This is a genomic window from Phenylobacterium sp., assembly GCF_031181185.1.
Lineage (GTDB): Bacteria > Pseudomonadota > Alphaproteobacteria > Caulobacterales > Caulobacteraceae > Phenylobacterium.
In genome coordinates this window covers 1-44,549 of sequence record NZ_JAPSKZ010000007.1, presented here as the reverse complement: position 1 = coordinate 44,549, position 44,549 = coordinate 1, and the positions used below count along the sequence as shown (strand labels likewise).

Below are 44,549 nucleotides of genomic sequence, written 5' to 3'. Positions count from 1 at the left end.
TCGGTCTCGTCGGCGGCCTCGCTCTGGGCCTGGGCGCCTTCGTCCTCGAAGTCGATGTCGTAGCCTGAGGCGAACTGGTCGCGGCCGAGGATCTCGGCGGCGGGACGCTGGGGCTGGATGGCCCGCAGGAGCCGGAAGTAGTGCTCGGCGTGCTGCAGGTAGTTCTCGGCCAGGACCCGGTCGCCGGCCGACGTGGCGTCCCGCGCCAGCTGCTGGTACTTCTCGAAGACGTGCTGGGCGTTGCCGCGCACCTTCACGCCGTCAGGGCCGTTGGAATCGAAAGCGCGGTTGGCGTTGTGCTGCTGCGGCTTGCCGCCGCCTCCGCCGCCGCCGCCGCGGTTGCGCCCGCGCTGACGCTTCATACCCTTGAAATCTCTCATATTCGAAACCGTTCGGCTCTTCCCTGAGCGCCCTATCGGCGGCCTTGGCCTTCGGAAACGGGCGTCCGCCCGGTTCGAGTGTCGATGACGCTGTTTTTCCCCGTCTTCCGCCCGGAAGCTGTCAGCGTGAGCCTTTTGGAAAGCGTCGCGCCTGCCGGGAGCTGGCGGCCGTCCTTAGGTTGGACGCGTCTGCCTTTACACCGGCGATTTGGGTGGAGACATCCAACGATGTAGCGAGTCGGGCCCTAGTTTCCAAGGGCTTTCTTCGCACCCGCGACAACCCTGTCCCGGTCGGCGAGGTCGCGGATCGTGCGGACCTCCTCGGCGCCGGCGGCGCGGAACAGGCCCTCGACGGCCTCCTTCTGGTCGTAGCCGATCTCGACGGCGAAGCGGCCGCCGGGCTTCAGCACCCGCAGGATCTCAGGCGCGAGGATGCGGTAGGCGTCCAGACCGTCGGCCCCGCCTTCCAGCGCCAGGCGGGGCTCGAAGTCCTTCACTTCGGGCTCGAGCGTCTCCAGCACGTCCGACGCGATGTAGGGCGGATTGGAGACCACCAGGTCGAAGCCGTTGTCGGCCAGGCCGGCGGTCCAGTCGCCGCGCAACAGCGCGGTGCGGCCGGCGAGACCCAGCGAGGCGGCGTTGTCGCGGGCGACCGCCAGGGCCTCCTCCGAGGCGTCAATGCCGAGGCCCTTGGCGGCGGGGCGCTCGGCGAGGATGGCGAGCAGGATGGCCCCGGAGCCCACGCCCAGGTCCAGCACCGACCAGGCGGCGTGTTCGGGGAAGTCGCGGAGCACGGTCTCGACGACGGTCTCGGTGTCGGGCCGGGGCGTCAGCACGTCGGGCGTGACCCGCAGCATGATCTTCCAGAAGCCTTTGCGGCCCAGGATGTGGCTGACCGGCTCGCGCTTCTCGCGTCGGGCGAGGTAGTCGGCGAGGGTGGCCTCCTGCTCGGGCGTCAGCGGCCGGTAGGGATCGGTGACGATGTCGGTGCGGGTGGCCTCGGCGGCGGCCTCGACCAGCAGCCGGGCGTCGATCACCGGGCCGGTGAGGCCAGCCGCTTCCAGGCGCTGCTTGGCCTGGCTCCAGGCCTGGACGAGGTTCAGGCCCATTCCGGCGTCTCCACCGGGGTCTCGGCGGCGGGCGCGGTGACGGCGTCTCCCAGGCTGACGCGGCCGGCGGCCGTGACATGGACGTAGATGCCGCAGTTCATGTGGCCGTAGTTGTCGAACAGCGCCTTCACGACGTCCAGATCGCGTTGGGCGGTCGTCGGGTCCACGTGCGTGGCGGCGCAGCGGACGATCGGCTTGAAGACGTTGGCCTTGGCCCAGCCCGCCATCAGCGGCTTGCCGGTCCACTCGTTCTCGATCCAGGCGGGCCAGCCCTCGACATACAGGTTGGCGCGGAAACGCAGGGGGTCGAGCTCGACGCCCATCTTCTGCGACAGGTCGCGCACGCTCGCCAGGTTGACGATCGAGACCTCGCCGCGCGGATGGTCGGTGAAGCGGAAGGCGCCCGACGCCTCGACGATCCTGAGCGGACCGCGCGCCTCGTCGCCCAGGAGGTCGCTCAGCCAGGCGGTGAAGGCTGTGCGGCCGACCTCGGTCCTGAGCGAACCCGCGAAGTCAGGGGCGCCCTCGGCCTCGGCGTGCAGCACGCCCGTGGCCTCGTCATAGCGGGTGCGCGCGGCGGCGACCTTCGGGATGTTCATCAGGACCGTGAACTTCGTCTTCGGCAGGAAGGCCGGGGCCGCCGGATCGTAACCCGACGGGCCGTTCTCGACGGCGAAGATGCGGTCGCAGGCGACGCCGACGCCGGGCGCAAGCTCGACGTGCTCCAGGCGCTCAGGGGTGAAGCCCTTCACGGGATGGCGGTAGATCGCCGCAACATGTCCGGTCATGGGGCGCTTGTCGCCAGAACGCCCGCGGCTGGCAAGCCGCGCCGGCGGGAACGGCGGTTTCGCCGCGGTGTTCAGGCTCTGCTTGGGATGGAGGAGGCGAGACCCGTTGCCCGCCGCGGACGCCAGGAAGCCCGACCGGGGCAAGCCGACACTGGCGCGCGCGGCCGTGACGCTCGCGCCCTGGGCCGTGACGGCGGCCGTGGCGGCCGCCTGGCTCTCCACCCAGCCGAAGCGTCTCCCGCCGCCCCCGCCTGCGCCGCCGCCCGAAGCCCCGCCTCCGCCGCCGGGACTGAGCGAGACCCTGATCACCACGCCCGAGCACTTCGACGACCTGGAGCCGCGCCGCGGCCGGGCGGCGCCGGGTCCCCACGCCATCCCGTGGCTCGGCTGGAAGGACATCCTCTGGCGCACCTACCGGGAATTCCAGGTCGACAACCTGATGTCCGTGGCCGGCGGGATCACGTTCTTCACCCTGCTGGCCATCTTCCCGGCGCTGGGCGTGTTCGTGTCGCTGTACGGCCTGATCTCGGACGTCGAGGCAGTGCGCGAGCAGATGAGCCAGCTGTCGCTGGTCTTCCCACCCGACGTGGTGCGGATCATGGGCGAGCAGATGATCCGGCTCGCGACCGAGCGGGGCTTCAACCTCTCGGCGGCGTTCCTGATCAGCTTCGTCTTCTCGATCTGGACCGCCAACGCCGGGATGAAGGCGCTCTTCGAAGGACTGAACATCGCCTATGACGAGCGGGAGAAGCGCAACTTCTTCTACCGGACGGCGCTGACCTACGCCTTCACCTTCGCCTTCCTGACCTTCCTCACCGCGGTCACCGCGATCCTGGTGGCCCTGCCCATCGCCGTACGCGCCGCCGGGCTGCCGGAGTGGGTGCTGGCGGTGCGCTGGGTCCTCTTGTTCGCGGTGGTGGCGGGCTCGTTCGCCTTCGCCTACCGATACGGGCCCTGCCGCCGCCGGGCGCAGTGGACCTGGCTCTACCCCGGGGCGCTGTTCGCGGCCCTGGTCTGGATGGGCGGCTCGGCCGGCTTCTCCTGGTACATCAACAACGTCGCGCACCTGCAGGTGACCTACGGTTCGCTGGGCGCAGTGATCGCCTTCATGCTGTGGGTGTGGTTCTCGGTCGTGATCGTGCTGACCGGGGCCGAGCTGAACGCCGAGATCGAGCACCAGACGGCCGTGGATTCGACGGTCGGTCCGCCCAAGCCCATGGGCGAGCGCGGCGCGGCCATGGCCGACACCGTGGGCCTGCCCTTCATCGGCGTGCGCAAGGGCGCGCGGATGCTGTGGGGCGGCGCCCGACGGCAGGTCGGGAACCTGGTGCGCCGCAACCCGAAGGCCCGGCCTTAAGTCGCCTGCACCCGCTGGTGCTCCATGTACGCAGCGGTGCGGGCGGCCGTCTCCTCGCCGAAGTAGCGGCCGACGACGTGCAGGGCGAGGTCGATGCCGGAGGTGAGGCCGCCGGCCGTGGCGATGCGGCCGTTGTCGACAAACCGCAGACCGCGCTGCAGCTTCACCTTCGGGAACTCCTTCTCGAAGGAGTCCCAGAACTCATGGTGGGTGGTGGCGGTCAGCCCGTCCAGCAGGCCGGCGCGGCCGAGCTGGAAGGCGCCGGTGCAGATGCTGAGCGTCAGCTCCGCCTTCTCGCTGGCCGACTTCAGCCAGGCGAGGCTGGCGGCGGCGGATCGCTGGGCCGGCACCACGATGACGTTCGGCTGCGGCGCATCGGCGAGCGCATAGGTGGGCTTCACCACCAGCCCTCCCGTCATCCGCACCGGGTCGGCCGTCGGCGCCACCGTGAACAGTTCGAAGTGGGCCATGCGGCCGTCGACCGAGCCCATGGTGTCCTGGAACACCTCCCAGGGACCCGCGGTGTCGATGACGTTGGCGTTCTCGCCCAGCAGGAAGGCGACCTTGATCCCGTCGCGAGCGCGAAGGCGCTGGGCGGCGGCGGCGCTGCCCAGGGCGCCGGCGGCGGTGAGCGAGGCGCCCAGGATCAGCTTTCGGCGGTCCATGGCGGGGTCTCCTGTAAGCTTCGCCGCCACGGTAGCCTCGGCCTGGGCGTGGCCGACAGGACGCCCAGCGGTCAAATGCGGCCGTCGCGCTTGCCGGCGTCGGCCCACGCGGCGAAGCTCGGCGCATGACCCGGGTCATGATGCTGGCGTTCCCCGACGCCCAGGTGCTGGACGTCACCGGCCCGCTGGAGGTGTTCTCCCGCACGAGCCGCTGGTTGATCGAGGCCGGGCGGACCGCCGCGCCCGCCTACGAGATCGAACTGGTCGCCCGCCGGGCCGGGCCGCTGCGCACCTCGAGCGGGCTGGAGTTGACGGCGACGCGCGCGCTGGCCGACGCAGACCCCGCCGACATCCTGCTGGTCGCCGGCGGCATCGGCTGGGAGGCGGCGGCGGCCGAACCGGAGCTGCTGGCGGCGCTGAACGGCGCGGCGGCGCAGGCCGGCCGCGTGGGCTCCATCTGCACCGGCGCCCTGATCCTGGCGGCGGCCGGACTGCTGAAGGGGCGGCGGGTCACCACGCACTGGGCCTACTGCGACCGGCTGGCCCGGCTGGAGCCCAGCTGCGAGGTCGAGCCGGACGCCATCTTCGTGCAGGACGGCAGGCTGTTCACCTCGGCCGGCGTGACGACGGGCATGGACCTGGCGCTGGAACTGGTCGAGCAGGACTGGGGCAAGGCGGTGGCGGTGTCGGTGGCCCAGGAGCTGGTGATCTACCGCAAGCGCCCCGGCGGCCAGGCGCAGTTCAGCCGCTACCTCGAGGCCGAGCGGCGGCAGGACCGGCTGGGCGAGCTGCAGCTGTGGATCCTGGACCATCTCGAGGAAGACCTGCCGCTGGAGCGGCTGGCCCAGGTCGCGGGACTAAGCCCGCGCCACTTCTCGCGACGGTTCAAGGCCGAGCTGGGCGTCACGCCGGCGGCCTATGTGGCGCGGGTGCGGCTCGAGGAGGCGCGGCGGCGGCTGGAGAGCGGCGCGGCGAGCCTGAAGGACGTGGCCCGCACCTGCGGGTTCGCCGACGAGCAGAACCTGCGGCGGGCGTTCCGGCGGCAGATGGGAGTCGCGCCCAGCGCCTATCGCGAGCGGTTCGGCGGCGGATAGGCGCGGCCGGCCGGCCGGTGGACAGCGGCGCGAGGCGGCCCGTATGTTCCGGCGGCGCAACGCCCGCGCAGTCAGGTGTCCAGATGCTGAAGAAGTTGTTCTCGCGAGAACCCGTGGAGGCGGCGGTCCCAAGCGGTCCGGAGGCCTATTTCGGCCTGATGGCCCGCGGCCCGGCCTTCGGACAGGACGTGGAGAGCTGGGCCCAGGCGTACCAGGCGGCCGACCCGTTCCCGCACATCGTGCTGGACGACCTGTTCGAGCCGGCGACGCTGCGCCGGGTGACCGCCGAAATCCCGTCGCCGCTGGCGTCCACGTCGCTGTTCACCGCCGACGTGAAGCACCTGCAGGAGCGCAAGTTCGCCTGGCGCGACGTGCCGGCGCTGGGACCGGAGAGCACCCGGCTGATCGCGTTCCTGAATGGGAAGCCGTTCCTGGAATTCCTCAGCGCGCTGACGGGCATCCCGGGCCTGGTCCCCGATCCGTACATGTGGGGCGCGGGCTTCCACCAGATCCTGCGGGGCGGCAAGCTCGCCATCCACGCCGACTTCAACATCCATCCGGTGACGCAGCTGTACCGGCGCGTGAACCTGCTGCTGTACCTGAACGAAGGCTGGGAAGCGGACTGGGGCGGCGATCTCGAGCTCTGGAACGCCTCGATGGACGCCTGCGTCCAGAAGGTCTCGCCGCTCTTCAACCGCACCGTCATCTTCTCGACCACGGACGTGTCGTTCCACGGGCACCCGGAACCGATGACGTGCCCGGAGGACAAGGTGCGGCGCTCGCTGGCGCTCTACTACTACACCTACGAGCGGCTGCCCCACGATCCGCACTCGACGCTGTGGCGCGATCGGCCCGACGATGGCGGGGTGGTGCAGGCGGCGATGGACGACTTCTGGAAAAAGGCCTGAGGCTTCAGCCGAACTCGTCTTCCAGGGCCGCGAGGCGGGCGGCCTGGTCCTCGGCGATCAGCGGCTCGATGACGTCGTCGAGCGCCTCGCCCTCCATGATCTTGGGCAGGTTGTAGAGGGTCAGGTTGATCCGGTGGTCGGTCACCCGGCCTTGGGGGAAGTTGTAGGTGCGGATCCGCTCGGAGCGGTCACCCGAGCCCACCTGGCTCTTGCGGCTCTCGGACCGGGCGGCGTCGAGGGCCTCGCGCTGCATGTCGTACAGCTTGACCTTCAGCGCCTTCATCGCCCGGGCGCGGTTCTGGTGCTGCGACTTCTCGGAGGAAGTCACGACGATGCCGGTGGGCAGGTGGGTGATGCGGACCGCGGAGTCGGTCTTGTTGACGTGCTGGCCGCCGGCGCCGGACGAGCGGTAGGTGTCGATCCGGAGGTCCTGGTCGCGGATCTCGATCTCCACGTCCTCGGGCTCGGGCAGGATGGCGACCGTGGCGGCCGAGGTGTGGATGCGCCCCTGCGCCTCGGTCGCCGGCACGCGCTGGACCCGGTGGACGCCGCTTTCGAACTTCAGCCGGCCGAACACGCCCTCGCCGGTGATCGCGGCCACGATTTCCTTGTAGCCGCCGACCTCGCCCTCGGTGATGGAGTCGATCTCGACCCGCCAGCCGCGGCTCTGGGCGTAGCGCTGGTACATGCGGAAGAGGTCGCCTGCGAACAGGGCCGCCTCGTCGCCGCCGGTGCCGGCGCGGACTTCCAGGATGGCCGAGGCGTTCTCGTCCTTGTCCTTGGGCGCGAGCAGCAGGGCCACCTCGCGCTCGAGCTCGGGCAGGCGCTCCTTGAGCGCGGCCAGCTCCTCGCGGGCGAGGGCGGCCATCTCGGGATCGCCCGAGGCGGCCATCTCCTCCAGCTCGGGCGCCTCGGCGCGAACGCGCTCGAGAGCCTGGACCGCGTCGGCCACCGGCTTCAGCTCGGCGTGCTCCTTCGAAAGGCGGACGATCTCGGCGCCGTCCGTCGCCGCGCCCATGCGCGCCTCGATCTCGCGGAAACGGTCGAGAACCTGGTCGAGCCTGGCCTGGGGGAGTCGCAAAATCGTGCCTCAAATCCGGAGGGCGCCTGTCTAGCGGAGGCTCGGCCGGAAGCCAAACGGCGCCGTGGGCGCGGAACGGGGTTCCCTCCCGCCCGTTTGGGCCAGCGTGACCTTGAGGAGACTTTTGAAATGGCAACCGAACGAGTCACTGAGCGGAGCGACGGCCTGACGAACGAACGGGTCGTGGAGCGGGACGCGGGCGGCACGACCTACGTCGAGCGTCGCGGATCGGGCATGGGCGGCGTGATCATTGGGATCGCGGTGCTGGCCCTCGTCGCCATCGTGGCCTTCTTCCTGCTGCAGTCGAGCCGGAACGACGCCCTGCGCACCGAAGCCGTCTCGGGTGCGGCTTCCAGCGTGGCCGAGAGCGCCGGCAGCGCCGCCCAAAGCGTCGGCGATGCGGCCCAGAGCGTCGCGAACCAGTAACTGCGCGTCGGCTCCCGCTAGGGAGGCCGAAAGAAAAAAGCCCCGGCGAAAGGCCGGGGCTTTTGCGTGTCTGACGGGTGCGCCTAGACGCGGACGCCCGAGAGCGGGGCGTTGCCGAACGCGCCGAGCTTGACGTTGCCGCTCATCTTGTCGCCGTCGACCTTGGCCTCGAAGTCGAGCTGCATCGGCATGGGGCTGGTGATGTTGGCGCTCCAGGTGAGCGTGTCGCCGTTCACCTTGCCCTGGATCTCCTGGGAGCCCATGCGGCCCTCGGTCTTGCCGGTGAAGGTGTCGCCGCTGGTGGTGATCGTGGCGTTCACCTCCTGCGGGCCCATCGGCGTGTTGATGGTGATCTTCCAGTTGCCGTCCGCTGACATAAGTCCCTCCCAAGGAAATGGAGCGCCACCTAAGCGCGGATGGCTGGCGCCGGCAAGAGTGACGCGGGCGTCAACTTTCGCCGCTGAACCTAAGCTTCACCTCAGGGGTTGCGTGCGCAGCAAAGCTGGGAGGAAGCCCTAACGCGGGCCTGCGGCCAAGGTTGCGCAGTGCTGGCGGGCGCTGCTGGTCGCCGCCCCAGAGCGGGAGCCATAGGCGCAGACGCTGGCCAGCTGTTCGGGGTCGGGAAGGGCGACGTGGCCCGGCCGGTAGTTGACGAGGCCGTCCCTGCGCAGCTGCTGCAGCGTGCGGTTCACGTGCACCACGCTGAGGCCCAGCATGTCGGCGAAGGTCTCCTGGGTGAGCGGCAGGTGAAAGCTGCCTGCGCCGGCGAGCCCGACCCGCGCCAGCCGCTCGCGCAGTTCCAGCAGCAGATGGCCCACCCGCTCGTAGGCGGTCAGTCGGCCGAGGCGGACCATGTGGTCGGCGCGGCGCTTCTCCTCCTCATTCTGGGCCATCGTCCAGGCCAGCCGCCAGGCGTCGAAACGTGGCGAGGGGTCGCGCAGGGCGACGTGCAGGGCCGAAGCGCCCATGGTCGTCGCAGCGGTCAGCGCGATCACGTCGCAGTGTTGCGGCGACCACTCCGCGCCGAACAGGTCGCCGGGCAGCCGCAAAGCGGTGATCTGCCGACGCCCGTCCCGCAGGGTGCGCGCTTCGGCGACAATGCCGGAAGCGACGAGCCGCAGCCCGGGAACGCCGACGCCCGGGCGGGAGATTTCGGACGCCGGAGGGTGTGAGTGGGCTTCGGCCGTCGGCTGGCCAAAGTGGGCGACGTCATCCGGGCGCAGCTGTTGATCTATGCTGAACCTGCGCAGAAGAAGCTCTACCGGCGCGATGACCGGACGTAGCGCGCTGATCACGTCAGACCTCCCGTCTGATAACGTGATAGCTGACCAACCTCCCCGGCCTATATCTCATGGGTTAAGTTCAAAGCGCTCCACAACCTCAGATTCCGCTCCGGATTAACCGGCTGGAACTGGAACTTGCCGCCCGGTTTCAGTGAGGGTGACCAGGTTCTACTTCCACTCCACGGGCGCCTTCGCCTACCGCGACGAAGAAGGCGTCGAGCTTGCGGATGCGCCGGCCGCCGAGGCGGAGGCCCTGCGCGTCCTGGGCGAGCTGCTGAAGGACGCGCCGGCCTCGCTCTCGAGAATGGGGTCGCTCGAACTGGAGGTGACCGACGCCGGCGGACACCGGATCTTCAGCCTGCAGGTGACAGCGCGGCGGACCGGTTGTTAGGCGGCCTCTAGATAGAGATAGCCGGCGTTGAACGCGCAGAACGCCGCAAGGCCGCGGGCGTCGAGCACTTCGATCGCCGATCGCGATGCGCCGAGGAGATGCCGCTCGCGCAGTTCTTTCAGCACGCGGTTCACATGTACGGGCGAAAGCCCCAGGGCGTCGGCCAGTTGGATCTGCTTCAGCGGCAGGGCCGCGGCGTGTTCCGCAAGTCCAACCGAAACGAAACGCTCGGCCGTTTCGCTGACCAGGTGGGCCAGCCGTGCGGACGCCTCGCGCCGGCCCAGGCCGAAGAGCCATTCGCGATAGATCGCAGCATCGACGAGCGTCTCGCGCCAGAACGCAGCGGCGAGCGCGGGCCGAGCCTCCATGAGCTCAATCAGGTGGGCATGCGCGATAGACGCGACGAGGCTGGGCCGCAGAACCGCCAGCCCATGGTCCATCGCCTCGACATGCAGGCTCTGGAGGTCCGGCATGTCGCCAGGCACGTGCAACGAGAGGATCTGCCGGCGCCCATCCGGCGCCAGCTTGTACCGGCAGGCGAAGCCCTCGAGCAGCACCGTGCAATGGTTGGGCCGCTCGCCATGGGCGACGATGTCCCTGTCGGCGGCGACGGATCGCACCGTCACCGGCAGCGCGAGCAACGCGGACCTGTCTTCGTCGGAAAGGGCGGTGTTCGCCGCAAGCTTGCTCAGCAGGCGGCTATGGCCCGGCTGGTGGCCCAATGTCTGCATGCTTGTCTCCCGAGAAGGGCGGGAGCACACAAAGTCTCTCAGCCGCGGCGGCCCGAAATCCCCGCGATGGCTCCAAGATCGCACGGCCGGCGCCGCCAAGCCGCAAACATATGTTAAGGGCGGGCGTTATTCCGCCGCCTGCAAAGGCGCCGCCTTCGCCGCCTCGATCTCGGCGGCCTTGGTCTCGACCAGTTGGACGATGTGGTCGACCATCCGGTCGTTGTCCATCTTGTGGTCCGGCCGGCCGGCCACATAGACCATGCCCGACCCCTTGCCGCCGCCGGTGAAGCCGATGTCGGTCATCAGGGCCTCGCCCGGGCCGTTCACCACGCAGCCGATGATCGACAGGCTCATCGAGGTGGAGATGTGCGCCAGCCGCTGCTCCAGCTTCTCCACCGTCTCGATGACGTTGAAGCCCTGCCGGGCGCAGGAGGGGCAGGCGATGATGTTCACGCCCCGGTGGCGCAGGCCCAGCGACTTGAGGATGTCGAAGCCGACCTTGATCTCTTCGACTGGATCGGCGGCGAGGCTGACGCGGATGGTGTCTCCGATGCCGGCCCACAGCAGCGAGCCGATGCCGATCGCCGACTTGACAGTGCCGGTGCGCAGGGCGCCGGCCTCGGTCACCCCCAGGTGCAGCGGGCAGTCGATGGCCTCGGCCAGTTGCTGGTAGGCGGCCACCGTCATGAACGGATCGGACGCCTTCACGCTGATCTTGAACTCGTGGAAGTCGTGGTCCTGCAGGATGCGCGCGTGGTTCAGCGCGCTCTCGACCATGGCCTCGGGACAGGGCTCGCCATAGCGCTCCAGAAGCTCGCGTTCCAGCGAACCGGCGTTGACGCCAATGCGCATCGAACAGCCGTGGTCGCGGGCCGCCTGGATGACTTCCCGCACCCGGTCCGGGCTGCCGATGTTGCCCGGGTTGATCCGCAGGCAGGCCGCGCCGGCCTGGGCCGCCTCGATCCCGCGGCGGTAGTGGAAGTGGATGTCGGCCACCAGCGGGACCTTGGCCGCCTTGGCGATGGTCTTGAAGGCCGCGGTGGAGTCCTCGTCCGGGCAGGAGACGCGGACGATGTCGGCGCCGGCCTCTTCGAGCTGGCGGATCTGCGCGATCGTCGCCTGGGCGTCGGCGGTGACCGTGTTGGTCATCGACTGAACGGTGATGGGCGCATCGCCGCCGACCTCGACCGAACCAACGCGGATCTTCCGCGAGGGGCGGCGGTGGATCGCCCGCCAGGGCCGGTGGTGGTTCGGGTCTTGCGCGCTCATGTGCGGCGGAAAATAGGGCTTTCGGCCCGGGAGCGAAAGCGCGGCGCGTCAGCCGGCGGGCGGACGCGGCGTCGCGGGCGCAGGCGCCTGGGCGGCGGGCGGCGGCGCGGCGGGGCGCGCAGCGGTGACCACCGGGGCGGCGACCGGCGCGCCGGCGAGCTTCGAGGCCAGCACCTGCCGGGCCGGCAGGACGCCCTTGGACTGCCCGCCCACGAACACCTGGAAGTCGTAGGGTACGGAGACGTCGATGGTGAGGCCCGCGACGTTCGGCACGCGATAGGCCTCGCCGGGCGCCAGCTGGCGGGCGAAATAGACCGAGCCGTCCGTCCCGCGGATGACCAAGCCCGCGCCCTCCAGGGCCTGGATGGTGACGGGGCCGGGATTGCCGCTGTCGTAGACCTTGCCCTTGGGCTTGAAGGTCGGCGGCAGGGTCGCGACGTCGATCGGCAGGTCCTCAGGCAGTTCGTTGATGTTGGCCGGCGGGGCCATATTGCCCTTGCCGTCGGGACCCGCCTCGGCCAGGCCGGGGGTTTCGTAGAGCGGCGGGGTGGTGGATTCCACCGGGGCCGGCAGCGGCTCGCCGAGAGTCACCGGCCCCGCCTTCTCAGCCGCCAGCAGCTTCCACGCGATGTCTTCCGAGGCCTTGGGCGGCGGCGGGGCGCTGGCGTTCATCGCCCGCTGGGCGACGTTCCAGAGCACGATGGCGAGCACGATGACGACGGCGCCGGCGATGAACGCGGCGACCCGCGGGTCGCGTTCGTCGGGCACGCCGATCGGCGCGCGCAGAGGCTCGTCCAGGACGGGCTCGTCCGATTTGAAGCGCTCGACCGCGGCCTCGGGATCCAGACCGAGCGCCAAGGCGTAGGCCCGGAGGTAGCCGATGGTGAACGGCCGCGAGGGCAGGGCGTCCAGCCGCATCTCCTCGAGGGCCTCGAGGTAGGAGCGGCGCACGCGGGTCTTTTCGGCCAGTTCGTCGAGCGTCAGCCCGCGCTCCTGGCGAATGGCCCTGAGGGCCTCGCCGATCGTGGCGTGGGCGTGCAACGGATCGCCGGGCGGCATGTCGGTCAGGGCGCGCTCGCTTCCCTCGGCCTGAAGCTCGGTGGACCCGGCCGTATCCAGCGGCATGTCGGCTCCCGCTCGCGGCTTTCGCCGGCTCTCGATTTTGATGACTCGGGCAGAGCGTCGCACGCGTTTCTGATACCGCCAATGCGTTGTTCGGTCACGTCCGCAGCGCCGGCGCGCCTCAGACCGCCAGGTACAGTTTGCGCGCCAGGGTTTCGATCTCGTTGCGCACCGAGCCGGCATTGGACTTCAGCAGCGCCGAGACGCCGCGGCGAGCCGCCTCGCGGTCGCAGGACAGCACCATCTGCTTCACCGGCCCGACACCGGCGGGCGGCATCGACAGCCGCTCGAAGCCGAGGGCCACCAGGGTGAAGGCCTCCAGCGGCCGGCCCGCCATCTCGCCGCAGACGCTGACCTGGGTGCCGGTTTCGGCGCAGGCCCGCTGGATCGCCTCCAGCGCCCGCAGCGCCGGCGGCGACAGAGGGTCGTAGCGCTCGGCGACGCGCGGGTTCCCCCGGTCGGCGGCGAACAGGTACTGCATCAGGTCGTTGGTGCCGACGCTGACGAAGTCGGTCATCGGCAGCAGGGCGTCCAGGTGCCAGATCAGCGACGGCGCCTCGACCATCGCGCCGACGTCCAGACGCGAGGGCGCCGGACGGCCGCGGCGCAGCGCCCAGGCGATCTCGGTGTCCACCAGCGCGCGGGCGGCGCGGAACTCGTCGCAGCTGGCCACCAGCGGGAACATGATCCTGAGCGGCCGGCCTTGCGCGGCCGCGATCAGCGCCCGCAGCTGCAGGCGCAGCAGGGCGGGGCGGTCCAGGCCCATGCGGATGGCCCGCCAGCCCAGGGCCGGGTTGTCCTCGCGCTCGGCCTCCAGGTACGGCAGCACCTTGTCGCCGCCGAGATCCAGGGTGCGGAAGGTGACCGGCTTGTCGCCGGCGGCGTCCATCACCCGGGCGTACAGCGCGGCCTGGGCGTTGAAGCGGGGCATCTCCTCCGAGACCATGAACTGGAACTCGGTGCGGAAGAGGCCGATGCCCTCGGCGCCCGCCTCGGCCATGCTCTCGAGGTCGACATCGAGGCCGGCGTTCATCAGCAGGGTGATCTTCACGCCGTCGCGGGTGAAGGCGGGCGTGTCGCGCAGCTTGGCGAACTCGGCCTGCCGCTGCCGGCGCACGTCCATCCGGGCCTGGATCGCCTTCACCACGTCCGTGCGCGGGCGCAGGTAGGCCTCGCCCGTCTCGGCGTCGACGACGACGCTGTCGCCTTCCGAGACGCGGTCGCGCAGCCCCTGCAGGCGGCCGACGCAGGGGATGTCCAGCGCGCGCGCCACGATCGCGGCGTGGCTGGCCGGCGAGCCTTCTTCCAAGAGCAGGCCGCGCAGCTTGGTGCGGTCGTATTCCAGGAGGTCGGCGGGGCCCAGGTTCCGCGCGATCAGGATGGCGTTCTCGGGCAGCTCGCGGGCCACGTGCCCATCGCCGGCGAGGTGGCGCAGCAGGCGGTCGTTGAGGTCCTCCAGGTCGTGCAGCCGCTCGCGCAGATAGGGGTCGCGGGCCTGGCCCAGGCGGGCGCGGTGCTCGGAGCGGACGCGCTCGACCGCGGCCTCGGCGGTCAGGCCGTTCTTCACCGCGTCCTCGAGGCTGCGGTTCCAGCCCCGGTCGTGGGCGAACATCCGGTAGGTCTCGAGCACCTCGTACGAGGCGTCGACCAGGCCGTGCTGGCCTTCCAGCATCTGGTCGATCTGCTGCTTCAGGGCGGCCAGCGCGGAGGCCAGGCGAGCCTCTTCGGCGGCCACGTCGTCGGAGAGCAGCTGGGAGGGCGCCACCGGCGGCTCGTGCAGGACGGCGACGCCGTAGGCCAGGCCGTCCGAGAACTTGGAGCCCTTCACCCGGTCGGGACGGCGGGGCGCGATCTCGACGCCCTTCATCTCCTCGACCCCGATCAGCTCGCCCGAGGCCACCATCTCGGCCAGGACCATGGCGATGATCTGCAGGTCCTCGACCTCGTCCTCGGTGTAGACGCGGGCGGTGCGGTTCTGGACGACGAGGACGCCGATGGCGCGGCCGCCGCGCAGCAGCGGCACGCCCAGGAAGGCGTGGTAGGGGTCTTCGCCGGTTTCCGGGCGATACGAGAACGCCGGGTGCTCGGGGGCGTCAGCCAGGTTCAGCGGTCGGCCGGCCTTCATGATCTCGCCGACCAGGCCTTCGCCCGGCTTCATGCGGGTGACGTGGACGGCGCTGGGGTCGAGGCCCTCGGTGGCGAACAGCTCCATCTCGCCCGTCGCCCGGCGCAGGTAGATCGAGCAGACCTCGGCCACCATCGAGCGGGCGATGATGCGCACGACCATGTCGAGGCGCGCCTGCGCCGGGCCGCCGCCCGCCAGCGCCTCGCGGATCTGCCGAAGCAGGCTCCGCTGTCCTCGTATGGCCACGCCAGAAACCGCCATCGCGGCGCTCGTCCTCCCTGTCCCAGAGGCGCTGACTAACAGCTTTATCTTTCCGTTCCGAGACGGGAAGAGCTGTTTGCGACGAGAGCGCGCCCTGCCGCCTAGATAGGCGCCCGGACGGCGAAGCGTAGCCGCCGCGGTCGACAAAGCCTATGTGAGGCGCCCGTTTTCCTGTCGAACCGAGGGCGCTGTGGCTGCAGCCGAACAGACCGACGAGGGCCGCACCGGCTGGGCCGACCTGCTGGGCGGGGGCCGGCTGCCGCAGTTCGCGCTGATCTGCCTGGGTGTCTGGCTGAACGCGGCCGACGCGCTGGTGACCGCCACCATCATGCCGAGCGTCGGCGCTGACCTCGGCGGCTACGCTTATTTCAGCTGGGCGACGGCGGGTTTCCTGGTGGGCGCCATCATGGCCGGCGCCAGCGCCGGACGCCTCTCTGAACTGTTCGGCCTGCGCAGCGCCACCGCGCTGGCGGGGCTGGTGATGCTGGTCGGCTGCGTGATGAGCGCCGCGGCGCCGAACGTGGCGGTCTTCCTGGCCGGACGGCTGGTGCAGGGCCTGGGCTCGGGCTGGATCTCGGGCTTCGCCATGGTCGCCATCGCGCTGCTGTTCCCCGAGCGCCACCTGGCCCGCGTGTTCGCCAGCGTCACCTTCATCTGGGGCGTCGCCACCCTGCTGGGCCCGCTGTTCGGCGGCGTGGTGGTCGAGCACGGCCACTGGCGCGACGTGTTCTGGCTGTTCGTGGCCCAGTCGGCGGTGTTCAGCGTGGCCGCCCTCGTGCTCTTGAAGAAGCAGGGCGCGGCCGCCGGCGGGCCCGGCATCCCGTGGGCGCAGCTGGGCGTGCTCGGCCTGGGCGTCGCCGCCATCGCAGTGGCCGACGTGGTGCACGTCCCGTCGATGTCCGTCGGCCTGGTGATCGTCGGGCTGGCGATCCTGGCGCTTGTCGTAAAGATCGATCACCGGGCGAGGGTCCGGCTGCTGCCGCATCGCGCCGGAGACCTGCGGACCGTCTGCGGCTCGGGCTATTTCGCCATGTTCGCGCTCACCGCCGCCTCCATGGGCTATGCGATCTATGGTCCGCCGATCCTGCAGCAGCTCTGGGGCTTCTCGCCCCTGTGGGCCGGCTACGCCATCGGGGCGGAGTCGCTGGCCTGGACGTTGTCGGCGCTGGCGGTGGCCGGCGCGACCGGCGTGTGGGACGCCCGCTGGACGCGGTTCGGCGCCGTGCTTCTGGTGGTGAGCCTGGCGATCCTGCCGCTGACGCTGGCCGACGGGCCGCTGGTCCTCGCCATCTTTGGCGGGGCGCTGATGGGCGCGGCCTTCGGCTTCTCCTGGGCGTTCATGAGTCGCCGTGTGCTGGCGGCGCTGTCGGAGGAGGACCGGGCGATCGGCTCCTCGGCGATCATGGCCGTGCGGCAGGCCGGCGCCGCGGCGGGCGCCACGATCTCGGGCGTCGCGGCCAACCTCTCGGGGTTCTCGGCAGGCCTGAGCGACGCAAGCGCGCGGGCCGCCTCCGTCTGGGTGTTCGTCGCGGTGATCCCGTTGGCGGTGGCCGGCGCCTGGGCGGCGTTCCGGCTGACCGGATCGGCTAGAGCCGCTTCGCCATCATGATGTCGGGCCGGCCCGGGCCGTTGGCGTCCGGGATCAAGCCCACAACCTCGTAGCCGAGCCGGCGGTAGAAGCCGCTGGCGTGGTCGCCTGTCGATCTCAGCGTCGCGATCTTGCCGGCGACATCGGGGAACAGCGCCTGGCCGAAGAGGTTAGTGCCGCCGTAGTCGTCGTCGGTTCCGAGGTAGAGGGTCAGCACGCCCTGGGCCTTCACCCGCGCCTCGAGCGCGGCGGTCAGGGCGGCGCCCACGCCCCGCCGCTGGTGCGCCGGATCGACCACCAGCGGGTGCAGCTCCCAGGCGTGGGAATAGCTCTCGATCACGCCGATCCAGCCCAGCACGACCTCACCGTCGACGGCCGCCAGCGCGGCCCGCTCGGGATCGTCGAGGAAGGTCTGCACCTCGGCTTCGGCTTCGCCAGGTTCGTTGTAGGCGCTGGGCATGTGCGCCAGCGCCTCGCGCAGGATACGGGCGGCGTCCGCCCGTTGGGCGGTCGTGAGTTCCTTGACGTCGACGATGCGCGGAGCCATGGCCCCGCTAGATAGTCAGAGCTGGTCGAGACCGTAAGCGGCGTGCAGGGCGCGGACGGCGAGTTCCGTGTAGGCGGCGTCGATCAGCACGCTGATCTTGATCTCGGACGTCGAGATCACCTGGATGTTCACGCCCTTGTCGGCCAGCGCCTTGAACATCGACTTCGCCACGCCCGCGTGGCTGCGCATGCCGACCCCAATGACCGAGACCTTGGCCACGTCCTCGTCGACGCGGACATCCTCGAAGCCCACCTGCGGCTGCACCGCACGGATGATCTCCACCGCGCGCTGGGCGTCCCGGCGGCCGACGGTGAACTCCATGTTGGCGGTGTCGGCGGTGCGCGCGTGGCTTTGGACGATCATGTCCACGTTCACGTTCGCATCGGCAAGCGCGCCGAAGATGGTGGACGACACGCCGGGATGGTCCGGCAGGCCGAAGAGGCTGATCTTCGCCTCGTCGCGGCTGTAGGCCACGCCGCTCACGATCCGCTTCTCCACGATCTCCTCCTCGTCGCACACGATGGTGCCCTGGCCGGGCGCCTCGCCAGGCTCGACAAAACTGGAAAGCACCCGGACGGGCACATGGTAGGCCATGGCGAGCTCGACCGAGCGGGTCTGCAGGACCTTGGCGCCCAGCGAGGCCATCTCGAGCATCTCCTCGTAGGAGATCTTCGCGAGCTTTCTGGCCTTGGCTTCGATGCGCGGATCGGTGGTGTAGACCCCGTCCACGTCGGTGTAGATGTCGCAGGCGGCGCCGAGCGCGGCGGCCACGGCCACGGCGCTGGTGTCCGAGCCGCCGCGGCCCAGGGTGGCGATGCGGCCGTCGCGGGTCACGCCCTGGAAGCCCGCGATCACCGCCACCTGGCCGTCGTCGAGGGCGGCCGCCAGCTTCTCGGGCGGGATCTCGTCGATGCGGGCCTTGCCGTGGGCGTCGTCGGCGATGATCGGCACCTGCCAGCCAAGCCACGACTGGGCGCGCACGCCCATGTTGCGCAGCGTCATGGCCAGGAGCCCGGCGGTCACCTGTTCGCCCGAGGCCACCACCACGTCGTATTCGTCGTCCGAGGCTTCGATGCCCTGGGCGGCCGCGCCGGCCCCGTCGGTCCAGGCGACCAGCTCGTTGGTCTTGCCCGCCATGGCCGAGACCACGACGGCCACCTGGTGGCCCGCTTCCACCTCGGCGGCCACCAGCCGCGCCACGCGCCGGATGCGCTCCAGGTCGGCCACCGACGTGCCGCCGAATTTCATGACCAGCCGGGACATGCGCCTGCGCCCGTCGCCCCCGTTTGTGCGCTGCGGAATGGAGGGGCCTTCTAGCGGCGGTTCCGGGGCCTCGCAACGGCAAGAGTCTTCCGCTGGACCCGGCGGCGGCGGTAGAAGGGGGCATGACTTCCCAAACCGGCGCCCGTTCGAGCATCGATCCTGCCGAGGTCGAGCGGTTCTCGCGCATCGCCGCCGAGTGGTGGGACCCGAACGGGAAATTTGCGCCGCTGCACAAATTCAACCCGGTGCGGCTGGCCTTCATCCGCGACCATGCGCTCTACCGCTTCGGCCGCGACGGAAGCCTCAGGCGGCCGTTCGAAGGCCTGCGCCTGCTGGACATCGGCTGCGGCGGCGGCCTGCTGTCCGAGCCCATGGCTCGGCTGGGCTTCTCGGTCACCGCCGTGGACGCCTCCGAGCGCAACATCGCCACGGCCAGCACGCACGCGGCCGAGCAGGGGCTTTCCATCGACTATCGCTGCTCGACGGCCGAGGCCCTGCTCGAGGCGGGCGAGCCGCCCTTCGACGTGATCCTCAACATGGAGGTGATCGAGCACGTCGCCGATCCCGGCGAGTACCTGCGCAGCTGCGCGAGGCTGCTGAAGCCCGGCGGGCTGATGATCGTCGCCACCCTGAACCGCACGCTGAAGGCCATGGCCCTGGCGGTGGTCGGCGCCGAATACATCCTGCGCTGGCTGCCGCCCGGCACCCACGACTGGAAGAAGTTCCTGAAGCCAGACGAGATCCGCGGCTTCCTGGCCGGCGAGCCGGTGACCGTGGACGGACCCTATGGGGTGGTGTTCAATCCCCTGACCGGCCGATGGAGCGAGTCTGTCGACACGGACGTGAACTACATGATGACGGTGGTCCGCCAATAGCCTGGGCGGGCGGCCTCACGGCGGTCGGGGGACCGCCCTAGGAGTTGGGATGCCATCGTTCCGCGTGCTGGGTCACGCCTTTCGGGCCTGGCGGCGCAACCTGCGCTGGGCCAAGCACGAGCCCGAGACGCCTTACCTGGCCGACCTCCTGTCCGGCTCGCCGGTGTGCCTGCACGTGGGCGCGAGCGACGGACGGCACTCGTACGTCATGACCCAGGTGGCGCCGAAGGCCCGGATCTACGCCTTCGAGCCGTCGGCCTTCGCCTATGAGGTGCTGAAGGTCACCACCGCCTGGCACGGCATCCGCCGCCAGGTGACGCCGATCCACGCCGCGGTGGCGGACAAGCCGGGCGAGCTGCTGCTAGTCACGCCGAAGAAGACCTCGGGCCGGATGGGCCGCGCCTATGCCTATGTCGCCGAGAGCGCGCCCGAGGGCGCAGCGCGGCCCGACCTGCAGGACCAGGGCTCCGAGTGCCAGCTGACGCCGGTGGTCACCCTGGACGGCTTCTGCGCCGAGCATGGCGTCGCCCACGTGGACTTCATCCGCATGGATATTGAGGGGGCCGAGCTGAAGGCGTTGTGCGGGGCCGTGACCATCCTCGACCGGGACCGCCCGCACGTGCTGATCGAAATCCACCCGCCGATGCTGGCGGCCCGCTTCGGCGGTTCGGGCGAAGAGGTGCTGGAGGTGTTCAGGAGCCGCGGCTACCGCATGTTCGCGCTGAACGGCGACCGGCTGGAGGAGCGTTCGGATCTCGTGCCGGACATGCCTTGGAAGGACTATTTCTTCATCCATCCCAGCCGCGCCGCCCGCCTGCCGGACGGCGTGTTCAAGGCGCGGATGGGGGCGTGAGGGGAGCTGCCGACGAGCTGGACGGCATCTAGCCGTCGACGGCCTTTGCGCCGTCTGTTTGGGATCGATGCAGATGGCGCTGCGGCTGGACCGTAGAGGCGGCGTCCGGTTCACGCCGCTGCCGTCGCCGTTTGGGCGCGCCATCGCCGAACGGCGCCGTCTGGACTTAGAGAACCCGGACGCTTTCCTGTTTCTTTCGATCGCCGCCGAGCACTGAGCACGTCCGATGCGGAGCTGTCGCTGGCCTGCCGGCTTGGATGGCGGCCGAGGGCCAGACGGCGAACGCCGGGGAACCTACGGCCAAGCCTTGTGGTTCTTGCGACGCGCGGCCGCGAGGACTAGACCGGTCCGCCCCGCCGCTCAGGGGCGTCGCGTGTGGGACCCATGACAGCTGCAAACACGGCCGAGCTTGTCCACCGTGCGCAGGGGCTGGCGCGCGGAGTCTTGGCGCAGCATGCCGAGAAGGTGGACGCCGAAGCCTTATGGCCGGCCGAGTCCCTGCGGGCGATTGCGGACGCAGGGCTCCTGGGCCTGCACGTGCCCGAGCGGCTCGGGGGCCATGCGCAAGGGCTCGGCGCCCTGCTCCGGATTACGGAGGAACTCGCCCTCGGCTGCAGCTCGACGGCGATGTGTTACGGAATGCATTGTGTCGCCTCGGCGGTCATCGTCGCACGCGCCACGCCGTACCAGGAACAGCGGTATCTCGCGCCTATCGCGCAGGGCCGTCACTTCACGACGCTGTCGCTCAGCGAGCCAGGCACTGGAGTCCACTTCTACCTCCCGCGGGTCACCTTCCGGGCCACCGGTCGCGGCTTCGTCCTGAAGGGCGAGAAGAGTTTCATCACGAACGGCGGCTACGCAGACTCGTACGTGGTCTCGGCCGTGGCTGATGGCGACGACCTGGATCCCGGCACGTTCAGCTGCCTGCTGGTCGACGCGGAAACCACCGGCCTTGAGTGGGGGCCGCCGTGGAGCGGCTTCGGGATGCGGGGCAACGCCTCGCGCGGTCTGAGGCTCAACCTCTCCAGCGTGCCGAGCGTGAACCTCCTCGGTTCGGAGGGAGACCAGGTCTGGTACGTGTTCGAGGTGATCGCTCCGTACTTCCTTGCCGCCATGACCGGCGTCTATCTCGGCGTGGCGCAGGGCGCTCTTGAACTTGCCACGGCGCACCTCAAGAGCCGGATCCATGACCACACGGGGCAGAGGCTGAGCCATCACGCGGTCCTGGTGGAGCAGATCGCTGACATGTGGCGCAAGATCGAGAGGACCCGCCAACTTGCGCACCATGCTGCCCGCCTCGGAGACGAAGGCGCGCCGAACGCAGGGCCGGCGCTCTTCGCAGCCAAGATCGACGTCGCCGAGACTGCGGTGGAGGTGACCACCGCCGCCATGTCGCTGATGGGCGGCCGGGGATTCCAGCAGGGCGGGACTCTCGCGCGGCTCCTTCGCGACGCTCAGGCGGCCCACGTCATGGCGCCCACGACCCACCTGCTCAAGACATGGCTTGGCCGCTCCGCGCTCGGTGAGCCGCTCCTGTAGATGGCCGCACCCGCCAATATCCTGATGGTGACCGCGGGTGACCCCGCGACCGCCCGACGCCGCATCCCGCATGGTCGCGCCACGGACGTCCTGGGCCTTCAGACCCTGCAGGGCGAGCCGCCGAGCGTGGTGGTGGTCGATGCGGCTGTGGAGCGGCAGTCGGCGGTTGGGCGGGAAGCCGTGCGCCGGTGGCCGGGCGTCAAGATCGTGTTCCTGGCGCCACCGGAAAGGCTGCAACGGCTACAGTCGAGCCTGCCCTTTATGCCGGAGCTCGCAGGGGCGCTTGCGGTGTCCGACGAGCTCACCGACGCCAACCTGCTGGAAGTTGTGAACCAGCTGGCCCAGACGGCCGAACATGATCGGGCGATCAGCGGACTCTACCAGCGGCTCAACAGCGAAGTGGAGAGGTTCGGCGCCGCGAAATCGGTGCTGCACGAGCGACACAGACAGCTCGTCCTGGCCGAGCGATACCTGGCCACGGTGCTGGATCATGCGCCTCAGGCCTTGATCTCCACCGACCTGGAGGGCGTCGTGGTCACCTGCAACCAGGTCGCTGCCGACGTTTTCGGGGCCGCGGCCGGCGACTGCGCAGGCCTGCTGCTCACCGAACAGTTCGCGGAAGCTTCGCGCGCCACCGTTCAGGACGCCATCCGCACGGCGAGCGAAGGGCGGAGCGCGCGTCGGGAAGTGCGCATCGCGCGAGCGGCGGGCGACATGATCGTCGACTTCGGCGTGGCGCCGGTGTTGGGAACCGATGGGCGCGTGGCGGCTCTGTCCATCGCCCTGCTCGACGTCACCGATCGGCGACGGATCGAAGCCGAACTTGCCGAGACCAACCGACGGCTTAACGCAGTGCTTAACAACGCGTCCGTCTCCATCTTCCTGATGGATGAGCGGCAGCACTGCGCCTACATGAACGAGGCGGCCGAAAAGCTCACCGGCTATACCTGGGCCGAGACCCAGGGGCGGCCGCTGCACGACGTGATCCACCACACGCACCCTGACGGGCGCCATTATCCAATCGAGGACTGCCCGATCGACCGCGCGTTCCCGGAAAATCACCAGCAGCAGGGCGAGGACGTCTTCATCCACAAGGACGGCCACTTCTATCACGTGGCCTTCACCGCCAGCCCGATCCGCGACGAGGACTCCCGGACCATCGGGACGATCATCGAAGTGCGCGACATCTCCGAAGAGAAGCGCAACGAGCAGGCTCGAGAGCTGCTGATGCGCGAGGTGGACCACCGGGCGCGCAACGTGCTCACCGTCGCTCAGTCGATGGTGCAGCTGACCCAGGCGCCGGACCTCGATGCCTTTCGAGAGGCGTTGTTGGGCCGCATCAGCGCCCTGGCGCGGGCGCAGTCCTCCCTCTCGAAGACCTCGTGGCAGGGGGCGCGGATCAAGGACGTCGTCTGCGAAGAGCTGGAAACCTTTGGTCGCGAGGGCGCCTACGACGCAAGCGGTCCGGAGATCCTGCTGCCCGCGGAGCAGGTGCAGCCGCTCAGCATGATCGTCCACGAGCTGGCGACGAACGCCGCGAAGTACGGCGCGTTCTCGCATCCTTCGGGGCACATCGCGATCACCTGGTCGCAGGACCCGGCGCAGCACATCCGGCTGGATTGGCGCGAGACCGGCGGCGCAGGGGTGCGGCCGCCGACCCGGGAGGGCTTCGGCTCCCGCCTCATCACCCAACTGGCCAAGCAGCTGAGCGGCGAGGTGGAGTTCGATTGGCGTCCCGAGGGACTGCGCCTCACGCTGCACGCGGACGGGCGGCACGCCAAACCATCGGCCTAGCGGAGCTTTCGCCCGCGCCGCAGAACCACCCCTTGAACCGTGCGTTTGCCCTCCACAGGTGACGTGCAGAGCTGCTTGAGGAGGTCGGACGTGCCGCGCAAACGGCCTAAGGGCGTGTTGGCTATGGGATGGGCTTGCATCGAAGCGGCCGCGACCGGCCGAACCGAGCACGCGCCCACCTCCGCCGACTATCCCGACACGGTCGTGCGGCGCACGAGCTTCACCGCCGGCGGCGGGCACGGCTGGCGCATCTCGGCCCTGGAGACCCCGCGCGAAACCCCGGCGCCGTGGAAGATCGTGGTGATCACCGGCGCGCCCTCGTGGGCCGAATACTGGGCAGAGACGCTGGCCGAGCTGCCGCAGGACCGCGAGATGATCGTGGTGGACCGCCCGGGCTATGCCGGCTCGGAGCCGCTGCATCCGGTAACGGACATCCGCGTCCAGGCCGAGGCGCTGGCGCCGGTGCTGAACGCCGCCCGCGGGCAGAAGGTGCTGCTCGTGGGCCAGAGCTACGGCGCGGCGATCGCGACGATCATGGCCGACCAGAACCCCGGCAAGGTGGCGGGCCTGGTGCTGCTGTCGGGCTTCTTCGGCGAGCCCGGACCCACCGCCAAGTGGCTGCTGGACATGGGCCTGAAGGCGCTGAAGGTCATCCCACGCGACCTGCGCAACGCGGTGATCGAGGTGACCGGGCAGCGGCCGCAACTGCGCCACGCCAAGCGCGCGCTGGCCCGGCTGAACATCCCGATCCACATCATCCACGGCGACAAGGACGACTTCGCGCCCCTGGAAACCGCAGAGCGGCTGGCGGCCGAGACGGTCACGCGCCGACCGATCCGGGTGGTGCGCACGCCGGGCGCCAACCACTTCCTGAACGACGGTCCCGCCGAGCAGCTGATCACGGCGCTGGAGTCGTGCATTCCCGAAAAGACCGCCTGGACCTTCCGCTGGCCGAAGCTGCCGGCGCTGTGGCCGACCAGGTTGCCGAAAACGCAGGCGGCGCCCGCCTCGGCCGTGGCCGCCTAGCCGAGCAGCAGCCCGGTCGCGACGGCGAAGCCGATCACCACGAGCCACGGGGGCAGCCGCGCGACGGTCAGGAAGACGAAGGCCGCCGCCAGCAGCGCCCAGTCGGACGGCCGGCCGATGGTCGTGCCAAGCACCGGATCCCAGAGCGCGGCGGCCAGCAAGCCCACCACGACTGCGCCGACCCCCGCCAGCGCGCCCCGCGCCCAGGCCTCGCGCTTCAGCCGGTCCCAGAACGGCAGCACGCCCACGATCAGGAGCAGGGAGGGCAGGAAGATCGCGAAGAGCGCGATCAGGCCGCCCACGACCCCGCGGGGGCCGAAGGTCTGGGCCGCGCCGACGAAGCCCGCGAAGCTGAACAGCGGTCCCGGCAGCGCCTGGACCACGCCGTAGCCCGCGAGGAAGGTGTCGGCGTCGAGCCAGCCGCGGTCGACGACCTCGCGCTCCAGCAGCGGAAGGACAACGTGGCCGCCGCCGAAGACCAGGGCGCCGGTGCGATAGAAGACCGCGCTGAGGCCCAGGCCCGGGTTCTGCAGCAGCGTGGCCAGCAGTGGCAGGGCCAGCAGCAGGCCGCCGAAGATGGTCAGCGCGATGATGGCGCTGCCGGTGTCCACCGGCGGAAGCGCGTCGGGCTCGTCGGCGGCGGGCGCGTCTCGCAGCAGGGCCAGGCCGAAGAGAGCGCCGGCGACGATGGCGCCCACCTGGGCGACGGGCCCTTGGGCGACGACAAGGCCCGCGGCCGCGCCGATGGCCATGCCGGCGCGCACCGGACCGCGCGCCAGGGTGCGGGCCATCTGCACCAGGGCCTGAAGGACGACGGCGGCGGCGGCGATCTTCAGGCCGTGGATCCAGCCCGAGCCGAAGCGCAGCTCCAGGTCGGGAGCCAGCGCGGCGAAGGCGATCATCGCCGTGGCGGCGGGAAGGGTGAAGCCGGCGAAGGCGGCCAGGGCGCCGGCCAGGCCCGCCTGCCGCAGGCCTATGGCCATGCCGACCTGGCTCGAGGCCGGGCCGGGCAGGAAGTGGCAGAGCGCCAGGAGGTCGGCGTAGGCGGCTTCCGAGATCCAGCCGCGGCGCTCGACGAACTCGCGGCGGAAGTAGGCGAGGTGCGCCACCGGTCCGCCGAACGCGGTCAGGCCCTGCTTCAGGAAGGCCAGAAAAACATCGAGCGGGGTGACGGCCTTCAGCGGCTGGGCGGCGTCCATCGTGCCCCTAGATGGAAGGACGCAGCCGGCCTGTCGACCCGTTTCGCGGAGAAGGCCCTTCCCTAGCGCCGCTGAACGGCGATAAGGCTGTCTGAAACGCCTGTATGAAAAAGGGGAGACGCCATGAAGGCCGCCGTGCTGCGCGAAGTGGGCAAGCCGCTTCAGATCGAGGACGTGCAGATCAGCAAGCCCGGCCCGCACGAGGTGCTGATCCGCACCGCGGCCGCCGGCGTCTGCCACTCGGACCTGCACTTCGTTGAGGGCTCGTACCCGCACCCGCTGCCCGCCGTCTTGGGCCACGAGAGCGCGGGCGTCGTGGAGGCGGTGGGCTCCGAAGTGCGCACGGTGAAGCCGGGCGACCACGTGATCACTTGCCTGTCGGCCTTCTGCGGCCACTGCAACCACTGCCTGACGGGCCACATGAGCCTGTGCGTTTCTCCCGACACCAAGCGGGGCAAGGACGACGAGCCGCGCCTGTCGGCTCCGAACGGGCCGATGATGCAGTACCTGAACCTGTCGTCCTTCGCCGAGCAGATGCTGATCCACGAGCACGCCTGCGTGGCGATCCGGCCCGACATGCCGCTGGACCGCGCCGCCCTGATCGGCTGCTCGGTGATGACCGGCGTCGGCGCGGTGATGCACACCTCGAACGTGCGGCCCGGCGACACGGTCGCGGTCATCGGCTGCGGCGGCGTAGGCCTGTCGGCGATCAACGGCGCGGCGATCGCCGGCGCCGGCCGGATCATCGCCATCGACGTTGTGGCGGGTAAGGAGAACTACGCCCGGGCGTTCGGCGCGACCGACTTCGTCAACGCCTCGGAAGTCGATCCCGTGAAGGCGGTGATCGAGATGACCAAAGGCGGCGTCGAGCACAGCTTCGAAGCCCTGGGCATGGTCAAGACGGCCGAGCAGGCCTTCAACATGCTGGCGCGCGGCGGCACCGCCAACATCATCGGCATGATCCCGGTCGGCCAGTCGATCAGCCTGATGGGCGCGGCCTTCCTGGGCGAGAAGCGCATCCAGGGCTCGCTGATGGGCTCGAACCGGTTCCCGGTCGACATGCCGCGCCTGGTGGACATGTACATGTCCGGCAAGCTGAAGCTGGACGAGATGATCTCGCAGCGGCTGAAGCTGGAGCAGGTGAACGAGGCGTTCGCCGAGATGAAAACGGGCTCGATCGCCCGCTCGGTCATCGTCTTCGACGCCTAGCGGCCCCGCGGACGCATCACCAGCCACGGCGTGGGGATTCCGCGCCATTCCCAGACGGCGAGGAGCTGGTCCAGATGGCCCAGCTCTCTCAGCCAGGGCGGCAGGTCGGCGACCTTGCCCTCGATGTCGATCCGCTGGACGTGGTGCGTGGGCTCGAAGCGCTCCCGCACCGCCAGCAGCTTGCCGGCGCTGTGGGTCTCGACCACGAGGCGCATGCCGGCCAGCGCCGGCGCCAGGTCGGGCCGCAGCAGCTCGGTCTCGGCGCCCTCGACGTCCATGATCACCAGCACGCGCTGGTTCGCGAAGGTCTGGAAATCCTGGGGCCGGAACAGTTCGCGGATCACGATGCGGTCGGCGACGCCGTTGCGCCGGGCCAGCTCGCCGCAGGCCTCCCGGGCGTTCGGGTCGAGATCGTAGGCATAGACCACCACCTCGGGCATCAACCGCGCCAGACCCACGGCGTAGTAGCCCTCGGCGCATCCCACATCGACGATGCAGTCGACGCCTTCCTGCCGGAAGGCCTCGAGATGGGGATGCAGCTCGGCCTCGTAGGTCCCGAGCAGACGGGGCAGCAGCGCGCCCTCGGTGGCCCGGGCGACGTACTCCATGCCCTCGAATGGGCCGCCGATGATGCGGGGGCCGTGATGGACGAGGTAGGTGTTCACCAGCATCTGCTGGCGCCAGAATCCGAGCAGCCGGAGCAGTTCGTTCAGATCTTGCGGGCCCGGATCCTGCCAGGCAGCGACCGTGTCGCGGACGCGCTGGAGCGCCGCAGCCGTGAGCTGGCCCATCGACGTCCTCCCCCATCTCTTTTGGGGAATCAACGCCTTAAGCTTGGCTGTGGTTCCTGGCGAGGATCAGTCGGCGGACGCGAGCTGGCGCGAAGGCTCCTGGCCGCCGTTCGCCAGCAGGCGCTGGATGCGTTCCTTCTGGGCGCGGAACTGGGCGAGCTCGGCGCCCGCAAGCACCGTGCCCTGAGGCACCTTGGCGCCCACCGGGTTGACGCGCCGGCCGCGTTGCCAGACCTCGTAGTGCAGGTGCGGGCCGGTCGAGAGGCCGGTGGAACCCACATAGGCCACCACCTGCCCCTGGCGGACGCGCGCGCCGGGGCGAATCCCCTTGGCGTAGCGCGAAACGTGGGCGTAGCCGGTCTCCCAGCCGCCCGAATGCCGGATCTGCACATAGTTGCCGTAGCCGCCCCAGCGGCTGGCCCGGACGACGACGCCGTCGCCGGCCGCCAGGATCGGTGTGCCGTGGCCGGCTCCGAAGTCGACGCCCTGGTGCGCGCGAGCGTAGCCCAGCACCGGATGCCGCCGCAGTCCGAAGCGCGAGGTCATCCGCGCGCCGTCGATCGGCGTGCGTAGCAGGAAGCCTTTGATGTTCTTGCCGTTCTCGTCGAAGTACTCGACGCCGCCGCCAGGCCGCTCGAAGCGGTAGAACTTCACGCCCTTGAGCTCGGCGTATTCGAGGTCGCCGACCTCGACAGTGCGTCCGCTCTCGGTGACCTTGCGATCGAAGACGAGCTTGAAGTCGTCGCCCGCCTGCATCTCGCGGAAGTCGATCTTGTGGGCGAAGAGCTTGGCGACCTGGCTGACGATCTCGGGCGTGGCGCCCAGCTTGGACGCGCTCTCGTAGAGCGAGCCGCGGATCTCGCCGTCGGCGACGGTGACTTCTTCCTTGATCTCTTCTTCCAGCGCCCGCAGCCGCAGCGCGCCGTCGAAGCTGCGCGACAGGGTGATGGCGGTGGCCGGGCCGGTGCGCATGGACAGCCCGATCAGCCGGGCCGGGCCGCGCTCGGCGCGGGGCCGGGCGATGGCGGCGTCAAAGGCCATCCCGGCCTTGATGTGGACCGTGTCCATGGCCTGGCCCAGCACGGCGACGGCCTGGCGGGCTTCTTCCGGGGCGACGCCGGCGCGCAGGACGGCCTCTTCCAGGGTCTCGCCGCGCAGCACCTTGACGGGCACGTTCTCGGCCCGGCTCCAGCCGGGCTGGGCGGCGGCCTGGGTGAAGGCGGCGTGCTGCAGGGCGGCCACGGCCTCAGGCGCCAGCGGCGGCGCCGACGGCGCGGCCGTGGTGTCGGTGAACTTCCACGCCACGAACAGCGCCATCAAGGCGCCGCCGCCCGCGAGCGCGCGCGGGGCAATCCGGAACGAGAACCGTCGCGGGTCGAATTCTGCCATTACGCCCCCGTACTAGCCGATGCAGGGTTAAGGCATCGGCTACGCAAAGCCAAAAACTGTCAGCGTCCCCCGCGGAGGCCCTCCTGGAGGGCTGCTCCCCAACGCCACCATGGCCGGAAACGCGGCGCGCCGCCACCGGCCGAATTGTCACGCACCCCTTTCGAGATGGGCCTCCAGGTTCAGAGCAGTCCCAGGACCAGCTCGGGCGGCCGGCAGAGCGCGGCCCCCTTTGGCGTCACCACGATAGGGCGATTCACCAGGACGGGCTCGATGATCATGGCCGCGATCAGTGCGTCGTCCGAAGCGGCCGGATCGGTCAGGCCGAGTTCGTCGGCGTTGGTGCCGCGGACCCGCAGGATGTCGTGCGCCGAGACGTCCATCCGCTTCAGGAGGTCCTTGAGCTGATCCTTGGTCCAGCCCTCCTTGAGGTACTCGACGACCTTCGGCTCGACGCCCTTCTCGCGCAGCAGCGCCAGCGTGTTCCGCGACGTGCCGCAGGTCGGGTTGTGGTAGATCGTGACGTCGTTCATGGCCGCTTCGGATAGCCGCCTCCGCTCACCAAGTGAAGCGGCGCGTCCCCGTCACCACCGTGGAATCCGAAAGGTGCAAGGGCATGACCTCGGCCGGTCGCGGAGGCAGGGGCGCGGCGCCGGCGGGCCAGCGCTCGAGCGTCGCGGCGTAGCGGACCTCCAGCACCCCGCCGGGCGGGCCGCGCAAGGCGATCTCCACGCCCGCTGGTTCGGCCTCCCACCAGATGCGGCTCCACTTGCCGGCGTTCAGCGCCCGGCCGACGGGCAGACCGGCGATGCTCTCCACCCGAAGGGCGGCGGAGGGACGAAGCTGCAGGGCAAGCAGGCGCGCGCCCGGCGGCGGGACGACGCGCAGGCTGACGCGGCCGTCGAGACCGGCGGCCAACGTGGCGTGGGCCGGCGCCTCCTGGACCATACGGGCGGGCGCGGCGTCGGAGGGCTCCCGCTCGATCCAGTGCTCGCGCTCGGTGATCTGGCCGCCGTCGGCGCGCAGGACCGCGCGCGCCCAGTCGCCGCCGGTCGAAGGCTGGCTGATGCGCCACGCGCGGCCGGCGTCCTGGTCGACGTGGTAGCGGACGTAGGAGAGCTGCGGGTGGCGGGCGCTCCAGGGCTCGTCGAAGCGAACCCACAGGGTCACCGCCGCGCCAGCCACCAGCAGGGCGGGCCCGATCAGCCGGGCGGGCGGCGCGCCCTCGGCCGGCTGGGCCAGCGGCCAGAGCACGAGGGCGGTCATCAGGAGCGGCAGCGCCTGCAGCGCCATCACGTCGAGGCTGAGGTAGGCGGTGTGGGCATAGCCGCCGGCGAAGCCCAGCGCCACCGCGGCGAGCAGCGTCAGCAGGATGAACGAGGCCACGCCCCGGCGCGTCGCCATGTCGGTCGCCGCCGCGCCCACCGCGCCCAGCAGCAGCGGCCAGGCGAGGACGTAGGCGATGGTGGGCGCGAGCGCCTGCAGCGCGAGGGCGATCACGAGGCCGACCAGCAGCACGCCCGTCCAGACGCCGGGTCGGGCCGCAGGCGCCCAGTAGGCGAAGAGGCCGACGGTTCCGGCCACCGCGCCGGCGACCAGCGAGACGAGGTCGCTGCGGTCAATGAGGTAGGCGACGACGCCCGCGGCCGCGGGCAGGGCCGCCACAAGCCAGCGGCCGCGCGCCGCCGTCGCCGTCGCCAGGATCAGGAAGCCCAGCCCCAGCAGCAGCACCGCTGCCTCCCACCGGCTCGCCTGGGCGAGGAGGTAGCTCTGTTCGAAGTAGCCGGAGCCGGCGCCGGTGACTTTGCGCGCCAGGCCGAGGATGGCGACGGCGCCCAGGACGGCGAACAGCAGGGCCGCGGCGCCGCGGGCCACGTCCATCCACCGCAGCTCGTCGGCGCGCCGCGCCCGCCAGGCGCCCAGCGCGACAAGGCCGGCCGCCAGGGCCAGCAGGACCCAGCCGACGAGCGGCGGATAGCCGACCATCAGGCCGCCAGGGATTTGGCTGTAGACGAGGTCGGGCGCGCGGGCCGGCAGGGTTTCGGACGCGGCCAGGGCGGCGGCGGCGGCCAGCACCTGGTCGCCCATCTCCTGCACCGACCCTTGCTCCAGGTTCTGCGGCGTGGAGGTGGGCGAATGGTAGTCGAACTGCCGGCCGACGAAGGCGAAGTTCAGCCCCTGGAGGCCGGCCTCCTTCGGCACGGTGAAGTCGGTGCCGTTCGGCATCTGCTCGTAGATGAAGGTGGAAAGCGACGAGGCGCTGGGAGCGGGAGCCACCGCGTGGAAGAGCCGGACGCTCTCGCCGTTGCCGCGGCCGGTCTCGAACATCTGCACCCGGCCGCCGTTGCCGCGGGCCTCCATGTTGAGGACGAACCCGACCCGCTTCGCGAGTGGATCCTGGCCGAAGAAGGCGCGGGCGCCATGCAGGCCCACCTCCTCGCCGTCGGTGATCAACAGCATGACGTCCCGCGCCGGCGTCCCGCGGGCCTTGATCGCCCGGGCGATCTCGAGGGCTGCGGCGACGCCGGTGGCGTCGTCGGCCGCGCCGGGCGAGTGCGGCACGCTGTCGTAGTGGGCCATCAGGGCCACCGCAGGGAGGCTGCGGTCGCGACCGGGCAGGACGCCGATGACGTTTTCGACGGTGGCGCCCGAAATCCGCAGCTCGCCGTCGCGCTCGCGGCTGCTGAAGGCGGGCATGCGGCGGACGTGCGCCTCTAGGCCCAGGGCCTGCATGCGGCGCACCAGATAGTCCCGGACCTGGCGGTTCTCAGGCGAGCCCACCGGGTGCGGGCGGGCGGCGATCATGCCGATGTCGACCATGGCCCGGCCGGCGGAGAAGTCCGTCGCCGGCGCGCCGGCGGGCCTGGGGTCGGGGAGGCGCTCCCCATGCCAGGCCAGCAAAGCGCCCACCACAAGCGCCACCACGAGCGCGATCAGCCTGCCCATGAACGTCCCTCCCGACGCACGTTTGCGCGAAGCTAGCCGGCGCCGACGCAAACGAAAACGCCCGCCGGTGAGGGCGGGCGCTCGGTAACTCTCCTCGGAACTCTTACGCCTTAGGCGGCGATGACGCCTTCCTGCGGGTCGCGTAGCACGTACCCGCGGCCCCAAACCGTCTCGATGTGGTGCTTGCCGTCGGCGGCGGCGGCCAGCTTCTTGCGCAGCTTGCAGATGAAGACGTCGATGATCTTCAGCTCGGGCTCGTCCATGCCGCCGTACAGGTGGTTCAGGAACATCTCCTTCGTCAGGGTCGTGCCCTTCCGAAGCGAGAGCAGCTCCAGCATCTGGTATTCCTTGCCGGTCAGGTGGACGCGGATGCCGTTCACTTCGACCGTCTTGGCGTCCAGGTTGACCGTGATGTCGCCGGTCTTGATGACCGACTGCGCATGGCCCTTGGAGCGGCGGACCACGGCGTGGATGCGGGCGACCAGCTCGTCCTTGTGGAAGGGCTTGGTCATGTAGTCGTCGGCGCCGCCCGAGAAGGTCTTCACCTTCGTCTCGATCTCGGCGGTGCCGGAGAGGATCATGATCGGGGTGTTGATCTTACCGACGCGCAGGGTGCGCAGCACGTCCATGCCGCTCATGTCGGGCAGGTTCAGATCGAGCAGGATCAGGTCGTAGTCGTAGATTTTGCCGAGATCGACGCCTTCTTCACCGAGGTCGGTGGTATAGACGTTAAAGCCCTCCGACTTCAGCATCAGCTCGATGCTTTGCGCGGTGGCGCTGTCGTCCTCGATCAACAGTACGCGCATTCGCCTCTCCTAACGACTACCCGCAAACCCCAGCGAACTCTTGGAATCCGCCCCGAACCTCGCCGTTAACTTGCCAGCGAGTTAATTTAAGACTGGTTAATAGGAAGTGGCCCGTCTGACCGAATCGTTAATCTGATTTGAGATTCCGACTCAAGGCCGCGTTCGCGGGCTACGAGTCGCACCCCGGTTGAATCTTTTGTGATTGGACAGCCGGGGCGAAGCGCCCGGCGGGAACGGCCCCGCTGGCTCGTCGGTTCTGGGGGCGGAACCGAGGTAAGGAATGATGCAAGACACGCCCCAGACCACCTTCGAGGAAGGCCGCGCGCCCCTCTGGAGCCGCGAGAACCTGAAGCGGGTGACGGCTGCCGCGCCCCTCGTCCGTTATGTCCCGAAGCACCCCGCCTTCCTGATCGGCGCGCTCGCCGTCGGCGTGGTGGGCACGCTCGCCTGGCGCAACCGCCAGAAGATCGCCGCGCGGGCCCGTCCGCTCCTCGACGACGCCGCTGCGCGCGCTCGCCCGATGCTGGAAGGCGCCGCGGCGAGGGGCGGCGCCCTGCGCGAGCGGTTGCCGTTGGGCCGCAGGAACGCCGCCGACCCGGCCGCAAACATCTAGAGGAACAGGCGCGGCGAGCGGGCTGTTGAGGGCCGAAACCCCCAACATCCGGAGAAAGCGCCATGCGCGTCCGACAGAAGCCGCTCGACCAGCAGGTCATCGTCATCACCGGCGCGAGCTCGGGCATCGGGCTCGCGACCGCCCGCCAGGCCGCCGCGGCCGGGGCCGCCGTGGTGCTGGTCGCCCGCAGCGAGGGGGCGCTGCGCCAGGTCTGCGCCGAGATCGAAGCGGACGGCGGCCAAGCGCTCGCCGTCGTGGCCGACGTGGGCGATCCCGACGACATGGCCCGCGTCACCCGTGAGGCGGTCGCCCGCTTCGGAGGTTTCGACACCTGGGTGAACGATGCCGGGGTGGGCGTCTATGGCGACAGCCTCGAGATCAACCTGGAGGACCACGAGCGGCTGTTTCGCACCAACTACTTCGGCGTCGTCCACGGCTCGCTGGAGGCGGCGCACCATCTCAAGGAGCGGCCGGGCGGCGGGACGATCATCAACATCGGCTCCATCCTGTCGGACATGGCCGCGCCGTTGATGGGGCCGTACGTCGCCTCGAAGCACGCGGTGAAGGGGTTCACCGACACCCTCCGGATCGATCTGCAGCGCCAGGGCGCGCCCGTGCAGGTGACCTTGATCAAGCCCGCCAGCATCGGCACGCCGTTCCCGGACCACGCGCGGAACTACATGGACGAGGCCGCCAGGGTGCCGCCGCCGGTCTATGCGCCCGAGGTGGTCGCGGATGCGATCCTGCATGCGGCCCGCCGCCCGGTCCGCACCATGACCGTCGGAGGCGCCGGGCGGCAGATGGTGCTGACCCATGCCGCCGCGCCGGCCCTGGCCGACCGGTTGTTCGGCGCCGTGATCCCGCCGCTCTCGCGCCGCGAGTCGCCGAAGCCCGCGCGGGACAGCCTGTACGAGGCGTCCGAGGGCGGCGAGGCGCGGATCGACGCCTATGGCAGCCGGCCGTTCTCGCTCTACACCCAGGCCCACAAGCGGCCCGGCGTGGTGGTGGGCGCGGCATTGCTCGGACTGGCCGCGGCGCTGGTCTGGCGCAACCGCGAGCAGATCCGCGAGCGGGCTGGACCTACGATGCGGCGCGGGGTGGAGCGGTTGCCGTGGAGCCGGGCGACCGGCACGCCGGCGGGCCTGGCGAGCACCCTGCACTAGCGGTCGCAGTAGGCAAATTCTTCACCCCCTCTTAACGGCGAAGCACCGACTCTCGGCCGGTTAGCTGAGGGGCGTTTGTGCAGAGCCTTGTCGCCGCCGTGGAGCGGCTCGATCCCCTGACCGTGTCGGGCCGCGTCGCCGCGGTGAACGGCCTGCTGATCGAGGCCCGCGGCGGCCTGACCCGCTTGGCGGTCGGCGCCCGCGCCGAGATCGCCCGACTGGGCCACGAACCGCTGTCGGCCGAGGTGGTGGGCTTCCGCGACACCCGGGCGCTGCTGATGCCGTTCGGCCCGGTCGAGGGCGTCGCGCCCGGCGCGGAAATCCGCATCGAGCCGCAGGGCTCGGCCGTGCGCCCGACCAAGGCCTGGCTGGGCCGCATCGTCGATGCGTTCGGCAATCCCATCGACGGCAAGGGCCCGCTGCCCCAGGGCCTCGCCAGCTATCCGCTGCGCGCGCCGCCGCCCGCCGCGCATGCTCGGGCGCGCGTGGGCGAGCGGCTGGACCTCGGCGTGCGCGCCATGAACGTCTTCACCACCTGCTGCCGCGGCCAGCGCCTGGGCGTGTTCGCAGGCTCGGGCGTCGGCAAATCGGTGCTGCTCTCGATGCTGGCCAAGAACGCCGATTGCGACGCGGTCGTCGTGGGCCTGATCGGCGAACGCGGCCGCGAAGTCCGCGAGTTCATCGAGGAGACTCTGGGCGAGGAGGGTCTCAAGCGCGCCGTCGTCGTGGTCGCCACCTCGGACGAGCCGGCGCTGAAGCGCCGCCAGGCCGCCTTCATGACCATGGCCATCGCCGAGTACCTGCGCGACCAGGACCTGGAAGTCCTGTGCCTGATGGACAGCGTCACCCGCTTCGCCATGGCCCAGCGGGAGATCGGCCTGGCTGCCGGCGAGCCGCCGACCACCAAGGGCTATACGCCCACCGTCTTCACCGAATTGCCCAAGCTGCTGGAGCGGGCGGGGCCGGGACCGATCCGCCCCGACGGCACGCGGGCGGGGCCGATCACCGGCCTCTTCACCGTGCTGGTCGACGGCGACGACCACAACGAGCCGATCGCCGACGCCGTGCGAGGCATCCTGGACGGCCACATCGTCATGGAGCGGGCGATCGCCGAGCGCGGCCGCTTCCCGGCCATCAACGTGCTGAAGTCGATCAGCCGGACCATGCCGGGCTGCCAGCAGCCGCACGAGCGGGAGGTCGTGAAACAGGCCCGCCAGGCCCTGTCGGCCTACGCGAATATGGAAGAGCTGATCCGCATCGGCGCCTACCGCGCCGGCGCCGATCCGCTAATCGACCGGGCGATCGAGCTGAACCCGTCGCTGGAGGCCTTCCTGAGCCAGGATCCGCACGACGCCACCGGCCTGGAGGAGAGCTTCGCGGGCCTGGCCATGATCCTGGGGTCCGTGGGCGGTGAAGGGATGGCGGCGTGAGCAGCTGGTCGAAGTCGCTGATCAAGCTCGCCTCCTATGAGGTCGAGACCTTGCAGAAGCGCCTCTCCGAGGTGGTGGACCGGCGCGTGGCCGCCCAGCAGCGGCTGGCGCGCCTGCTGGCGGAGGGCGACGCCGAGATCGCCAATGCCGCCGCCGACGAGGACGCGGCGATGAGCCTGTCGGCCTATCTGGATGGGCTGCGCCTGCGGAAGACCGCCATCCAGGCCGAGATCGAGACGATCCTGGCCGAAGAGGCCGGCGCCCGGGACGCCCTGGCCGAGGCCTTCGAGGCCCAGAAGAAGTACGAGCAGGTGGCCGAGTCCGCCAGGCTCTTCGAAGTGAAGGAGGCGGGCCGCCGGGAGACGGCCGCCCTGGACGAACTCGGCCTCAGGAAGGCCCGCTAGGAGATCCAGCCTTCCGGCAGCGACGACAGCTGCACGCCCTGCAGCAGCATCTGGCCGTCGTTCAGCTGGACCAGGACGCCCTGGTCGGTCTGGCTGACCCAGTAGGCGCCCAGCGCGTCCACGCGGTCGCCCTCCCAGTAGTTGAAGTCGAGCACCAGATCCTGGTTCGAGCCTTCGAAGACGTGGAAGACGTCGGCGCCCGAGCCGCCCGCGAGCGTGTCGGCGCCGCGGTCGCCTGAGAGGTAGTCGTTCCCCCAGCCGCCCTGGACGCTGTCGTCGCCCTGGCCGCCGCGGACCACGTCGTCGCCGCCGCCGCCGTCAACGAAGTCGACGCCCAGGTTGCCCAGCACCACGTCGCCGCCGTCCTCGCCGAACAGCCGGTCGTCGTCCTGGCCGCCCACGACCCAGTCGTCGCCGGCGCCGCCCACCACGGTGTCGTTGCCGGTGTTGCCGTGCAGGTCGTCGAATTGCCAGCCGCCCTGGAGGCTGTCGGCGCCCGCGCCACCGCGCAGGACGTTCTCACCGCCGCCACCCGTCAGGGTGTCCGCGCCGCCGGCGCCGGTGAGGTGATCGTTGGCGTCGGAGCCGTGGAGCGCCTGTCCCGCCGAGCCCGTGTCGGGTTGGGGCGCGGGGCTGGGGGCCGGAGTCGGAGGCGAGGTCGGGACAGGCCCTGGGCCGCCGCCGCCGCCGCCGCCCGTGAAGGGCGTGTCGTAGCCGGCGAACTTGCCCACGTACTGGGACACCGGCGTGCCGTAGGGATCGCGGGTGTCGATGGCGCCGCCGCTTTCGAGCCAGGACTTCAGATTCCAGACGCCCACCAGGTGCGCGCCTCCCAGGATGCCCGAAGGGGTGACCTGCACGCCGGCGACCCATTGGCCGATGTAGGATTGCAGGTTCAGCTGGGTGGCGTCCTGCCAGACCCGCTGGAACCAGGCGTCCTGGGCGGCGTCTTGCGCCCCCGGGCTGGCCAGGAAGCTGCTCTTGTCCCAGACGCCGAGGTTGCGGGCCTTGTCGGTCCACCCGCCGATGAAGTCCAGGGCGTGGGTGCTGTCTCCGTTGTAGAAGCCGATGGCCTGCAGGGCCTCTTCGCTGAACTGGAAGCGTCCCAGATAACCGACGCTGCTCACGAAGCTGTAGTTGTTGCCGGACTCGTTCTGACCCAGCGCGCGGAGCAAGTCCGCGTACGTACCAGCGCTCATATCGGAAGTCCCTCGTTCGGATGTCCCCAGCCGTCCGCCGCGCACAAGGCTTCACTCCCCTCTGGCAGAGGCGGAACCTTCTGTGCGGTGTCGGGCTTTGGGTGACGCCCCCGTTGCCGTTCCCGCGCTACCGATGACCTGCGTCGGAAGGCGAGAATGCGGCGTGTTTGGGGTTATCCGCGTTCAGCTGAGCCGTAGCGGTCAGCCCCCGGATTCCAGCTTGGCCAGCAGGGCGGACTCCCGCTCGGGCGTAAGGCCTGCCCGCATCTTCCCCTGGCGTTCGGCGGGTAGCGACCGGAACCAGGCCAGGGTGTCGGCGGCTGTGGTCGCCAGCGGACGGTGGGTCAGGCCGGCCTTCAGGGCGGACGAAATGTCGCGCCTGTGGAATCCGACGTTCTCACCTTCGGCCGGTATCCACACGGGCATGTCGCTCCAGGGACGCACGCCTTCGGCGGCCAGGAAGTCGGCGGGCGCCCAGGTGAGCTTGGCGTCGGATCGGACCGCACGTCCGACCTCGTCCAGCATGGTGCGCATGTTCATGAAAGCGGCGGGCCCGCTGGCGTTGAAGGTCCCGGTGCTTCGAGCCTCGCACAGCCGGATCATCCATTCGGCGAGGTCCCGCACGTCGATGAACTGGACGGGGTCCGAGCCGTCGCCGGGCGCCAGGACCTCGCCGCCGCGGGCCAGGCGCACCGGCCAATAGGTGAAGCGGTCGGTCTCGTCGCCGGGACCGCAGATCAGGCCGGGACGGACGATCGTGACGTTCGCGTCGCCGAACTGGCGGCGGGCCTCGGCCTCGCTCGCGGCCTTGAGCGGGCCGTAGAGCCGCCCGCCGCTGGCGCGCAGCGTCTCGGCGGTCTCGGCCAGGGGATCCTTGCCCTCGTAGGCCGCCAGGGCGTCGCTCTCGTCGGCGGCGCGACCGTTGGAGGCGTAGACCGAGATCGTGGAAACGAAGACGTAGTGCTTGACGCGCCCCTTCAGCGCGGCGCCGGCGTCACGAACCCAGAAGGGCAGGGTCGTGGGATTGTCGATGCAGACGTCCCACTCGCGGTCGGCCAGGGACTTCAGGTCGCCCGTGTTGCGGTCGCCGGTCAGCTCCTCGACCTCCGCCGGCCAGTCCTTCGGGTTACGCCCGCGGTTGAAGAGGGTGACCTTGTGACCGCGCGCCAGCGCATAGCGGACCTGGTGCGGACCGACGAAGCCGGTGCCGCCAAGGATCAGGATGCGGAGGGGTTTGCGCGCCTGGCCCAGCGCGCTGGGGGCGAGGCTCAGCGCCGGGGCGGCGACCGCGAGCTGCACCAGCTTGCGGCGGCCCCAGTCCATCTCAGGCGCGGCCCTGGCGGGCGCGCTCGTCCTCCACGTCACGACGCAGGACGGCCAGGTCTTCGCTGATCTTGAAGATGGTCACGTAGAACTCACAGAACGAGCGCCACAGTAGAACGGCGACGGCGACGCCCAGCAGACCCACGGCGAGCACGGCCAGCGCCAACAGGACGCCCAGGATGCTGCCCTCGCGGATCGCAACGCCGACGGTCGCGCCCAGCACGCCGAAGGCCATGACGGCGATGACGCCGAGGCCCGCCCAATAGACCAGGTGGATCACCTGGCTGGTCATCAGCCGCTCGAAGGAGAGCAGGTCCCAGAGGAACTGCGCGCCCGGGCCGTGGGGTCGTTCGAGAGGTCGCCGCATCCGAAACCTGAGAGAGACTGAACAAAGCGTGGGCTTGAGCCGCCCATCCGGTCCGAACGGCTATCAGCCGGCGGGGCCGCCTGCAACGGGCGAGAGGCCGCGGGTCAGATGACGCCCACCGTCTTGAGTCGCGCGCGGGCGTGGATTTCGTTCTGGCTCATGACCGGCGTCTGGCCGCGGAAGCGCTCGACGATGGAGCGGACGTAGGGGCGGATCGCCGGGCTGGTGAGCAGGACGGGCGAGTCGCCGGCGAGCGCCGCGCGTTCGAAGGCCTCGCGCACCCCCCGGATGAACTCCTGCAGTCGCGAGGGCGCGAGCGCCAGCTGCTTCTCCTCGCCCTGGCCGACCAGGGCCTCGGCGAAGGCGTTCTCCCACTCGCCCGACAGCGTGACGATCGGTAGCGCCCCGTCGTCGCCGCGGTAGGCGTAGCAGAGCTGGCGGGCGAGCCGGGCGCGGACCTGCTCGACCAGCAGGGTGATGGAGCTGGTGTGCGGCGCGGCCTCGCCGACGCCCTCCAGGATCGCCGCCAGGTCGCGAATCGAGATCCGCTCGCGCAGCAGGGCCTGCAGCACGCGCTGAATGGTCGTGACGCTGACGACCGACGGGACCAGGTCCTCGACCAACTTCTTCTGCTGACCGGGCAGATCGGCCAGCAGCTTCTGCACCTCGGCGTAGGAGAGCAGCTCGGGCATGTTCTCCTTGAGGATTTCGGTCAGGTGGGTGGTCAGCACCGTGGCGGGGTCGACGATGGTGTAGCCGCGGAAGGTCGCCTCCTCGCGCAGGCCGTCGTCGATCCAGGTGGCCGGCAGGCCGAACGCCGGCTCCTTCACGTGCTCGCCCGGCAACTCCACCTGGCCGCCGCGGGGATCCATGGCCATCAGCTGGCCCAGGCGGACCTCGCCCGAGCCGGCGTCCATCTCCTTGATGCGGATGCAGTAGCCCTGGGAGGGCAGGCGCATGTTGTCGAGGATGCGGACGCTGGGCATCACAAAGCCGAAGTCGGCGGCGAGCGTCTTGCGCAGGGCCTTGATCTGGTCGGTCAGACGGCGGCCTTCCAGGTCGTTGATCAGGCCGAGGAGGCCGTAACCCAGCTCGATCTTGATCTCGTCGATGGCCAGCGTCTGGGCGATCGGCTCCTCCTCGTCGGCGGGCAGGTCGGGAAGGATCTCGATGGGCGGCGGCTCGGCGGCCTTCTGCGAGCGGCGCCAGCCCAGGACACCCGCGCCCACGGAGATCAGGGCGAAGGGGATGATCGGCATGCCGGGGATCAGGGCGATCACGCCCGAGGCCGCCGAGACCATGCCGAGGCTCACCGGGTTCATGGCCAGCTGGGTGACCAGCGCCTTGTCGGCGGCGCCTTCGACGCCGGCCTTCGAGACCAGGAAACCGGCGGCGATCGAGATGATCAGCGCGGGGATCTGACTGACCAGGCCGTCGCCGATGGTCATGATGGTGTAGGTGGAGGCGGCCTGCCCGACCGGGATCTTGTGCTGGATCACGCCGATCAGGATGCCGCCGATCACGTTGATGGCGACGATGATCAGGCCGGCGACGGCGTCGCCGCGGACGAACTTGGAGGCGCCGTCCATGGCCCCGAAGAAGGTGCTTTCCTGCTCCAGCTCCTTGCGGCGCTTCTTGGCCTCCTCGGTGTCGATCAGGCCGGCGGACAGGTCCGCGTCGATGGCCATCTGCTTGCCGGGCAGCGAGTCCAGGGTGAAGCGGGCCGACACTTCCGCGATCCGCCCCGAACCCTTGGTGATGACGACGAAGTTCACCAGCACCAGGATCGCGAAGACGATCACCCCGATGACGAAGCTGCCGCCCATCATCAGCCGGCCGAACGTCTCGATGACGTGACCCGCGCCGTGCGCGCCCTCGTGGCCGTGGCTGAGGATCAGGCGCGTCGAGGCGATGTTGAGGCCCAGCCGGAACAGCGTGGTGACCAGCAGGACGGTGGGGAAGGCGGTGAACTCCAGCGGCTTCTTGATGAGCAGCGAGGTCATCAGGATCAGCACGGAGGAGGTGATCGACAGCGCCAGCAACAGGTCCAGCAGGAAGGCCGGGACCGGCAGGATCAGGAGCACGACGATGCCGACGACGCCCAGCGCCAGGCCGACCTCGCCGCGCGCGATCCAGCCCCACATCTCCTTGGCGGAGGGGGCGGACCCAAGCCTGCCGGAGACGCCGGTGTCGGCCATCAGACGAGCCTCTTACGCACGAACGCTTGACCTTCCGCCGCTCACGCGGCGCTCGCGCCCATCTGGGGGGCGGGCACCGAAACGCCGGCTTCGGAATATTCCTTCAGCTTGTTGCGCAGGGTGCGGATCGAGATGCCCAGGATGTTGGCTGCGTGGGTGCGGTTGCCCAGGCAGTGCTCCAGCGTGTCCAGGATCAGCTGCTGCTCCATTTCGGCCACGGTCTGGCCCACGAACGAGCGCGTCGCGGTCTCCGCGGCCAGGGAGGCGGCCTGGGCGGCGCGAGCGTGCGGATCGGCGGGCGCGAGCGGCTGGCCGTCGGGGAGGCGGATGGCGAGTTCGTCGATCTCGGGCCCGCTCGCCAGCAGCACCGCGCGGTGCATGGCGTTCTCCAGCTCGCGGACGTTGCCCGGCCAGCGGTGGGCGGCCAGGCGGCGCTTGGCCTCGGCCGACAGCGGCTTGTCGGCCATGCCGTTGGCGGCGGCGTACTTCTTCACGAAGAATTCGGCCAGCGCGACCACGTCGCCCGGCCGTTCGCGCAGGGGCGGCAGGCGCAGGTTCACGACGTTCAGGCGGTAGAGCAGGTCCTCGCGGAAGGTCCCGTCCTTCACTGCCTGGACCAGGTCGCGGTTCGACGTGGCCAGGATGCGGATGTCGACCTTGACAGGCTTGGTCCCGCCGACGCGGTCGATCTCCCGCTCCTGCAGGGCGCGCAGCAGCTTGGCCTGAAGCCGGGCGTCCATCTCCGAGATTTCGTCCAGCAGAAGGGTGCCTCCGTTGGCCTCCTCGAACTTGCCGATCCGGCGGGCCACGGCGCCGGTGAAGGCGCCCTTCTCGTGGCCGAAGAGTTCGCTCTCCAGGAGGTTCTCGGGGATGGCCGCGCAGTTGACCGAGATGAACGGCCGGCTCGCGCGGCGGGACTTCTGGTGCACGTAGCGGGCGATGACTTCCTTACCCGAGCCGCTCTCCCCGGTGATGAGGATCGAGGCGTCCGAGCCCGCCACCTGGTCCGCCAGCTTGATGACCTGCTCCATGGCCGGGTCGCGGACGACCATCGGGCGGTTGTCGTCCGAGACGGCGGCCAGCACGGCGGCGATCAGCTCGGCTTCGGGCGGCAGCGGGATGAACTCCTTGGCCCCCGCGCGGATGGCGTCGGCCGCCCGCCTGGGATCGGCGCCCACGCCGCAGGCCACCACCGGCACCCGGATGCGCTCGGCCTCGTTGGCCTGGATCAGCCCCTCGATGTCGAGGTCGTAGTCGACCATCAGGAGGTCGGCGCCCTGGCCGGCGCGCAGGGCGTGCGTCGCCGCGGCGATGCTCTCCACGTGGCTGACCTTGGCGCCCGCGCTCATCGCCATCTTCACGGCGGTGGAGAGCTGTCCGCTCAGTTTTCCGACGACCAGAAGCCGCATGGGGATGTCTCCTTACGCACACCGGACCCTCAGGCCGCGGTGTCACCGTCCTTGATGATTTCCGTCATGGTCACGCCCAGGCGCTCGTCGACGATGACGACCTCGCCACGCGCCACCAGGCGATTGTTCACATAGATGTCGATCGCCTCGCCGACCTTGCGGTCGAGCTCGAGCACGCTGCCCTGGCCCAGCTGCAGCAGCTGGGCGACCGACATGGTCGAGCGGCCGAGGACGGCCGAGATGTTGACCGGCACGTCGAAGACCGGCGCGAGGTCGCCCGCGGTCTTGTCTTCGTCGAGCACCGCCTCGGGCAGGCCGCCCTCCTCGGGTCCGAATTCGTCCAGCTTCAGGTCGTCGTCCGCCATGTCAGCTTCCTGGGGCTCTAGCTTTCGCTGCCGGGGATGAGGGGTTCGGCGTGGAGGCCTTCCGCGGCGAGCGCGGCCTCCAGGGCTTCGGTGACGCGCAGCGCCGCCTCGGCGGGGTCGTAGGTCGCGGCGCCGTCGCCGAAGTCGAGGGTGAAGGCGTGCCGGCCGAAGCCCGGCTCGGGCTTCACGACGATGGCGCCTTCGAAGCCGACGGCGCGGGCGGCGTCGTCCAGGACGCCCTGGACGGCCTCGCACAGCGCGGGCTCCGCGGTGACGACCAGGCGCGGCTGGGCCTCGACCTCCCGGGCCAAGGCGGCGAGGGCGGCCTGCAACGGCGCCTCGGGAAAGCGGTCGAGGGCGGCGTCGGCGATGGCGCGCGCGCAGGCCAGCGCCAGCACCGCCGAGCCGGTGCGGTGCTCGTGGGCCACCTCGGCCAGCTTCGGCAGGGCCTGGGCGCAGGCCTGCTGGATCATCGCCAACGCCTGGGCCTGGTGCGCGGCGATGCTGGCCATGGCCTGGGCCTGGCCGTCGGCGAAGGCCGCCGCGCGGATCTGCTCGACCTCGTCGGCGGTGTAGGTGCGTTTCGGCCGCGGCGCGGCGAAGGCGACGCCGCCGCGGGCGTCGAATTCGGTGTCGAAGGTGAATTTCTCGGGCGCGCCGGACATCAGTAGACGAGCTCGTCGTCGCCGCCGGCGCCGGCCAGCATGATTTCGCCCTTGTTGGCGAGGTCCTTGGCCACCTGGACGATGGCCATCTGCGCCTGGTCGACGTCGCGCAGGCGGACCGGGCCCATGGTCTCCATGTCCTCGCGCATGATCTTGGCGGCGCGTTCGGACATGTTGGAGAAGAACATCTCGCGCAGGCTGTCCGAGGCGCCCTTCAGCGCGAGGGCCAACTGGTCCTTCTCGACCGAGCGCAGCAGCGTCTGGACGCCGCCGGGATCCAGCTTGGACAGGTCCTCGAAGACGAACATCAGCGCGCGGATGCGCTCGGCCGCCTCGCGGTTGCGCTCTTCCAGGGCGGTGATGAAGCGGGCCTCGGTCTGGCGGTCGAAGGCGTTGAAGATGTCAGCCATCATCTCGTGGCTGTCGCGCTTGGACGTGCGCGCGAGGTTCGACATGAACTCGGTCCGCAGGGTCTGCTCGATCTTGTCGAGGATCTCGCGCTGCACCGGCTCCATGCGGAGCATCCGCATGACGCATTCCAGGGCGAAGTCCTCGGGCAGCGCCGCCAGCACCCGGGCGGCGTGCTCGGACTTGATCTTGG

The 44,549-nt window shown here is 70.3% G+C and carries 44 protein-coding genes; 17 read left to right on the top strand and 27 right to left on the bottom strand.

Features of this window, described 5'->3' with window-relative positions:
* From RIF93_RS01750 to RIF93_RS01740, 3 genes are all read right to left on the bottom strand, one after another.
* A partial coding sequence (locus RIF93_RS01750) for a DUF4167 domain-containing protein (protein ID WP_309087833.1) occupies positions 1–380 on the bottom strand: 380 nt, incomplete at its 3' end.
* Between the two features lie 245 nt (positions 381–625).
* Entirely contained in the window at positions 626–1,489 is an 864-nt protein-coding gene (gene prmC / locus RIF93_RS01745; RefSeq protein ID WP_309087831.1) for a peptide chain release factor N(5)-glutamine methyltransferase, read from the bottom strand.
* A complete protein-coding gene (locus tag RIF93_RS01740; protein ID WP_309087829.1) occupies positions 1,480–2,277 on the bottom strand; it encodes an MOSC domain-containing protein in 798 nt (265 codons plus the stop codon). The genes prmC and RIF93_RS01740 overlap by 10 nt, the downstream gene beginning before the upstream one ends.
* A 106-nt stretch (positions 2,278–2,383) precedes the next feature.
* Here RIF93_RS01740 and RIF93_RS01735 point away from each other — a divergent pair, with 106 nt between their 5' ends.
* Positions 2,384–3,634 (top strand): YihY/virulence factor BrkB family protein, encoded by a 1,251-nt coding sequence (locus RIF93_RS01735; protein WP_309087827.1) that lies wholly within the window; start codon positions 2,384–2,386, stop codon positions 3,632–3,634.
* On the opposite strand, the gene RIF93_RS01730 is transcribed toward RIF93_RS01735, so the two are convergent.
* On the bottom strand, positions 3,631–4,299 hold the full coding sequence (locus RIF93_RS01730; RefSeq protein WP_309087825.1) for a DJ-1/PfpI family protein: 669 nt from the start codon (positions 4,297–4,299) through the stop codon (positions 3,631–3,633). The two genes, RIF93_RS01735 and RIF93_RS01730, sit on opposite strands and share 4 nt — an antisense overlap.
* Before the next feature lie 125 nt (positions 4,300–4,424).
* On the opposite strand from RIF93_RS01730, the gene RIF93_RS01725 reads away from it, so the two are divergent.
* Together RIF93_RS01725 and RIF93_RS01720 are read left to right on the top strand one after the other, a co-directional pair.
* On the top strand, positions 4,425–5,393 hold the full coding sequence (locus RIF93_RS01725) for a DJ-1/PfpI family protein (protein WP_309087823.1): 969 nt from the start codon (positions 4,425–4,427) through the stop codon (positions 5,391–5,393).
* Positions 5,394–5,476: 83 nt separating this feature from the next.
* On the top strand, positions 5,477–6,301 hold the full coding sequence (locus RIF93_RS01720; RefSeq protein ID WP_309087821.1) for a 2OG-Fe(II) oxygenase: 825 nt from the start codon (positions 5,477–5,479) through the stop codon (positions 6,299–6,301).
* Positions 6,302–6,305: 4 nt separating this feature from the next.
* Here RIF93_RS01720 and prfA read toward each other — a convergent pair whose 3' ends face one another.
* A complete protein-coding gene (gene prfA / locus RIF93_RS01715; protein ID WP_309087819.1) occupies positions 6,306–7,382 on the bottom strand; it encodes a peptide chain release factor 1 in 1,077 nt (358 codons plus the stop codon).
* Positions 7,383–7,511: 129 nt separating this feature from the next.
* On the opposite strand from prfA, the gene RIF93_RS01710 reads away from it, so the two are divergent.
* The gene (locus RIF93_RS01710; protein ID WP_309087817.1) at positions 7,512–7,808 is read left to right on the top strand and encodes a hypothetical protein; all 297 of its coding nucleotides are present in this window, start codon (positions 7,512–7,514) and stop codon (positions 7,806–7,808) included.
* Positions 7,809–7,891: 83 nt separating this feature from the next.
* Here the strand turns inward: RIF93_RS01710 and RIF93_RS01705 are convergent, their stop codons facing one another.
* Together RIF93_RS01705 and RIF93_RS01700 are read right to left on the bottom strand one after the other, a co-directional pair.
* Positions 7,892–8,185 (bottom strand): hypothetical protein, encoded by a 294-nt coding sequence (locus RIF93_RS01705; RefSeq protein WP_309087815.1) that lies wholly within the window; start codon positions 8,183–8,185, stop codon positions 7,892–7,894.
* A gap of 138 nt (positions 8,186–8,323) precedes the next feature.
* Positions 8,324–9,103, bottom strand: a complete 780-nt coding sequence (locus RIF93_RS01700) for a helix-turn-helix domain-containing protein (protein WP_309087814.1) — start codon at positions 9,101–9,103, stop codon at positions 8,324–8,326.
* A gap of 145 nt (positions 9,104–9,248) precedes the next feature.
* On the opposite strand from RIF93_RS01700, the gene RIF93_RS01695 reads away from it, so the two are divergent.
* Entirely contained in the window at positions 9,249–9,482 is a 234-nt protein-coding gene (locus RIF93_RS01695; protein ID WP_309087812.1) for a DUF6894 family protein, read from the top strand.
* On the opposite strand, the gene RIF93_RS01690 is transcribed toward RIF93_RS01695, so the two are convergent.
* From RIF93_RS01690 to ptsP, 4 genes are all read right to left on the bottom strand, one after another.
* Positions 9,479–10,213, bottom strand: coding sequence for a Crp/Fnr family transcriptional regulator (locus RIF93_RS01690; protein WP_309087810.1), 735 nt, complete (start codon positions 10,211–10,213; stop codon positions 9,479–9,481). The two genes, RIF93_RS01695 and RIF93_RS01690, sit on opposite strands and share 4 nt — an antisense overlap.
* 126 nt (positions 10,214–10,339) lie before the next feature.
* Positions 10,340–11,482 (bottom strand): flavodoxin-dependent (E)-4-hydroxy-3-methylbut-2-enyl-diphosphate synthase, encoded by a 1,143-nt coding sequence (gene ispG / locus RIF93_RS01685; protein ID WP_309087808.1) that lies wholly within the window; start codon positions 11,480–11,482, stop codon positions 10,340–10,342.
* Between the two features lie 48 nt (positions 11,483–11,530).
* On the bottom strand, positions 11,531–12,607 hold the full coding sequence (locus tag RIF93_RS01680; RefSeq protein WP_309087805.1) for a helix-turn-helix domain-containing protein: 1,077 nt from the start codon (positions 12,605–12,607) through the stop codon (positions 11,531–11,533).
* A 118-nt stretch (positions 12,608–12,725) separates the two neighbouring features.
* Positions 12,726–14,990 carry a phosphoenolpyruvate--protein phosphotransferase gene (gene ptsP, locus RIF93_RS01675; RefSeq protein WP_309087803.1) on the bottom strand — a complete coding sequence of 755 codons (2,265 nt, stop codon included), beginning with the start codon at positions 14,988–14,990 and terminating at the stop codon, positions 12,726–12,728.
* Positions 14,991–15,180: 190 nt separating this feature from the next.
* On the opposite strand from ptsP, the gene RIF93_RS01670 reads away from it, so the two are divergent.
* Positions 15,181–16,599 (top strand): MFS transporter, encoded by a 1,419-nt coding sequence (locus RIF93_RS01670; RefSeq protein WP_309087801.1) that lies wholly within the window; start codon positions 15,181–15,183, stop codon positions 16,597–16,599.
* Here RIF93_RS01670 and RIF93_RS01665 read toward each other — a convergent pair.
* On the bottom strand, positions 16,577–17,125 hold the full coding sequence (locus RIF93_RS01665) for a GNAT family N-acetyltransferase (RefSeq protein WP_309087799.1): 549 nt from the start codon (positions 17,123–17,125) through the stop codon (positions 16,577–16,579). The two genes, RIF93_RS01670 and RIF93_RS01665, sit on opposite strands and share 23 nt — an antisense overlap.
* A 15-nt stretch (positions 17,126–17,140) precedes the next feature.
* A complete protein-coding gene (locus RIF93_RS01660; RefSeq protein ID WP_309087797.1) occupies positions 17,141–18,388 on the bottom strand; it encodes an aspartate kinase in 1,248 nt (415 codons plus the stop codon).
* A gap of 122 nt (positions 18,389–18,510) precedes the next feature.
* Here RIF93_RS01660 and ubiG point away from each other — a divergent pair, with 122 nt between their 5' ends.
* From ubiG to RIF93_RS01630, 6 genes are all read left to right on the top strand, one after another.
* Entirely contained in the window at positions 18,511–19,263 is a 753-nt protein-coding gene (gene ubiG / locus RIF93_RS01655; RefSeq protein ID WP_309087795.1) for a bifunctional 2-polyprenyl-6-hydroxyphenol methylase/3-demethylubiquinol 3-O-methyltransferase UbiG, read from the top strand.
* Between the two features lie 49 nt (positions 19,264–19,312).
* Positions 19,313–20,116 (top strand): FkbM family methyltransferase, encoded by an 804-nt coding sequence (locus tag RIF93_RS01650; protein WP_309087793.1) that lies wholly within the window; start codon positions 19,313–19,315, stop codon positions 20,114–20,116.
* 67 nt (positions 20,117–20,183) lie between these two features.
* Positions 20,184–20,333, top strand: a complete 150-nt coding sequence (locus tag RIF93_RS01645) for a hypothetical protein (RefSeq protein WP_309087791.1) — start codon at positions 20,184–20,186, stop codon at positions 20,331–20,333.
* A 167-nt stretch (positions 20,334–20,500) separates the two neighbouring features.
* Complete coding sequence (locus RIF93_RS01640; protein ID WP_309087837.1) at positions 20,501–21,655, top strand: acyl-CoA dehydrogenase family protein; 1,155 nt, start codon at positions 20,501–20,503, stop codon at positions 21,653–21,655.
* Positions 21,656–23,449 (top strand): PAS domain S-box protein, encoded by a 1,794-nt coding sequence (locus RIF93_RS01635; RefSeq protein ID WP_309087789.1) that lies wholly within the window; start codon positions 21,656–21,658, stop codon positions 23,447–23,449.
* A 123-nt stretch (positions 23,450–23,572) separates the two neighbouring features.
* The gene (locus RIF93_RS01630) at positions 23,573–24,475 is read left to right on the top strand and encodes an alpha/beta hydrolase (protein WP_309087787.1); all 903 of its coding nucleotides are present in this window, start codon (positions 23,573–23,575) and stop codon (positions 24,473–24,475) included.
* On the opposite strand, the gene chrA is transcribed toward RIF93_RS01630, so the two are convergent.
* Positions 24,472–25,674 (bottom strand): chromate efflux transporter, encoded by a 1,203-nt coding sequence (gene chrA / locus RIF93_RS01625; RefSeq protein WP_309087785.1) that lies wholly within the window; start codon positions 25,672–25,674, stop codon positions 24,472–24,474. The two genes, RIF93_RS01630 and chrA, sit on opposite strands and share 4 nt — an antisense overlap.
* Positions 25,675–25,797: 123 nt before the next feature.
* Here chrA and RIF93_RS01620 point away from each other — a divergent pair, with 123 nt between their 5' ends.
* Positions 25,798–26,883 carry a Zn-dependent alcohol dehydrogenase gene (locus RIF93_RS01620; RefSeq protein WP_309087784.1) on the top strand — a complete coding sequence of 362 codons (1,086 nt, stop codon included), beginning with the start codon at positions 25,798–25,800 and terminating at the stop codon, positions 26,881–26,883.
* Here RIF93_RS01620 and RIF93_RS01615 read toward each other — a convergent pair.
* The 5 genes from RIF93_RS01615 to ctrA all read right to left on the bottom strand — a co-directional run bounded on the left by RIF93_RS01615 (position 26,880) and on the right by ctrA (position 32,812).
* A complete protein-coding gene (locus RIF93_RS01615; RefSeq protein ID WP_309087782.1) occupies positions 26,880–27,674 on the bottom strand; it encodes a hypothetical protein in 795 nt (264 codons plus the stop codon). The genes RIF93_RS01620 and RIF93_RS01615 overlap by 4 nt on opposite strands.
* Before the next feature lie 66 nt (positions 27,675–27,740).
* Positions 27,741–29,063: a peptidoglycan DD-metalloendopeptidase family protein gene (locus RIF93_RS01610; protein WP_309087780.1), complete on the bottom strand. Its 1,323-nt coding sequence runs from the start codon at positions 29,061–29,063 to the stop codon at positions 27,741–27,743.
* Between the two features lie 179 nt (positions 29,064–29,242).
* Positions 29,243–29,593: an arsenate reductase (glutaredoxin) gene (arsC, locus tag RIF93_RS01605; protein ID WP_309087778.1), complete on the bottom strand. Its 351-nt coding sequence runs from the start codon at positions 29,591–29,593 to the stop codon at positions 29,243–29,245.
* A gap of 25 nt (positions 29,594–29,618) precedes the next feature.
* Complete coding sequence (locus RIF93_RS01600; protein WP_309087777.1) at positions 29,619–32,006, bottom strand: M20/M25/M40 family metallo-hydrolase; 2,388 nt, start codon at positions 32,004–32,006, stop codon at positions 29,619–29,621.
* Between the two features lie 110 nt (positions 32,007–32,116).
* The gene (ctrA, locus tag RIF93_RS01595) at positions 32,117–32,812 is read right to left on the bottom strand and encodes a response regulator transcription factor CtrA (RefSeq protein ID WP_257837480.1); all 696 of its coding nucleotides are present in this window, start codon (positions 32,810–32,812) and stop codon (positions 32,117–32,119) included.
* A gap of 283 nt (positions 32,813–33,095) precedes the next feature.
* Between ctrA and RIF93_RS01590 the strand changes: the two genes are divergently transcribed.
* The 4 genes from RIF93_RS01590 (at position 33,096) to RIF93_RS01575 (ending at position 36,422) form a co-directional block, all read left to right on the top strand.
* Entirely contained in the window at positions 33,096–33,425 is a 330-nt protein-coding gene (locus RIF93_RS01590; protein WP_309087774.1) for a hypothetical protein, read from the top strand.
* Positions 33,426–33,487: 62 nt separating this feature from the next.
* The gene (locus tag RIF93_RS01585; RefSeq protein WP_309087772.1) at positions 33,488–34,588 is read left to right on the top strand and encodes an SDR family oxidoreductase; all 1,101 of its coding nucleotides are present in this window, start codon (positions 33,488–33,490) and stop codon (positions 34,586–34,588) included.
* 77 nt (positions 34,589–34,665) lie between these two features.
* Positions 34,666–36,018 carry a flagellar protein export ATPase FliI gene (gene fliI / locus RIF93_RS01580; RefSeq protein WP_309087770.1) on the top strand — a complete coding sequence of 451 codons (1,353 nt, stop codon included), beginning with the start codon at positions 34,666–34,668 and terminating at the stop codon, positions 36,016–36,018.
* Positions 36,015–36,422: a flagellar export protein FliJ gene (locus tag RIF93_RS01575; protein ID WP_309087768.1), complete on the top strand. Its 408-nt coding sequence runs from the start codon at positions 36,015–36,017 to the stop codon at positions 36,420–36,422. The genes fliI and RIF93_RS01575 overlap by 4 nt, the downstream gene beginning before the upstream one ends.
* On the opposite strand, the gene RIF93_RS01570 is transcribed toward RIF93_RS01575, so the two are convergent.
* The 8 genes from RIF93_RS01570 to RIF93_RS01535 form a co-directional block, all read right to left on the bottom strand.
* A complete protein-coding gene (locus RIF93_RS01570; RefSeq protein ID WP_309087767.1) occupies positions 36,419–37,621 on the bottom strand; it encodes a calcium-binding protein in 1,203 nt (400 codons plus the stop codon). The two genes, RIF93_RS01575 and RIF93_RS01570, sit on opposite strands and share 4 nt — an antisense overlap.
* A 201-nt stretch (positions 37,622–37,822) precedes the next feature.
* Entirely contained in the window at positions 37,823–38,944 is a 1,122-nt protein-coding gene (locus RIF93_RS01565) for an NAD-dependent epimerase/dehydratase family protein (RefSeq protein WP_309087765.1), read from the bottom strand.
* A 1-nt stretch (position 38,945) separates the two neighbouring features.
* Positions 38,946–39,311, bottom strand: coding sequence for a DUF4282 domain-containing protein (locus tag RIF93_RS01560; protein WP_309087763.1), 366 nt, complete (start codon positions 39,309–39,311; stop codon positions 38,946–38,948).
* Positions 39,312–39,415: 104 nt separating this feature from the next.
* The gene (gene flhA, locus RIF93_RS01555; protein ID WP_375163814.1) at positions 39,416–41,509 is read right to left on the bottom strand and encodes a flagellar biosynthesis protein FlhA; all 2,094 of its coding nucleotides are present in this window, start codon (positions 41,507–41,509) and stop codon (positions 39,416–39,418) included.
* 41 nt (positions 41,510–41,550) lie between these two features.
* Positions 41,551–42,918, bottom strand: coding sequence for a sigma-54 dependent transcriptional regulator (locus RIF93_RS01550; protein WP_309087761.1), 1,368 nt, complete (start codon positions 42,916–42,918; stop codon positions 41,551–41,553).
* Between the two features lie 29 nt (positions 42,919–42,947).
* Positions 42,948–43,283 carry a flagellar motor switch protein FliN gene (fliN, locus tag RIF93_RS01545; RefSeq protein WP_309087759.1) on the bottom strand — a complete coding sequence of 112 codons (336 nt, stop codon included), beginning with the start codon at positions 43,281–43,283 and terminating at the stop codon, positions 42,948–42,950.
* Between the two features lie 17 nt (positions 43,284–43,300).
* On the bottom strand, positions 43,301–43,948 hold the full coding sequence (locus RIF93_RS01540) for a flagellar assembly protein FliH (protein ID WP_309087757.1): 648 nt from the start codon (positions 43,946–43,948) through the stop codon (positions 43,301–43,303).
* On the bottom strand, positions 43,948–44,549 hold a 602-nt coding region (locus RIF93_RS01535; RefSeq protein ID WP_309087755.1), incomplete at its 5' end, for a flagellar motor switch protein FliG. The genes RIF93_RS01535 and RIF93_RS01540, both read right to left, overlap by 1 nt.

Excerpts from the sequence above, each read along its gene's own strand:
- RIF93_RS01650 (WP_309087793.1), top strand. The coding sequence starts at position 19,313 with ATGCCATCGTTCCGCGTGCTGGGTCACGCCTTTCGGGCCTGGCGGCGC.
- RIF93_RS01570 (WP_309087767.1), bottom strand. The coding sequence starts at position 37,621 with ATGAGCGCTGGTACGTACGCGGACTTGCTCCGCGCGCTGGGTCAGAAC.
- ispG (WP_309087808.1), bottom strand. The coding sequence starts at position 11,482 with ATGAGCGCGCAAGACCCGAACCACCACCGGCCCTGGCGGGCGATCCAC.
- RIF93_RS01615 (WP_309087782.1), bottom strand. The coding sequence starts at position 27,674 with ATGGGCCAGCTCACGGCTGCGGCGCTCCAGCGCGTCCGCGACACGGTC.
- arsC (WP_309087778.1), bottom strand. The coding sequence starts at position 29,593 with ATGAACGACGTCACGATCTACCACAACCCGACCTGCGGCACGTCGCGG.
- ubiG (WP_309087795.1), top strand. The coding sequence starts at position 18,511 with ATGACTTCCCAAACCGGCGCCCGTTCGAGCATCGATCCTGCCGAGGTC.
- RIF93_RS01565 (WP_309087765.1), bottom strand. The coding sequence starts at position 38,944 with ATGGACTGGGGCCGCCGCAAGCTGGTGCAGCTCGCGGTCGCCGCCCCG.
- RIF93_RS01645 (WP_309087791.1), top strand. The coding sequence starts at position 20,184 with ATGCAGATGGCGCTGCGGCTGGACCGTAGAGGCGGCGTCCGGTTCACG.
- RIF93_RS01710 (WP_309087817.1), top strand. The coding sequence starts at position 7,512 with ATGGCAACCGAACGAGTCACTGAGCGGAGCGACGGCCTGACGAACGAA.
- RIF93_RS01690 (WP_309087810.1), bottom strand. The coding sequence starts at position 10,213 with ATGCAGACATTGGGCCACCAGCCGGGCCATAGCCGCCTGCTGAGCAAG.
- RIF93_RS01550 (WP_309087761.1), bottom strand. The coding sequence starts at position 42,918 with ATGCGGCTTCTGGTCGTCGGAAAACTGAGCGGACAGCTCTCCACCGCC.
- RIF93_RS01540 (WP_309087757.1), bottom strand. The coding sequence starts at position 43,948 with ATGTCCGGCGCGCCCGAGAAATTCACCTTCGACACCGAATTCGACGCC.
- RIF93_RS01725 (WP_309087823.1), top strand. The coding sequence starts at position 4,425 with ATGACCCGGGTCATGATGCTGGCGTTCCCCGACGCCCAGGTGCTGGAC.
- RIF93_RS01705 (WP_309087815.1), bottom strand. The coding sequence starts at position 8,185 with ATGTCAGCGGACGGCAACTGGAAGATCACCATCAACACGCCGATGGGC.
- RIF93_RS01635 (WP_309087789.1), top strand. The coding sequence starts at position 21,656 with ATGGCCGCACCCGCCAATATCCTGATGGTGACCGCGGGTGACCCCGCG.
- RIF93_RS01730 (WP_309087825.1), bottom strand. The coding sequence starts at position 4,299 with ATGGACCGCCGAAAGCTGATCCTGGGCGCCTCGCTCACCGCCGCCGGC.
- prmC (WP_309087831.1), bottom strand. The coding sequence starts at position 1,489 with ATGGGCCTGAACCTCGTCCAGGCCTGGAGCCAGGCCAAGCAGCGCCTG.
- RIF93_RS01600 (WP_309087777.1), bottom strand. The coding sequence starts at position 32,006 with ATGGGCAGGCTGATCGCGCTCGTGGTGGCGCTTGTGGTGGGCGCTTTG.
- ctrA (WP_257837480.1), bottom strand. The coding sequence starts at position 32,812 with ATGCGCGTACTGTTGATCGAGGACGACAGCGCCACCGCGCAAAGCATC.
- RIF93_RS01665 (WP_309087799.1), bottom strand. The coding sequence starts at position 17,125 with ATGGCTCCGCGCATCGTCGACGTCAAGGAACTCACGACCGCCCAACGG.
- RIF93_RS01660 (WP_309087797.1), bottom strand. The coding sequence starts at position 18,388 with ATGTCCCGGCTGGTCATGAAATTCGGCGGCACGTCGGTGGCCGACCTG.
- flhA (WP_375163814.1), bottom strand. The coding sequence starts at position 41,509 with ATGGCCGACACCGGCGTCTCCGGCAGGCTTGGGTCCGCCCCCTCCGCC.
- RIF93_RS01630 (WP_309087787.1), top strand. The coding sequence starts at position 23,573 with ATGGGATGGGCTTGCATCGAAGCGGCCGCGACCGGCCGAACCGAGCAC.
- RIF93_RS01585 (WP_309087772.1), top strand. The coding sequence starts at position 33,488 with ATGCGCGTCCGACAGAAGCCGCTCGACCAGCAGGTCATCGTCATCACC.
- RIF93_RS01680 (WP_309087805.1), bottom strand. The coding sequence starts at position 12,607 with ATGCCGCTGGATACGGCCGGGTCCACCGAGCTTCAGGCCGAGGGAAGC.
- RIF93_RS01610 (WP_309087780.1), bottom strand. The coding sequence starts at position 29,063 with ATGGCAGAATTCGACCCGCGACGGTTCTCGTTCCGGATTGCCCCGCGC.
- RIF93_RS01560 (WP_309087763.1), bottom strand. The coding sequence starts at position 39,311 with ATGCGGCGACCTCTCGAACGACCCCACGGCCCGGGCGCGCAGTTCCTC.
- RIF93_RS01720 (WP_309087821.1), top strand. The coding sequence starts at position 5,477 with ATGCTGAAGAAGTTGTTCTCGCGAGAACCCGTGGAGGCGGCGGTCCCA.
- RIF93_RS01640 (WP_309087837.1), top strand. The coding sequence starts at position 20,501 with ATGACAGCTGCAAACACGGCCGAGCTTGTCCACCGTGCGCAGGGGCTG.
- RIF93_RS01740 (WP_309087829.1), bottom strand. The coding sequence starts at position 2,277 with ATGACCGGACATGTTGCGGCGATCTACCGCCATCCCGTGAAGGGCTTC.
- RIF93_RS01620 (WP_309087784.1), top strand. The coding sequence starts at position 25,798 with ATGAAGGCCGCCGTGCTGCGCGAAGTGGGCAAGCCGCTTCAGATCGAG.
- ptsP (WP_309087803.1), bottom strand. The coding sequence starts at position 14,990 with ATGGCGGTTTCTGGCGTGGCCATACGAGGACAGCGGAGCCTGCTTCGG.
- chrA (WP_309087785.1), bottom strand. The coding sequence starts at position 25,674 with ATGGACGCCGCCCAGCCGCTGAAGGCCGTCACCCCGCTCGATGTTTTT.
- fliN (WP_309087759.1), bottom strand. The coding sequence starts at position 43,283 with ATGGCGGACGACGACCTGAAGCTGGACGAATTCGGACCCGAGGAGGGC.
- RIF93_RS01590 (WP_309087774.1), top strand. The coding sequence starts at position 33,096 with ATGCAAGACACGCCCCAGACCACCTTCGAGGAAGGCCGCGCGCCCCTC.